Below are 56,167 nucleotides of genomic sequence, written 5' to 3' on the forward strand. Positions count from 1 at the left end.
CATCACTTTGAATCACACCCGTGACCGAGCAGCCCCGGGCCGATGATCCTGTATTACATACGGGTATCGAGGCCGTGTTCAGCCAGTTCGGCGGCACGCAGTACGGCGCGGGCCTTGTTCTGCGTTTCCTGCCATTCCGATGCCGGGTCGGAATCGGCGACGATGCCGGCACCTGCTTGCACGTGTAGCTGGCCGTCCTTGACGATGGCAGTGCGGATCGCGATTGCCAAGTCCATGTCGCCGTTGAAACCGAGATAACCGACCGCGCCGGCATAGATGCCGCGTTTGACCGGTTCAAGCTCGTCGATGATCTCCATGGCCCGGACCTTGGCCGCGCCCGAGACGGTTCCCGCCGGGAAGGTTGCCTTGAGCACGTCGAGCGCGTTCAGGCCTGGCCGTAGTTTGGCTTCGACGTTCGAGACGATGTGCATCACGTGCGAATAGCGCTCGACGATCATGTTTTCGGTAAGCTTGATCGTACCGACACGAGCGACACGGCCGATGTCGTTGCGACCGAGGTCGAGGAGCTGCACGTGCTCCGCGCGTTCCTTTTCGTCGGCGAGTAACTCGGCAGCGAGTTCTTGATCTTCCTCGAAGGACACGCCACGTCGGCGTGTGCCCGCGATCGGTCGGACAGTGACCGTCTCCCCTTCGAGACGGACGAGAATCTCTGGTGAAGCGCCGACGACATGGAAATCTTCGAAGTCGAAGTAGAACATGTACGGCGACGGGTTGAGTGAACGCAGCGACCGGTACAGCGCCATCGGGCTGGCAGCCAGGGGTTTGCTCATGCGCTGTGACAGTACCACCTGCATGATGTCGCCTTCGGTGATATAACGCTTGGCTTTCAATACCGCTTGCCTGTACTCCGATTCACCAAACATCGAGATCGCGGGTGGCGAAGATTGCGGTGCTTCCGGCGGAATGCGTACCGGTTCGCGCAGGCGGGCGAGCAATTCTCTGAGCCTGGCCTGCGCTTTCGGGTAGGCGCCGGGAACGCCAGGCTCGGCATAGACGACCAGTGTCAGCTTGCCGGAAAGGTTGTCGACCACTGCAATTTCTTCCGAAAGCAGCAGGACGATATCGGGAATTCCGAGGTCGTCCGCTTTCTGGGAGCGTGTCAGCCGGGTTTCAATATAGCGGACGGTGTCATAGCCGAAGCAGCCAACCAGACCACCGCAGAAGCGTGGCAGACCGGTGGTGGGAGCCGCACGAAAACGCTTCATGTACTTGCCGATGAAGTCGAGCGGGTTGGTGTCGTTTTCGCGTTCGGCGATCCGATTGCCGTTCAGTACCAGCACCTGATGCGCGTTGACGACGATTCGCGTCGGGCTGGCCAGACCGATGATCGAGTAACGGCCAAAGCGCTCGCCGCCCTGCACCGATTCGAGCAGGTAACTGTAGGGGCTGTTGGCGAGCTTCAGGTAGATGGACAGTGGCGTATCGAGATCGGCGAAGGTCTCAAGGGTCACCGGGATGCGGTTGTAGCCTTCGCCAGCGAGGCGATTGAAATAAGCTTCAGTCATGCGCGGATCAGGAGTTGGGCAGCTTCTGCAAGGGACGAGACTATAGCATTACATGCCAGATCACGAACATCTCGTCCTTCGTTGTAGCCGTAGGGGACCAGGAAAACGGGGCAGCTGGCTGCTCTTCCGGCATGAAAGTCATGTACCGAATCGCCAATCATCAGCACGTCGACAGGCGAGAAACCCAGGCGGCCGCATGCCCAGAGCAGGGGCATTGGATCGGGCTTCGGACGCGGCAGGACGTCGCCACTGACGATCACCTCGAAAAAGGGTAGCAGGCCGGTACGCTGCAGCAGCGGCAGAGTGAACGCTTCGGCCTTGTTGGTAATGACGCCGAGCGGCAAACCCAGCGCCTTGAATGCCTCAAGACCTTCGCGAACACCAGGAAAAAAGGCGGCATTACGACCGTTCTCGGTACGGTAGTGGTCCCTGAAGCTGGCCAGTGCCTCCGCTGGAGTCGGCGTGGCATCGTCAGCGGCGGCCATCGAACCTGCCAGGACGCGCTTGACCAGGTTGGGAATGCCGCGCCCGACATAGCTGCGAATCGACTCGACCGAAATCTCGCTGCGGCCCAGGTCACGTAGCATGGCATTGGCAGCAGCATGGAGATCGAGGACGGTATCCAGCAAGGTGCCGTCGAGATCAATCAGTACGGCGCGTACGGCAAGCGGTGAAGAGATCATGGCTGTTCCAGTTGCCCGCGTAGCGCTGCGAGTATGCTGTTGTAGCGGTGGCGATCGCTGTCGCTGCCGGCGCCGAAAACCGCCGATCCGGCGACAAAAGCGTCGGCGCCGGCGCGGGCAATGGCGGCGATGTTGTCGACCTTCACACCGCCGTCGACCTCAAGCCGGATTCGCCGCCCGCTGTCCTGCTCATAGGCGTCGATTCTGGCGCGTGCTGCCGCGAGCTTAGCCAGTGTGGAAGGAATGAACTTCTGCCCACCAAAACCCGGGTTGACGCTCATCAGCAGAATGATGTCCAGCTTGTCCATGACGTGATCCAGGTAGTCGAGTGGCGTCGCCGGATTGAACACCAGCCCCGACTGACAACCGCTCTCCCGGATCAGGGCGAGCGTCCGGTCGACGTGTTCGGATGCTTCCGGATGAAAGGTGATGATGTTCGCTCCCGCCCGGGCAAAGTCGGGAACGATGCGATCGACCGGTTTGACCATCAGGTGTACGTCGATCGGTGCCTGCGTCAGTGGGCGGATGGCCTCGCAGACCAGCGGACCGATGGTCAGATTGGGAACGTAATGGTTGTCCATTACATCGAAGTGAATCCAGTCGGCACCGGCGGCGATGACATTCACGACCTCTTCGCCAAGCCGGGCAAAATCGGCAGAAAGGATGCTCGGGGCAATCACGTACATGGCAGGGACCTCTGGGAAATTGGACTGGATTCTAGCGCGAAAAGGCGGGTCCGCTGAGAGGAAAGACCCGCTTTCTCAACAGGCTTGTCATTACCCTCGGTTTGGTGTGCAATGCCGGTTCTGAACGTTCCGACATTGAGCACATATGGCCGCAAGCAAGAAATATGGAGTCGCCGTCAGCGCGATCCCGCAATATATCGCCGAGCAGTCGGATCCGGCGAACGATCACTACGTGTTTGCTTACACGATGACCATCGAGAACGTCGGAACCGTGCCGGCGCAGTTGGTTTCGCGGCACTGGATCATCACCGACGCGAGCGGTGAGGTCCAGGAGGTGCGTGGCCTTGGCGTTGTTGGCCGGCAGCCGTTGCTGCAACCGGGCGAGAAGTTTGCCTACACCAGCGGTTGCCAGCTCGATACGCCGGTTGGCACGATGCGCGGCAGTTACCAGTTGACGGCCGTCGACGGCAGGCAGTTCGAGGCGGAAATCCCCGAGTTCACCCTGGCTGTTCCGCACGTTCTGCACTGATTGCCGACGATTGGGTCTCAAGCACAGCTATACGCTGATTTCCCCCGTTCTACGATGCAGTGCTCTCGGCTACCACCCGCACAGCGCGCATAGGCAGGCTTGCCACAGGCACCAGTGCGTGTGCTCCCAAGTGGCGTCGGCACCGGCCTTGACCTGCCGTTCTTGCGAACGCAGCACCGCTATACCGGTATCGATTTGAAGCATGCCATACTGCACCGGGCAGCGCCGCGTGCGGCTCCGCTTGTCCGCTTGATTTCTGCTGTGTTCAGGAGGATGCGCAGCGCTGACCGTTTTTCGACGGCAGTTTCGACCATGTCGTCCTGCACTTGATCCTCGCTGTCCTGCCGAATCCGCTCGCCTGCCTCAATGAGACGGCACGTGTACTGGTACCCGGCGGCAGCGTGCTGATCTTCGACAAGTTCCTGCAGCGAAGGCGGTGGGCGCCTGTGCGGCCACTGCTCAATCCCGTGGTCCGTCGCATTGCGACAAGGCTGGACGTGGTCTTTGAGGAAGTGCTCGAGCAGACGCCACAACTGGTTCTCGAAAGCGACCAGCCGGCGCTGGCGGCCGGCTGGTTCAGACGGATTCGCTTGAAACGCGTTTAAGGTGAAAGTCGTGTCAGCGGCTCTTCTCAGAACGGCCATGACTTTTCCAGGCACCCCCGGGCATCAACCGGCGCCATGAGCACGATGAATATTTCCTTGCCTGATGCACTCAAGACCTTCCTTGACGAGCAGGTTCCGCTGCGCAGTACGGGACCAGCAGCGAATACGTACGCGAGCTGATCCGCAAGGATCAGGATCGCCAGCAACTGCGTGGTCTGCTCTTGGCTGGTGCGTCTTCCCCTCCTGCAGGCCCAGCAGATGCTGCTTATCCGCTGGGTTGCTGGGAGCGGCAGCCTCAGACAAACGCGATGCCGGATTCCTGTAGCCCCACCAGATCAATCTTGACCGCGTTCTGCTGGGTATTGGCAGCAATCACACCCAGACCAGCTGGTGTGAGCGTTCCGCTGTCAAGCAGGCCGGTGAAGAAGGCCAGGTCGTCTGGTGGAGGGGCATTCCCGATCACATTGGTATAGAGCAGGTTCACCACCGCCTGATGGGTGGCGCTGGCGCCGAGGCGGACGTCCAGTGCCAGTTGCATCAGGTCTTGATAGGACATGCCACCATCGAGCAGGCCCAGTCCGATGCCTACGTAGGCGAGGTTGTAGACCGAGTCCGCACCGAACACAGCCCCGAGAACCTTGGCCGTGCTGCCGGCATTGCCGTCGAGGTCCAATGCGACTTTCCGATCGGCGAATTGCAGGCGCTCGACGCTGACCAGAGCGTCTGTTCCGGCGCTGTCAGGCTTCTCGATCGAATACGTACCGCCTGCCGACCGTTGTAGCGTATAGGTACTGCGCGCCAGCGAAAAGACCAGCGTGTCGACGCCATTGCCACCATCCAGCGCGTCGTTGCCATGGGTACTGATCAAGGTGTCGTTGCCGTCTGATCCTTCCAGGCGATTATCGCCGGCGCTGCCGGTCAGGGTGTCGCCAAAAACGCTGCCGGTCACGTCTTCGATATTGCGCAGGGTGTCTTTCCCTAGCCCACCGGAGGCCTGACCGGTCGTCAGGTTGACATTGACGGCAAACGCTGCGCTGTAATAAGCGACGATGTCGACCCCGCTGAGTCCGTCGATGGTGTCGTCACCGCCGTTCCCTTCCAGGTGGTCGCGGCCTGCGCCACCGGTGATGGTATCGTTGCCGTCTCCTCCCAGGAACCCGACGGAAGAATCATTGCCAATGAAGTTGTCATTGAAGCTGGAGCCGAATACCAGCTCGACGCCCGCGATGCTATCCGATCCGGCGCCGCCGTTTGCCTTGCCGATCGCCAGGTTGATCACCACCCCCGCAGTGGCGGCACTGAAATACAGGTAGTCATAGCCGTCACCACCGTCAATTGCGTCGTTGCCGCTGCCACTGTGGATGACATCATCGCCGGCGCCGCCCAGCAAGATGTCATTGCCGCCACCGCTGCTGAGGGTGTCGTTGCCGGCCAGTCCGTCGATCCGCTCGTTGCTGGTCGTGCCGGTAAGCACATCGTTGTTGCTGCTGCCATTGATCTCCAGCGGGTTGAGCACGGGCACGCTCACCGAGGTGCCGGAAAAATTAGTGGGCGTGGCGCTGACCTGATCGCCGTTGCGCGCCAGGCTGTGAACACCGTCGACGGGCAGCTCAGGGTAGGCGACCGTATCCACCCCGCCAAAGTTCAGGCTGCCGCCGCTGGTAAACAGGAAACCAGCCGGCACAATGAAATCGGGAGTGACCAGACCAAGGTCTGCGAATGCCTGCGTGGCGACCAGTACCGATCTGTTAGCCGTACCGCTGCTTGGCAGGTCACTGGGGAAGGTGAAGGTATGGGTCACCCCCTCGCGGGATGAACTGATCGCCACACCGGCCCAATGCGATTCGCCGTTGAAGTTGCCAACCTTCAGTTCGATGAACTGAATCGTGCCGTTGAGGTTGGAGTACAACTCGTTGATCCGGAATAGGTGAAAGCTCATGATGGGATACTCCTTCCAGGAGAATAGCCAAGAGACAAGATGATGAGGCGGAACTCAGCCAACAATCTCATACTATAGTATGCTCCCTCGCGAGTGGGGAATGAAGACTCTTGAGTCGCTGACGCGACCTTCACATCAACTGTTATCGACCTTCTTGGACGTTAGAGCATCAGGGAACGATGCCCTAACGTATAACGTGAGTTCGGGATAAGCGACTTATACGCTATTGATTCTCCGTAATTTTCCAGAAAATTTGTAGGTTGGGCTAAGGAGGGAAGCTCAAAGCCGGATGTTCGACACCTGTTGGAGTCCTTAGTAGGCCTAACTATCATTCTTAAATTAATGGATTACAAATGATCGGATCCGCTTTCCTTATCCCGAACTGAGGTTAACCTATTTAACGTAACGATCTACTGGCGCGATTGCGCAGGGTGGTAGTTCCTCGACACACCACTGATACGACGGTCGCCGGGGAAATTCGGCGCGCAGGTGTTGGCCCATATGATCGAGGTAGAATACTTTGAGCTGCCGGTAGCGAATCTAATGGAGCAGCAGCACCAGCGTCATCCACTCCGGCAGGGACAGGCTGCCCTTGCGCAAACGATGGCGCTTACCGTCGGGTAGCAGTCGGGCGTTGAGTTGAGGTTCGAACGCTTTGTAACAGTCGTCGATCCGGCAGTAAGTCTCGGGAATATTGTCCCTGATGAGGGACTCCGTGTGCCGGGGTTGATGAGGGCGTGCACCCAAACTAGCAAGACAAAATGCCCCATCATCATTTTACAATCAATGACTTGGCGCTAAATTTCGGGCTTCATTATCCCGAACTGGCGTTATTTTTACTGGTATGTGGCGCCTTGATCCTGCTACCCAGGCTCAGACGTTGAACAGAAAATTCAAGACATCGCCGTCCTTGACGACGTATTCTTTGCCTTCGGCGCGCATCTTGCCGGCTTCTCTGGCTCCCTGCTCGCCCTTGCAGGCGAGAAAGTCAGACAGCGCGATTGTTTGCGCGCGGATGAAGCCTCTTTCGAAGTCGGTATGAATGACTCCGGCGGCCTGCGGGGCGGTATCGCCGACGTGGATGGTCCAGGCCCGCACCTCCTTGACGCCGGCCGTGAAGTAGGTCTGCAGACCTAGCAACTGGTAGGCTGTGCGGATCAGGCGGTTCAGCCCGGGTTCTTCGAGCCCGAGATCGGCCAGAAAAATCGCCTTGTCTTCGTCATCGAGGTCGGCGAGTTCGGCTTCGATCTTGGCGCACAGGGCAATCACCGGTGCACCCTCGATGGCCGCATGTGTGCGCAGGCGGTCGAGGTGCGGGTTGTTCAGGAAACCGTTTTCGAGAACGTTGCCAACGTACATCGTTGGCTTGATGGTCAGCAGGCACAGTGGTTTGAGCCGCGCCTTCTCGTCAGCGGCGAGGGTCAGCGTGCGCGCTGGTTTGCCGTCGTTGAGATGGGGCAGCAGGCGTTCGAGAATACCGACCAGTTTCTGCGCTTCCTTGTCGCCGGCACGTGCCTTCTTGATCTCGCGATTGAGCGTGCGTTCGACGGATGCGAGGTCGGCGAGAGCCAGTTCGGTCAGGATGGTTTCGATGTCCGACAATGGATCCACGCGCCCCGAGACGTGCACGACATTGTCGTCGTCGAAGCAGCGGATGACACTGACGATGGCGTCAGTTTCGCGGATATTGGCCAGGAACTGGTTACCCAGGCCTTCACCCTTGGAAGCGCCGGCAACCAGACCGGCAATATCGACAAACTCGACGATTGCCGGCTGGATGCGCTGTGGCCTGACGATCGCCGCGATCTGTTGCAGGCGCGGATCGGGCACTTCGACAATCCCGACATTGGGTTCGATGGTGCAGAAGGGATAGTTCTCGGCGGCGATGCCGGCTTTGGTCAGGGCATTGAAAAGGGTGGATTTGCCGACATTCGGCAGACCGACGATACCGCACTGGAGGCTCATTGGGATTCCAATATTAAATGGTCTTGAGATGCAGTTGCCGTTGCGCGGCCGCATAGTCGCCGGTGGCGAGCAGGGGCCAGGCCGTCAGGCAGCGATCGATGGCCGGGTCGATCAGATCCTGTTCTTCACGTCGGGGTGCCTTGAGGACATAGTTGACGACTTCTGCGCGCTCGCCGGGATGTCCGATTCCCAGTCGCAGTCGCCAGAAATCCGGGCTCGCGAGGCGGGCCTGGATGTCTTTGAGGCCGTTGTGACCGCCGTTGCCGCCGCCCTGTTTGAGTCGGATAGTGCCGGGCGGCAGGTCGAGGTCATCGTGTACGACCAGGGTCTCGTCGGCGGCGATCTTGTAGAAACGCGCCAACGCGGCGACTGCCTGGCCAGAGAGGTTCATATAGGTCATCGGCTGTAACAGCCACAGCTCGCCGATGCGGGCAACGCGGCCAAGGAACCGGCCCTGCGGCGTCAGCGGGGCCTGCAATTGCCGCGCCAATTGGTCGATGAACCAGAAGCCGACATTGTGCCGGTTATCTTCGTATTCCTTGCCGGGGTTGCCGAGGCCGACGATCAGACGGGGTGGTGGCATGCGATGGATTGCCCAGGCGGCCGTGGGTGCTGGGTGCCGGACGGCGGCCGGGCATGAGGTTTTCGGGTTTAGCCGGCAGTAGCTGCGCCCTCGGCTGTATCGGAGTCGTCACTGCCTTTCTTGGCCGGGATCGACACCAGTACATAATCCTCGCCATGCAGGACCGGGGTGACTCCCGCCGGGAAAACCAGCTCGGAAGCATGGATCGAGTGGCCAGCCTGGAGGTTCTGCAGGTCGACTTCGATAAATGCCGGCAGATCCTGTGGCAGGCAGGTTACTTCGATGTCGTTGTGGACGTGCGCGACGTGACCGCCACTGATCTTGACTCCCGGTGCGATGTCGGCGTTGATGAAGTGCAGAGGTACACGCTGGTGGATGGCATGGGTCATGTCGACCCGCTGAAAGTCCGCATGCAGGACCAGTGGCTTCCAGGGGTGCATCTGCGAGTCACGCAGCACGACACTTTCGATACGGCCATCGATGTTCAGCGTCAGAACGGAAGAATGAAACGCTTCCTTGCGCAGGTTGAGCAGAATTTCGTTGTGATCGAGGTCGATCAACTGCGGTGCCACCGAGCCTCCGTAAACGATCGCCGGCACGCGATTCTGGCGACGCAGGCGGCGGCTCGCTCCGGACCCCTGCAGGATGCGCTTGCGCGCGTCAAATTCAAACTTCATGGACAGCTCCTGATGTGAGACAAGCCCCGCCCGCGACCAGGCAGGGGGTGAGAGAAATCGCTACGGCAGGCGCAGAGCGCCTTACTCGATGAAGAGCGATGAAACGGAATCCTCGTTGCTGATCCGGCGAATTGTTTCGGCCATCACCTCGGCTACCGAAAGCTGGCGAATGCGCGGCGAACTGAGCGCGTCCAGGCTCAGCGGAATGGTGTCGGTGACGACCAGTTCGTCGAGATCGGAGTGGTTGATTCGATCAACGGCATGGCCCGAAAGTACCGGATGGACGCAGTAGGAAAGGACCTGCCTGGCGCCATGTTGCTTGAGCGCGGTTGCCGCCTTGCACAAGGTGCCGGCGGTGTCGACCAGGTCATCCATGATCACGCAGGTGCGACCCTCGACATCGCCGATGATGTTCATGACCTCGGACACATTGGCTTTCGGGCGACGCTTGTCGATGATCGCCAGGTCGCATTCGAGACGTTTGGCCAGCGCCCGTGCCCGGACGACCCCGCCGACGTCGGGCGAGACGACCATCAGATGATCGAAGTTCTTCTTCCAGACGTCGCCGAGCATGATCGGCAGCGAGTAGATGTTATCGACGGGGATGTTGAAGAAGCCCTGGATCTGCTCGGTATGCAGGTCCATGGTCAGGACCCGGTGGACCCCGGCAGCCGTCAGCAGGTCAGCAACCAGCTTGGCGGCGATCGGAACGCGCGCCGAGCGTACGCGGCGATCCTGGCGGGCGTAGCCAAAATAGGGGATGGCGGCTGTGATTCGGGCGGCCGAGGCGCGTTTGAGCGCGTCGGCCATGACCAGCAGCTCCATCAGATTCTCATTGGTCGGCGCGCAGGTCGATTGCAGGATGAACACGTCCATGCCACGCACATGTTCTTGGATTTCGACACTGATCTCGCCGTCAGAAAAACGACCGACGTGGGCGCGACCAAGAGAGATGTTGAGACGCTTGACGACATCGGCAGCCAGTGCCGGGTTAGCGTTGCCGGTAAATACCATCAGGCTGTCGTAGGCCATGCTGCGCTTCCCGTGGCGCGCGAACGAATTCTCGGCGCCGTATAAAGCAAGACGGGCAGCCATCACCGCCTGCCCGCTTTGACAGAAATGAAATGGCTGGGGAGGAAGGATTCGAACCTTCGAATGCCGGAATCAAAATCCGGTGCCTTAACCAACTTGGCCACTCCCCAGCGATCGTTCGCATCGCATCGATCGCGAACGAGGCGCGGATTATACCGGGGATTATTCAGCAAGCACAAGTGTAATCAAGGCGCACGTGCTCGGTGGTGGTCGGCTCTGAGGTGGTCGTGGCTTCAACTCGCCAGTTCGCACAAGGGATGCCGGTCCAGGCCAGTTGCTAGCCAGCCACGCATCGTGCCGGGCAATTGCCGTAAGGAGTTCTCGGCCTGTTCGCGGCTTGCGAACTCGGCGAAAACGCAGGCACCAGAACCGCTCATGCGCGCAGGGGCAGACATTGACAAGGCAGCGAGGTACTCGGCAATCGCCGGAAAGCGGGCACAGGCTACGGCTTCCAGGTCGTTGCCACCGAAGCCGGGACGCCATGACAACGGGTTGATTGCGAGCGAATCGCGTTTGAGTTCCGGTGCGCCAAAAATGGCTGCAGTCGGCACCTGCAGTGGCGGTTCGAGGACCACATACCAGCGCGGCGGCAGTTCGACTGCCAGCAAGGTTTCGCCGATGCCTTCGGCAAAAGCGTTGCGTCCGAAAACAAAGACCGGCACATCGGCGCCGAGAGCGAGGCCGATTTCCTGGAGGTGCCGGCGCGGCAAATGCAGTTTCCAGAGGTGATTGAGCGCCAGCAGGACCGTCGCCGCATCTGAGCTGCCGCCGCCGAGACCGCCGCCGAGTGGCAGGTGCTTTTCGATACTGATGTTGACGCCGGTCGGGCAATGGGTTTCAGCCTGGAGCAGGCGGGCGGCGCGAACACTCAGTTCCTGATCAGGTGCCACGCCTGCAAGTGGCGTTGCCAGACGCACCAAGCCATCGGCACGCGGCGAGAAACGCAGCCGGTCGCCATGGCCGAGAAAGCGGAACACTGTCTGCAGCAGGTGATAGCCATCGGCACGGCGGCCGACGACATGCAGGAAGAGGTTGAGTTTGGCGGGCGCCGGATAAATGCTGTGCCAGTCCCAGGCTTGGTGGTTGGAAGTCATTGAGTGCAGGACTTGGCAGGCAGCGCAGTCGGCAACATCTGCCACTCCTCGATGCGCAGGCGCAGTTCAAGGCCGCCTTCGCGCTCGACAAACAAGCGGTTGGGGAGGGCCTGTGGGTCGTCGCTGTCGTACTCATAGTGGATCAGCCAGTCCTCGTGCCGCAGGCGAAGCGGGCGGCCGAGGGTGTCCAGTGCCATGTCGCCGTTATCAGGATTGCAGCCACGCAGCCAGTCGGGCAGTCTGCTCAAGGGCAGGGGGTAGGCCAGGAGTGACTGCAGTAGTTGATCGGCAGTCGCTGCCGTATGCGACTTGCCATCACTACCGGTCAGGCGTGCGCCCGTAGCATCGCTGACGATCTCCGCCAGGCCTTGCCCGAGCGGCGAGGACAACAGCAACTCGTCGCGGTCGCCGTCATGACGCCAGTACAGGCGACCAGGGTAGTTCTTTCCTTCCTGGCGCAGCGCAAAGCGGCCGGTTAGCGCGAAGCCCTGCAGGTGGTCTCGTGCGATGGCGACCGGTGGGTGTGCGCTAGCTTCTGGCCCCAGTGCGGAGCAGGCACTCAGCCCAAGCACGCCGACGACGATCAATGGTGCGCTCAGGACTGCACGGCTGCATCGGATCAGGCCAAGCTGCAGGCGTTTTCCGATCAGGGCAGGAACCTCCTGATCGCTTCCTTCAGCACCTCGTTTGCCGGGTCCTTTTTGTGTGCCTCGCGCAGGGTCCGCTGGGCTTCATCCTTGCGGCCGAGCATCCACAGCACTTCCCCTGTGTGTGCCGCGATCTCGGGGTCGGAGCGCAGAGCCAGGGCGCGTTGCAGAAGAGCTAGTGCGCCTTCGAGATCGCTTTGCCGATAAAGAACCCAGGCCATGCTGTCGAGGATGAAAGGGTCATTGGGCGCCAGTTGCAGAGCCTTTTCAATGAGTTGCCGGGCTTCAGGCAGCCGTATGTTGCGATCGGCGAAGGCGTAACCGAGTGCGTTGTAGGCCTGTGCATTTTCAGGTTGCAGTTCAAGCAGTTTGCGCAGGCGGCTTTCCATGATTTCCAGGCGTCCGAGTTTCTCGGCCAGCAGCGCCGACTCATAGAGCAATTCGGGCTGCTCCGGCTGCGTACCTAGCTCCTGGTCGAGCAGGGCAAGCGCCGTCTCTGTCTGCTTCGCATCGCGTAGCAAGGCGGCCTCGGCAATGGACAACTGGACGCGTGACGACGGGTTCTGGGCTGCTGCATCGCGCAGCTGGCGTCTCGCCTCATCGAGCTTGCCCTGATTGTTGAGGATGCCGGCACTGCGAATCTGCGCTGGAAGATAGTGCTCGCCCTGGCCAACCTGTCGGTAAGCGGCCAATGCTTCGTCAGCACGCTTGCCCTCTTCGGCAAGCTGACCGAGGTAAAAGTAGGCCGCGCTCTTGTCAGGGATGTCGAGCGTCACCAGGTGTTTGAGTTGCGTTTCGGCAAGTGTTCTGTCGTTTTCCTGCAGAGCCAGGATGGCCACCGGAAAAACCACATCCGGGTTGTTCGGGTTGGCGAGAAGCAAGCGCTCAAACTGCGCTTTGGCTTCGCCATAACGCTTTTCGCCTACCAGTGCGCGCGCCAGGTACAGTTGCACCTCGCGTGCTTGCGGATGATGTTCGACAAAGCGTTGCAGCGAAGCAATGGCCTCGGTGGATGATTTTTGGGCGATCAGCTGTGCTTCCAGAAGGGCCACTGCTTCCCAGTCCGGGCGCAACTCTATAGCACGTCGCGTTTCGACGAGTGCGCGGGTGTGGTCACCGGCTGCGCTGGCAGCGACGGCGATGGCGTAATGCGCCTCGGGCCGGTCCAGGAATGGTGCGCAGACCTTGATGATCAACTGCAGGACTGCCTGGCGATCCTGGCTGCGGGCAAACATCCGGTTCAGCGCCAACAGGTTGCCCGGTAGCGCTTCCTTGTCGGCCTCCAGCATCTGGATCAATTGCGGGGCCAGGCCATCGAACTGGTTGGACATGATCATTACCCCGACCAGCACCTGTTGGGCACGCTTCGAGGCAGGCTCGACCTGCAACCACAAGCGAGCGAGGTCGAGGATCAGATCGTAACGACGCGCGTATCCCGCCACCTCAGTCGCTCTTGCCAGAATAGCCGGGTCGCGGGTGCGCACGGCCAGGTCGGCATAGGCCTGGCTGGCAAACTCGGCTTTGCCTCGCTTCAGAGCCACTTCGGCGAGCAGGACCTGATAGACCACCTGCACGGTGAGCTCCTTGTACTCCTGATCGTCAAAACGTGGCGCGATGGTTTCCGGCGCACTGCGCTTGAACTCACGCCCTGTCGATTTGCTTTTCCCGGAGGGGAGGTCGGTGGCAGCCAGGGCTGGCACACCGAAGGCAAGCACCAGAGCCGTGCAGAGGAGGGTATTCTTGATCGATTTCATGATTTCCTTGCTTGCCTTGGACCGTTGCAGGAACTGAAGGCGACTTTGCGTCATAATTTGCGCATGTTATGGACTTTTCGCAGTAGCAGCAATGCCAGAACTTCCGGAAGTTGAAGTCAGCAGGCAAGGATTGCTCTCTTGCCTGTCCCAACAATCGATCATTGGCGCGGTGGTGCGCACGCCGCGGCTGCGGCACGAGATTCCGGCCGGGATCGATGCGCGTCTGGCCGGTCTGCGTGTGGAGGCCATCTTGCGGCGTGGCAAATATCTTCTGCTGGACTGTCAGAGTACCTGTGGTGGTGGCTGGCTGCTCCTTCACCTCGGCATGTCGGGTAGTCTGCGCTTGGTATCGCTGGCTACGCCGGCACAGCAGCACGATCACTTTGATCTGGTTTTCGCGCATACCGTTCTGCGTCTTCGCGATCCGCGCCGCTTCGGGGCGCTACTCTGGCACGAGGGTTGCGGTGTCGAAAAGCATCCGGCCCTCGCCCATCTAGGCATCGAACCGCTCTCCGAGGATTTCAACGGTGATTGGCTGCATGCGGCGACGCGCCGCCGCCGGGTGCCGATCAAACCTTTGCTGATGGATGGTCGTCTGGTCGTTGGCATCGGCAATATCTACGCTGCCGAAAGTCTCCATCAAGCTGGTGTATCACCACTGCGCAGCAGTGATCGGATCAGCCGTCTGCGCTACCGTGTGCTGGTGGATGCCATTCGTGCAACGCTGGAGGCCGCCATTGCCGCCGGTGGCAGCAGTGTCCGCGACTATGTGCATAGCGATGGTGGTGCCGGCTGCTTCCAGCTTTCCTGCAGGGTCTATGGTCGCGCGGGTGAGCCCTGCCTGACTTGCGCCAGACCGATACGGGTTATTCGCCAGGCAGGTCGCTCGACATTCTACTGCCCGTCCTGCCAACGTTGAGTTGTCGGTCTATGTCGCTGATTGAACACGACCTTGTGGTAGAGTGAAAACCTGTGCCTTGTGCTGGAACCTGCCATGACGCTTGCCCAACATTTTGCCGCCTACAGCGAATGGCGTGCGCGCATCTCCGGAGTGCTTGAAAAGTTCGCAGGTTGGCTCGTCGAGAACGAATTGACAGACGCGCAGATCGATCGGCGCATTGCCCAACTGCGTGACAAGTTACGAGAAGATCGCCTGCATGTCGCATTTGTCGCCGAGTTTTCACGCGGCAAGTCGGAGTTGATCAACGCCATTTTCTTCGCGGGTTACGGCAACCGCATTCTGCCCTCGACAGCCGGACGTACGACGATGTGCCCAACCGAGTTGATGTACGACCGAGCGAAGCCGCCATCGATCGAACTGTTGCCCATAGAGAGCCGTGAATCCAACAGCAGTATCAGCGAATACAAGCACTTGCCTGGCCAATGGGAACGAATCCCGATCGACACCAGCTCCGCTGAAGCCATGCAGGAGGCGCTTCGCCATGTCAGTGACGTCATCCGCGTCGACCTGGCAATGGCCAAAAGACTCGGCTTTGCCATGACGGATGGCGAGCTTGCCACGTTGCGCATCGATGAACAGGGTGACGTCGAAATCCCGCGCTGGCGACATGCGATCATCAATTTTCCGCATCCCCTATTGCAGCAGGGACTGGTCATCCTCGATACCCCCGGTCTCAACGCGATTGGCACGGAACCCGAACTGACTCTGTCCCTGCTGCCCAACGCGCATGCAGTACTCTTCATTCTGGCCGCTGACACCGGGGTGACTCAGTCCGATCTGATGGTCTGGCGCGAATACATCGGCACCCCCGTTGGCCGCAAGAAGGGCCGCATCGTCGTGCTCAACAAGATCGACAGCTTGTGGGACGAACTCAAATCAGCGGAAGAAATCGACGCGGAAATTACCAGACAGGTCGACACCTGCGCGTGGGCCCTTGATTTGCCGGAGGATCAGATTTTTCCGGTTTCGGCACAAAAGGCGCTGGTAGCCAAGATCAATGATGATCCCGAATTGCTCCAGCGCAGCCAATTGACGAGGCTTGAGCGTGCCCTTTCCGAGGAGTTGATCCCGGCCAAGCAGGAGGTCGTTCGCGACAACATCCATGTCGAGTTTGCCGATTGTCATCAGCGGACCCACAGCCTGCTTGAATCGCGCCTCGCCGGTCTGCGCGAACAGCTTGGCGAGCTGGCGGATCTTCGAGGCAAGAACAAGGGTGTCGTCGAGTACATGATGGGCAAGGTGCGAGGCGAGAAGGAGGAATTTGAATCCGGTCTGCAGCGCTACTACGCGGTGCGCAGCGTCTTTTCACAACTGAGCAACAAGCTTTTTGCGCATCTCGGGCTGGATGCATTGCGTCTGTTGAGCACCTCGACGCGTGATGCGATGGTGACAGCCACCTTTTCCAGCACGCTAACCAGCGCGATTGATCGCTTCTTTACGGTTGCGCGCGGCAATCTCGCCAGTTCGAGAGCAGAGGTCGCAGAAATCATGACGATGATGGAGGCCATCTACAAGAAATTCGCTGTTGAACATGGTCTCAAATTAGGGACGCCGACCGCTTTCTCGCTGCAGAAGTACGAGAAGGAAATCGACCGCCTCGATCAATGGTGCCATACCCACATCAATTCTGTTTTCCAGTTGCTGACGCACGAAAAGAGCCAGCTCACGCAACGCTTCTTCGAGGAGGTGGCGGTGCAGGTACGCAAGGCTTTCGAGCATGCCAATCGTGATGCCGAAACATGGCTGAAGGCGATCATGTTGCCGTTGGAGGTTCAGATTCGCGAACATCAGATTCAACTCAAGCGCCGGCTGGAAAGCATCAAGCGGATTCACCAGGCGACCGATTCGCTCGAAGAGCGGATCGATGAACTGGAACAGGTCGAGAGCAAGCTGCTGCTGCAGTTGACTGTACTTGGTCAGATCAGAGACAATTTTCGCGAGATCCTGCAGCAGACGGTGAACCGCGAGGAGATGCTAAGCGTTGCCTGAAACAGTGACCGGAGGGCTCGAATCGCCATGACCGTGGGCCGGGGCGGAGAATCCTGGCAGATGCAGATGAGGAGATTCGAAGTTGCTCTGGTGGTTGTCATATGTTGCGCTGGGTCTGTTTACTGGTTTCTTTGCCGGCATGCTCGGCATTGGCGGCGGACTGGTGATGGTCCCTGCGTTGACCATGATGTTTGCCAGCCAGGCGGGCTTCCCGCCGACGGAAGTTCTCCATCTGGCCCTTGGAACCGCGATGGCGGCGATCCTGTTCACCTCGCTGGCCAGTCTGCGTGCGCATCACCAGCATGGTGCGGTGCTGTGGAAGATCGTCGCCCAGATCACGCCGGGAATTCTTGTCGGGACGCTGCTTGGCACGCTCTTCGCCGCGAGTATCCCGGCCAAACCACTGGCCGTTTTTTTTACGGCTTTCGTCTGCTGCGTGGCCGTTCAGATGATCCTCAACCTGAAGCCGAAAGCGGCACGCGAGTTGCCGGGTGCCGGCGGCGTGTTTGCTGTCGGCAGCGGCATCGGTGCGGTGTCGGCGCTGGTCGCCATAGGTGGTGGTGCGTTGACCGTGCCCTTCCTGACCTGGTGCAATGTGCGCGTGCAGCATGCCATCGGCACTTCTGCGGCGGTCGGTTTTCCGATCGCGCTGGGCGGCTCGCTGGGCTACATTTTCAATGGCTGGGGGCACGCCGAGCTGCCACCATGGAGTCTCGGCTACGTATATCTGCCGGCCCTGATCTGGCTGGTGCCGGCGAGCATGCTGACAGCCCCGCTCGGGGCGAGACTGGCACACCGCCTGCCGGTAGCCACCTTGAAACGTGTTTTCGCCGGTGTCCTGATCCTGCTGGCGGCCAAGATGCTGTGGGGACTCTTCGTCGGAAAGGGGTGAGCAACCCAAAGGGGGTGCAGCGGGCTGGTCGTCGGAGTGAGTGATCAGCGACCAGTGAACTGCGGTTTGCGTTTTTCGCGAAAAGCCGACAAACCTTCGCGGTAATCTTCGCTGTCGAGGAAAGCGAACGAAGCGCGCAGTTCCTGCTCGCCGAGTGGCCGGTCGTGCTGCAGCCGGCGCACCCACTGTTTGTGCCAGCGGGCGACCAACGGCGCGCCTTCGCAGATCCGCCGGGCACTCGCGTAGGCTTCCGGAACGACCTCGGAATCGCTGACGACACGCGTGACGAGGCCCTTGGACAGGGCTTCTCCTGATCCGAGAATGCGCCCTTCGAGCAGAATTTCGAGCACCGTCGCCGGCCCGGCGAGACGCAGCAGACTCGCCATTTCGACGGGATACATCGAGAATCCGAGCTTGTTGATCGGCGCCCCGAAGCGCGCCGACTCCCCACAGATGCGCAGGTCACACTGCGCGGCGATCTCCAGCCCGCCCCCGATGCACGCCCCCTGCACCAGCGCGATCGTTGGGTGACGACAGTCGAAAACCGCCTGCAGGGCGGCGCCTGCCTGTTCATGATAGGCCATTGCACGTTCCAGGGTATCGCGCTGGCTCAGGAACTCATCGATGTCACCACCCGCTGCGAAAGCCTGCTCACCGTCGCCACGCAGCACGACACAGCGCACCTGCTCGTCTCCAGACAGCTCGCTGACCACTGCAGCCAGAGTCCGCCACATCGCCAGGTCGAGCGCATTGCGTTTGCCCGGATTGGCCAGCGTGACGGTCGCGATGGCAGCCTCACGCGTGCAGAGGATGTTGCCGGTCACGCCACCCATTCCTGATGAACGGAACTTCTGACCAGAGCCTCCCGTCCGGACAGGATGTGATCGTGCATCAGGTTCTGTGCACGCGCCGCGTCACCGGCCTTGATGGCCTCAAGAATGGTAGTGTGTTCCGCCAGAGACTGCTGAAGACGACCTTCGATGCTCAGCGAAAAGAGGCGCGTCAGCTTGAGCACCTTGCGCAGATCCTGGATTACCTGCTGTAGCCAGCGGTTGCCGGACAATTCCTGGATGCGGGCGTGAAACTCCTGGTTCGCCACGAAGAACCGTTCGATCTGATTGGTGCCCGCGAAGCGTTCGAGTTGTCGGTGGATCGTTTCGAGTCTGGTGATCTGCTCGGGCTGTACGCGCTTCGTCGCTTCGAGTGCGCAACGTCCTTCTAGCATTGCCATCAAGGGAAAAATCTCGTCCAGATCCTGCTCGGAGATCTCGGTCACGTAACAGCCGCGGCGTGGCTTGAGCGTCACCAATCCTTCGGCAGCGAGAACCTTCAGTGCTTCGCGCAAAGGGGTCCGACTGATGCCGTAATCGACGGTCAACAACTGCTCGTCGATACGCGTTCCCGGCGGCAGTTCGTGAGAAAAGATGCGCTGCCTCAGCCTTTCGGCGACTTCCTGGTAGAGGGCGGTCTGAGCTATACGACTCGCAACCATTGATCTTTTTTCGCGGCCTTGTTCATGTCCCCCAAGGGACCTTGCTTTCATAATTATGGATACAGTATTATTCGTTGAACGGGGTGTCAAGCATTAAAATAATCTGCGCAGCGCGACCCCCCGGGCATCATGGCTCGTGCGTCCTCAGCGGAAGTGCCCCCTCAATCCACAGATTTCTCGAAAGGTTCCGTCATGTCCAACGCGAACAATGCTGCAAAAAATGATTCTGCAAATCTCGATGCCTGGAAGAAGGCTGCCACCAAGTCGGCGCCTGGTGGGAATGTCGACGCACTGAACTGGGTGACGCCGGAAGGAATCGTCGTCAAGCCGCTGTATACCAAGGCCGATGTCGAAGGTCTGGAGTACACCGACACGCTGCCCGGTCTGGCTCCCTTCGTGCGCGGCCCGCAGGCAACGATGTATGCCGTGCGTCCGTGGACGATTCGTCAGTACGCCGGCTTCTCGACCGCCGAAGCATCGAACGCTTTCTACCGCAAGGCCCTGGCCGCCGGCGGTCAGGGAGTCTCTGTGGCTTTCGACCTGGCGACACACCGCGGTTATGACTCCGATCATCCGCGCGTCACCGGCGATGTCGGCAAGGCGGGTGTGGCAATTGATTCGGTCGAAGACATGAAGATCCTCTTCGACGGTATCCCGCTCGAAAAGATCTCGGTGTCGATGACCATGAATGGCGCCGTGTTGCCGATCCTCGCTGGTTACATCGTTGCTGCCGAAGAGCAGGGCGTACCGCAGGATAAGCTCTCGGGGACGATCCAGAACGACATCCTCAAGGAGTTCATGGTTCGCAACACCTACATTTACCCGCCGAAACCGTCGATGAAGATCATCGCCGACATCATCGGCTACACCGCAAACCATATGCCGAAATTCAACTCGATCTCGATTTCGGGTTATCACATGCAGGAAGCGGGCGCCACGCAGGCGCTCGAACTCGCGTTCACGCTGGCTGACGGACGCGAGTACGTCAAAACGGCGATTGCCTCCGGCCTCGACGTCGACTTCTTTGCCGGCCGCCTGTCGTTCTTTTTTGCCATCGGGATGAACTTCTATCTCGAAGTGGCCAAGCTGCGCGCCGCCCGTCTGCTGTGGTGGAAGATCATGCAGGAGTTTTCGCCGAAGAGTCCGAAATCGATGATGTTGCGTACCCACTGCCAGACTTCGGGCTGGTCGTTGACCGAACAGGACCCATACAACAACGTCGTGCGAACCACCATCGAGGCAATGGCCGCAGTTTTCGGCGGCACGCAGTCGCTGCACACCAATGCCCTCGATGAAGCAATCGCACTGCCGACCGAATTCTCGTCGCGCATTGCACGCAACACGCAACTGGTCATTCAGGAAGAAACGCATATCACCAACGTCATCGATCCTTGGGCCGGCTCGTACATGATGGAGAAGCTGACGCAGGATCTGGTCGATGAAGCCTGGAAGATCATCGAGGAAGTCGAGGCGATGGGCGGCATGACACATGCTGTTGAATCCGGCTGGGCGAAGATGAAGATCGAGGGCTGCGCGGCCGATAAGCAGGCGCGTATCGATTCCGGCAAGGACGTGATCGTCGGCGTGAACAAGTACAAACTTGCCAAGGAAGACATGATCGATATTCGCGATATCGACAACAACGCCGTCCGCGATGCGCAGATCGCGCGCCTGAAGTCGGTGCGCGCAAGCCGTGATTCCGACCAGGTCAACGCTGCGCTTGCCGATCTGACGCGCTGCGCCGAAACCGGTGAAGGCAATCTGCTCGACTTCACGGTCAAGGCGATGCGCTTGCGGGCCACGGTTGGCGAAGTCTCGGACGCCATGGAAAAAATCTTTGGCCGTTTCCGCGCCACGCAACAGACCGTCTCGGGGGTCTATGGCGCAGTCGTCGAAGGAATGGCCAGTTGGGAAACGCTCAAGGCCGAGATTGCCCAGTTCAACGAAGAAGAAGGCCGTCGGCCGCGGATCATGATCGCCAAACTCGGCCAGGATGGCCACGACCGGGGGGCCAAGGTGGTCGCCACCGCCTTTGCCGACCTCGGCTTCGACATCGACGTCGGCCCGCTCTTCCAGACCCCCGAGGAAGCCGCCCGTCTGGCGATCGAGAACGACGTGCACGCCGTCGGTGTCTCCTCGCTCGCCGCCGGACACAAGACATTGTTGCCGGCACTGGTGCAGGCCCTCAAAAATCAGGGAGCAGACGACATCATTGTCTTCGCAGGCGGCGTGATCCCACCGCAGGACTATGACTTCCTGTTCGCCGCCGGCGCCAAGGCCATTTTCGGTCCCGGTACCCGCATCGAGGACTCGGCGATGACCGTCCTCGCGGAAATCCGCAAGGCCCGTGCGCAAGTGACTGCCTGAACGGCGTGACCTCCAGCAAAGGGGATGGACATGACCAGCGCGTCCGCCGGCAGTCTCACGGCTGCCGATCAGCACCTCGTCGATGGCGTGCTTGCCGGTCGCCGGCGGGCGCTGGCAAAAACCATCACCCTCGTCGAGTCGACCCACCACGATCACCATCGGCGTGCGCGGCAGGTGTTGGCAGCACTGCTGCCACACACCGGACGAACGATTCGGGTCGGCATCTCGGGTTCGCCGGGTGCCGGCAAATCGACCTTCATCGAATCACTGGGTGTCCACCTGATAGAAGCCGGCAAGCGTGTTGCCGTTCTTGCCGTGGATCCTTCGTCGTCGGTCTCCGGAGGCTCGATCCTCGGTGACAAGACGCGCATGGAGCTGCTCTGCCAGCGCGACGAAGCGTTCATCCGGCCCAGCCCTTCCTCGGGATCGCTGGGGGGAGTCGCCGACAAGACGCGTGAAGCCATGCTGGTCTGCGAAGCCGCCGGTTTCGATGTCATCATCGTCGAAACCGTCGGCGTCGGACAATCCGAAACGACGGTCGCCGGCATGGTCGACGTTTTCGTTTTGCTGCAATTGCCCAATGCCGGCGACGATCTGCAGGCGATCAAGAAGGGGATCGTCGAGATCGCCGACCTGATCGTCTTCAACAAGGCCGACATTGATGAGCGTGCCGCCGCCTTCGCGCGTGGGCAGATGAAAGCGGCGTTGACGATGCTGCGCAGCGCCAGCCCGAACTGGCGTCCCCCGGTTCTGACCGTGAGTGCGCTTGCCAAGCGCGGTATCGCCGAATTCTGGGCCGAGATCGAGCGTTTTCAGCGCACCCTGACCGCCAGCGGCGAATTCGAAGAAAAACGCCGTAGGCAGGCCGTCGACTGGATGTGGAGCCTGATCGATTCCGGTCTGCGCCGCCATTTCCGTGCCCACCCGGCAGTGCGCTCGGCGCTGCCGGAACTGTTGAGCGACGTTGCCGAAGGGCACACGACGCCTGGCGCAGCCGCAGCACGCCTGCTGGCCTTTGTGAAGCACTGATGACAAATTCCGAGAGCCTCCGACTTGTTTGAGTAGTTCTGATTGACGCGACCGTTAGGGAGTAGAACATATGCACGACATCATTCGCCAGCTTGCAGAAAAGCGCGCGGCGGCCTGTCTGGGTGGTGGCCAGAAGCGTATCGACAGCCAGCACAGCAAGGGCAAACTGGCTGCCCGCGAACGCATCGAGCTCCTGCTCGATAGTGGCTCGTTCGAAGAGTGGGACATGTTCAAGGAGCACCGTTGCAACGACTTCGGCATGGCCGCGCAGTCGGTCCCCGGCGACGGGGTGGTGATCGGCTGCGGCACCATCAACGGCCGCCTGATGTTCGTTTTCTCGCAGGATTTCACCGTTTTCGGCGGTTCGCTGTCGGAGGCGCATGCCGAGAAGATTTGCAAGGTCATGGACCACGCGATCAAGGTCGGGGCGCCGGTGATCGGCCTCAATGATTCTGGAGGTGCGCGTATCCAGGAAGGCGTGGCTTCGCTCGCCGGTTATGCCGATGTGTTCCAGCGCAACGTTCTTGCCTCGGGCGTGGTGCCGCAGATCTCGCTGATCATGGGACCGTGCGCAGGGGGGGCAGTCTATAGTCCGTCGATGACCGATTTCATCTTCATGGTCAAGGATTCATCGTACATGTTCGTCACCGGCCCGGAGGTGGTCAAGACGGTGACGCACGAAGACGTCACTTCCGAGGAACTCGGCGGCGCGATCACCCATACGACCAAATCCGGCGTCGCCGACCTGGCTTTCGAGAACGATGTCGAAGCCTTGATGATGATTCGCCGGTTCATCAGTTTCCTGCCATCGAACAATCGTGAGAAGCCTCCCCGTCTGCCGTCGCAAGACCCGGCCGACCGTCTCGACTTCTCGCTCGATACGCTGGTCCCCGACAACCCCAACAAGCCGTATAACATCAAGGAACTGATCATCAAGATCGCCGATGATGGCGACTTCTTTGAGCTGCAGCGCGAATACGCCAAGAACATCGTCATCGGCTTCGCGCGCATGGATGGTTCCACCGTCGGTATCGTCGCCAACCAGCCGCTGGTTCTCGCCGGCTGCCTGGATATCAAGAGTTCGATCAAGGCCGCGCGCTTCGTTCGTTACTGCGATGCCTTCAACATCCCGGTGGTGACCTTCGTCGACGTTCCCGGCTTCATGCCCGGGACCGCGCAGGAATACGGCGGGATCATCAAGCATGGCGCCAAGCTGCTCTACGCCTACGCCGAATGTACGGTGCCGAAGATCACCGTGATCACCCGCAAGGCCTACGGGGGGGCCTACGATGTGATGGCGTCGAAGCACCTGCGCGGCGATGTCAACTTCGCCTGGCCCTCTGCCGAAATTGCGGTGATGGGACCGAAAGGCGCGGTCGAGATCATCTTCCGCGAAGAGAAGGGCGACCCGGCCAAGCTGGCGGCGCGCGAGGCCGAGTACAAGGCCAAGTTCGCCAACCCCTTTGTCGCCGGCGCACGTGGCTTCATCGACGATGTGATCATGCCCAACGAGACCCGCAAGCGCATCTGCCGTTCTCTGGCCATGTTGCGCAACAAGCAGCTGGAAAACCCGTGGCGCAAGCACGGCAACATTCCGCTTTGATCGACGGGGAGAAATAGAGATGTTCAAGAAAATACTGATCGCCAACCGCGGCGAGATCGCCTGCCGGGTCATGAAAACCGCCAAGAAAATGGGCATCAGGACGGTTGCGGTCTATTCCGAAGCCGACAAGGATTCGATGCATGTACTGATGGCCGATGAAGCGGTATGCATTGGCCCAGCAGCTTCCAAGGAGTCGTACCTGGTGATCGACAAGATCATCGACGCCTGCAAGGCAACCGGTGCCGAGGCGGTTCATCCTGGCTACGGCTTCCTTTCCGAGAACGAAGAGTTTTCGCGCCGCCTCGAGGATAACGGGGTCATCTTCATCGGCCCAAAGCACTACTCGGTGGCTGCGATGGGCGACAAGATCGCTTCCAAGAAGCTGGCGCAGGAAGCCAGGGTCAATACCATCCCTGGCTACAATGCCGAGATCGTCGATTCGGCGCAGGCCGTCGAGATCGCCAAGGGAATCGGCTATCCGGTGATGATCAAGGCATCTGCCGGCGGCGGCGGCAAGGGGCTGCGCGTCGCATTCAACGACAAGGAGGCTTTCGAGGGTTTCGAGGCCTGTCGCAATGAAGCCCGCAACAGCTTTGGCGACGATCGCGTGTTCATCGAGAAATTCGTCGAAGGACCACACCACATCGAGATTCAGGTGATCGCCGACTCCTTCGGCAATACCGTCTACCTGCTTGAGCGCGAATGTTCGATTCAGCGGCGGCACCAGAAGGTTCTCGAAGAAGCCCCTTCGCCGTTCATCGACGACAGCATCCGCAAGGCAATGGGCGAACAGGCGGTCGCGCTCGCCAAGGCCGTCAACTATCAAAGCGCGGGCACCGTCGAGTTCGTCGTCGGTTCGGACAAGTCGTTCTATTTCCTTGAAATGAACACGCGCCTGCAGGTCGAACATCCGGTGACCGAAATGATTACTGGCGTCGACCTCGTCGAACTGATGATCCGCGTCGCTGCCGGCGAAACCCTGCCGTTCACGCAGGACGACATCAAGCCCAACGGCTGGGCGATCGAGTGCCGGATAAACGCCGAAGACCCCTTCCGCGGCTTTCTGCCCTCGGTGGGTCGCCTGGTCAAGTACCGGCCGCCGGAGACCGCTGAAGGACAGGTCCGGGTCGATACCGGCGTCTTCGAAGGTGGCGAGATTTCGATGTACTACGACTCGATGATTGCCAAACTGATTTGCCATGGGGCAACACGGGATCAGGCGATCAGTCGCATGCGCGACGCGCTGAATGCTTTCGTGATTCGCGGCATTGACTCCAACATTCCTTTCCAGGCGGCGTTGATGCAGAATCCGCGCTTTCTGTCGGGGGTGTTCACTACCGCCTTCATCGCTGAAGAGTATCCCAGCGGCTTTGTCGCTACCGACGTGGTGCACGACGATCCGGGGCTGCTCGCCGCACTGGCGGCCTTCGGCCGCCGCCGTTACATCGATCGCGCGGTCCAGGTCAGCGGCCAGATGCCAGGTCACCAGCGCAAAGTCGGCAGCGAGTGGGTTGTCCAGATGGAGGGCAAGGACTACCCGGTGGTTGTCACACCGATCCCCGGTGGCTACTCGGTGACGCACGGGGCCGATCGCTACGATCTCGTTTCCGACTGGAAGTTCGGCGAACTCGTCTTTCGCGGTACGTGTAATGGCACACCGATTTGCCTGCAGCTCGAGCGCATCGGTCTCTTGTATCGAGTCGTTCACTTCGGCAAGCAGGTCAAGGCCACGGTGATGACCGCCAATGCTGCGCGCATGCTGGCACTGATGCCGAAGAAGCTGCCGCCGGACCTCTCGAAGTTCCTGCTCTCGCCGATGCCCGGCTTGCTGCGCGAGGTTTCGGTTGCCGCCGGACAGCAGGTCAGCGCCGGCGAAAAGCTCGCGGTCATCGAGGCGATGAAGATGGAAAACGTGCTCAAGGCCGAACTCGATTGCAAGGTCAAGAAGGTCGTCGCTAGCCCCGGCGAGAGCCTGTCGGTGGATCAGGTGATCATCGAGTTCGAATAGGCCTGCGGTTGTTGAAAAGGCAGGTTCCAACCATCAAAGCCCGCCGTCAGGCGGGCTTCCTGCATCCGCAATCGCGCTGCGGATAGCGACGGGCTGCGCTGGGTCATGCCCCTGATTGATGAAGGATATCGCTACAAAATGACAATTTTGACGGAAGGTGGCCGGCACCAATTGCTCGGACTTTACGACTCGCCCTTTGTGCGTCGCGTCGCGGTCACGATGCAACACTACGGGATTCCCTTTGAGCATCTGTCTCTGTCCGTGTTCCGGCACATGGATGCAATGCGGCCACTCAATCCCCTGTTCAAGGTGCCGATGCTGACACTTCCAAGTGGTGAGAAACTCTATGAGAGCGCGTATATCCTCGATTATCTCGACGAGCTGGCGGCAGAGCGCGGAATTACCGCGCTCACGCCGCGTAGCGGGCCGGAGCGGCGGCAGATACAGCAACTGATGGCCTTGGCGATCGTCGCCACCGAGAAAGCGGTGGCTATCGAGTACGAACGCAAACGCCCGGGCGAGTTGCAATGGTCCGAGTGGACGAAGCGCCTGCGCGGCCAGATGCGACAGGCTTTCGACATGCTCGAAGAACGACTGGACAGCGATTTCCTGGTCGGCGGTCGCCTGACGCAGGCCGACATCACCACGGTTTCCGGGATCGGCTTCGTTCGTTACGTATTGCCGCACGAGTGGCCAGAGGGGGATTATCCCGCACTCGCCGGGCTGGTCGACAGGCTCGAAGCCAGCCCGGCGTTCAAGGCCGTGCCGCTCGACGAATGAGTCAAGATCATTGCCTTTCGTCATTCAAACCGAGTACCCACGGCCCGAAAGTTTCCCTGCCAGTACGGCACCGGCACTGAATGCCGGGCCGGGCGCAAAGTTCCGCAACTTTTACTGAGGACGTTGAGCCGCCCGGGTCGCAGGGGCATTCAATGTTCCCCATAACGCTGTCCGTTGATCAGGTTATACTGGGGATCATCGTCTGGCAGGTAAGGTTGATGGACTGTTGTCGTTCCGCCGCTGGCCGGAAAGAGGGCTTTAAGTGGACTCGGGTTATGGCATGAAAAATGCTGCGAGTAAGGCCAGAGATTGTCCGTTGTATTCAATTCACCGTAAGGTTCTGGTCCCCATGAGTAGATGGCAAAGTGGTTTCACGCTGATTGAGCTGATGATCGTGGTGGCGATCATCGGGATTCTGGCGGCCATCGCACTTCCCCAGTTTACCGAATACGTGAAAAAGGGGGAGGATAAAGCCGCACAGGCCGACGCTCGTCACCTCTTGTTGCAGGCCACTGCTGCGAGCTTCAGCCCATAGCCTTGGTTTTCAAGTCAACTGTGCGTCATCGTCGAGTCTGATTATGTTGGCTCGCGAAAGCGGGAACGCGGGGGAACTTGGTCAGCGCCCACGGCTATCAGGAATCTTATTTCATCATGTTATATCATGCGGTAAGATGCAATGGCCAAGTGGAGAGCCATCACCTGACAATTTTCGTCAGGCAGATGACGCGAAAAGATTGTCCTGAGCGGTCGTACGGGTTGGAAAAGGCAATTTTGCGTGACTTCACAGCCTGGCATGGAAAATGCTGGACGTAATCCAACGGGTTGTCCGTTGCACTCACCGGAAGGAGTTCAAGACCATGAAGAAGCTGCAAAAAGGTTTTACACTGATCGAGTTGATGATCGTCGTGGCGATCATCGGTATTCTGGCCGCAATCGCGATCCCTCAGTTCACCGAGTACACCAAGAAAGGTGAAGACAAGTCTGCACAGGCAGACGCACGCAACCTGCTGACGGCGGCTGTCGCCAACTCGACCTTGTAGCCTGACGTTTTATTCGGAGATTTCGTATGAACAATATCAGTATGAAAAATGTGATTATGGGTTCGGTTCTCGCCGTCGCAGCCGTGACATCTCTGTCTGCCAATGCAGTAACCATTTGTGCTGGAGCTGAGGCAAAAAATGGCGCTTCGGTCGCGACGGGTTCTTTCGTGAAGGTTGCGTTCACGCCCAAGTGCTCGGCGAACGTATTTCTTGATGGAAATGATAAATCGAGCACTGTTTATAATGTGTCGTCAGGTTCAGCAAAAGGGAAGAAGATATTTGCCGGTTCAACTGTTGGTGGCGCCGTTGCTGCGGTGCCTGGGGATTGCCCGTCTGACGGATGTACAGCAACTTTGGTCACAGCTAAGGTAGACGCGGCTGAAGGTTCCTAAGGCTCGGTTCTCCTGAGAAAGCGGGCGTGCCGTAGGGCGCGCCCTTATTTTTGGCTGACACGCATGCTTGAGTTCACCCTTTCCGGCCTACGTTCCGGCCTGCGCGGAAGAAGTTTTCACGCGGTCTTCCTGCTGGGGGTGCTGCTGATCGGCGTCGCCTATCTTTCGGGCTTTTTCTCGCCACGGCAGCCGCAGACAGTGGCCCTCGACGTCGGCTTCTCGGGAGTCCGCTTTTCACTCGTTCTGCTCAACCTGTTCTGGGTTCAGGAACTGGTCGCCCGCGAGATCGACCGGCGAGTCATCCTCTTCTCGCTGGCCTATCCGGTTGCACGCGGTGCTTTCCTGGTCGGGCGTTTTGCGGCCGTGCTGATCCTGTCGGTATTGGCGGCGACGGTACTCGGCTTTCTTCTGCTCCTGGCGGTGATGATGGTCGGCGGGGGCTATAGTCAGGAATTTCCACCGGCCCTGGGCTTATCCTTCTGGAGTACCGTCGCCGGATTGGTGCTCGACGCGGCCGTGGTGGCGGCCTTCGCCCTGTGCATCGCCGCGCTGTCGACCGTTTCGGTCCTGCCGCTCGCGCTGGGGGCGGCTTTTGCCGTCGCCGGCAAGGCGCTGGGGGCGACCGTCGCCTACCTGACGCAGGGGGCCGACGGCGACCAGGAACTGTTCGCGAGCTATAATCCGCTGATCCAACTGATCCAGTGGGTGCTGCCGGATCTCTCCCGGCTCGACTGGCGCGAGTGGTCGATGTATCAGTTGGCACCCGATGCCGAGATGGTTTTCTGGTCGGTGACGATGGCCGTTGCGTACATTGTCCTGCTTCTGCTCGCCGCCAGTCTGTTGTTCGCGAGGCGAGAGTTTTCCTGATGCGGCGTTTACCGATGGCGATGATCGTGTTCGCCGGCGTCCTGTCGGCGTTCGTCTATGCCTGGGCGCAGCAGCGTTTGTCCGGCCTGCCCCGGGCGACGGCGATCCCGGAGCTGCTGATTTCGCTGCCGCGCTTTGCGCAGGTCCTGATGGCCGGGGGCGATCGTTACCTGGCGGCCAATCTGGCGGGATTCCGCGTGCTGGTTGCCGACACCAGCCGGATGAGTGCCGAGGATTATGCGGTGCAGGGCAAGCTGCAGCGCGACATCGCCTGGTTCAACCCGGCGCACGAAGACAATTACTACATCGCCGCGGCGATTCTCCCCTGGAACGGCCAACTGGACGCGGCACAATACGTCCTGCGCCGATCTTCGGAGGCGCGGACCTTTGACTGGTACCCGCTGTTTCAGTACGGTTTCCTGTTCTATCACTTTCGCAAGGACCCGGCGACCGGCGCGCAGTGGCTGCTCCAGGCCGTCCCGCGCGTCAAGACCCAGCAGGATGAGTGGGCGCTGCAGAATGTCGCGGCCCTGTGGATCGAGAAGGGTTATCAGACCGCCAATGCGGCGGGAATGGTCGAGGCGATGGCCGCAGACTCTCCGCCGGGGGCTTTTCGCCACTACCTGCAGGTCAGGGCCAGGCGACTGCGTGATCTGGCGACCCTGCAGAACGCCGTCACGCTTTTTCGCGAGCGTCACGGCAGGGGAGTGGAAACATTGCAGGACCTGGTGAGCAGCGGCTTGCTCGCCGAGCTTCCCAAAGACCCGCTGGGGTATGGCTTCGGCCTCGACGCTTCGGGGTGGCCGATGTTGAATGCAACGCCTTCGAGTACAAAATGATGCTGCCCGCGATTGCCATCGATGATCTTGAAAAAAAATATCCGAGAAGGTGGCGGTCGGCGCCGGTGGTCGCGCTCGGCGGCGTGTCGCTGACCGTCGAACCGGGCGAGGCCTTTGGTTTCATCGGCGCCAATGGCGCCGGCAAGACGACGACGATCAAGATCCTGATGGGGCTGATCCGGGCAACGCGCGGAAACGCGCGCATCTTCGGGACTTCCGTTGCGCAGCCGGAGGCTCGCCTGGGCCTGGGCTATGTTCCCGAGAACCCCTATCTTTATGACTATCTGACGCCACTCGAAATCCTCTCGATGGGCATGCGGCTGCATCGGGTTCAGGTCAGTGCGCCGCAAAGCCACTGCCTGGCCTGGCTCGACCGCCTGGGTCTGGCGCAGGTGGCGGGCAAGGCGATTCGTTCCTTTTCCAAGGGAATGACGCAGCGGGTGGCGATCGCCCAGGCCTTGTGCATCCGTCCACGGCTGTTGATTCTCGACGAGCCGCTGTCGGGTCTCGACCCGATCGGTCGCCGCGATGTGGTGGATATCCTCACCGAGTACAAGCGCGGCGGTGGCACCCTCTTTCTGACCTCGCATGTCCTGCACGACGTGGAACGACTGGCCGATCGCTTCGGCCTGATCCACCAGGGCGTCCTGCGCGCGGTTCGGTCGCCGGCCGAACTGACCGGGGACCAGGAAATGGTTCTGGTGCGCACCTTCGGCCAGACGCCGGTGGCCGGGATGCGTGAGGATTTCTCCGGGCGCTGGATCGGTGAAGTGCCGCGTGCCGCCCTATGGGAACGCCTCGAAGCCTTGCGGAATGCCGGGCATGTCGTGTTGGAACTGCGCCCCAGCCTGTCCCTGGAGGTGGCCTTCATGCGTGCGGTCGGACAGAAATGAAGGGTTCCCGGAAGAAATCTCCGCCAGTCGGCGTCAGACGTTCACCGCTGGACCCGGCCAGCCTGGCGCTGATGCGCCTGGTCGAAGCGGTCAGGTATCCGGAGGTGGAAGCGGCGGCACGCCGTATCCTCGACGGCCGCCCGAGTCATCCACTGGCCTTGAAGGCGCTGGGCTTTGCCCTGATCGGGCAGGCGCGTTTCGAGGAAGCCTTGCCGATCGTCCGTTATTCTCTCGAACGCAATCCCGATGACCCGGAAGCGCACAACAATCTCGGTATCGTTCTCTCCGCGCTGATGCGCTGGGACGAGTCGATCCGGTGCTTCGCTCGCTCGCTCGAAATCAAGCCTCGCGACCCCGAAGTGCTCAAGAATTACGGCGTCGCCCTGTCGAGGATGCACCAGTGGGACGAAGCCGTCCCGTATTTTCTCAAGGCCATCGAATACCACCCTGGGGATTATGTGGAGGCAATCGAGCAGCTTGCCAGCGCCTTGCTCGCCAGCAATCGCAACGACGAAGCCTGGACCTGTTTCAACGAGCTGTGGAAAAACGACCGGAGCAACGCCGCCATTCTGTCCCAACTCCTTACGGCCAGTCTCAAGAGATGCGATTGGGACGAACTGGAAGCCCGGCTGCTCACGCTCCGCTCCTTGACTGCAGATTATCGCTCGCTCACGGACAACCCTTTTGTCGTCCTGTCGTTCCCCGGAGTTTGTGCCGAAGAACAGCTCCGGGTCGCCGCAAACTTCGCTGGCCACAGCATCCCGGCGAGTGTGCTCGATGCCCCGGACCTGCACTTGGCAGTCGGCAGGGAAGGGCCGCTGCCGCGCTCGCGGTTACGGATTGCCTACCTGTCTGCCGATTACAAGACGCATCCGGTCGGGCAGATCATGCCGCAGGTCATCGAGCTGCACGATCGAGCGCAGGTCGAGGTGTTCGGGTATTCGATTGGCGTCGATGATCACAGCGAGATCAGGAAGCGCCTGAGCGCAGCCTTCGATCATTTCGTCGATTTGCGGGACTGCAGCGTGATCGAGACCGCAAACCGCGTACGTGCCGATGAGATCGACATCCTGGTCGATCTCAATGGCTGGACCGCCGACGGACGCCTCGAGGCGCTGGCGCTTCGCGCTGCCCCGGTGCAGGTGACCTGGCTCGGTTATGCCGGCACCACCGGGCACCCGAAACTGGCCGACTATCTGCTCGGCGATCCGGTGGTGACGCCCTTGCAGCACGAGCACTGCTATACCGAAACACTCGCCCACCTGCCGAACTGCTATCTGCCGGCGGACACCTCGATCGCCCTGGGTCCTCCCCCCTCGCGGCATGCTGCCGGGTTGCCGGACGAGGGCTTTGTTTTTTGCTCGTTCAACAACAGTTACAAGTTCAACCCAAAGGTCTTCGACCTCTGGTGCCGGCTTCTGTCGGATGCGGGAGAGAGCTGCCTGTGGTTGAGTCAACCGGGAGGGACTGCACAGGATCGCTTGCGCAAGGAATTCGAAGTCCGGGGCGTCGACCCGGCGAGGCTGATTTTTGCACCGCGAGTGGAGGCTCGAGCGGACCATCTGTCGCGCCTGCAACTGGCCGATCTGGCGCTCGATCCGTTTCCGTACAATTCGCATTCGACGGGGCTCGATGTCCTGTGGGCGGGGGTCCCGATGGTCGCGCTGCTCGGGGACACTTTTCCTGGACGAGTGGGGGCCAGCCTGCTGCGCGCGTCCGGCCTCGAAGAGTTGATCACCACTTCCCCCGATGAGTACCATCAGCTGGCCCTGGCGCTGGTTCGTAACCCTTTGCGCCTGCACGCACTGCGGGCGAGACTGGCCGAAAACAGGCGGCACTGTGCGCTCTTCGACATGCCGGGTTTTGTTGGCTCGCTGGAAAAGGTGTATTTGCGGATGTGGAACGACCATCTGCAGGGCGCCAGGACGCCTGTGGTCTGATCGTCGGCCCGAATGAACGTGAAAGTCGCGTCAGCGACTCACGAATCTCCCCCTCTCCACTCGCGGGGGAAAGGGAAATGGTCATGGCTTTCATGGTCGGGGTTGCCTGGAAAAGTCATGACCGTTAGTGGTGACCCGCCCGACGCTGGGTGGAACTCGGAACAATGGCCGGATCACGGAGGAGCAGTCGCACGTCCGCCCGATCGAGTCGGCCGATGTAGTGTGGAGGGAATGATCCGTGCTGCTGGTCGACCAGGGTGTGCTCATAATTCGGTAGCCAGCGCCGCACAATCATCGCACGACCAAATTCATGAGATGGTGTAAAGGCGCCGATGCTCAGCATGGCGACAATCAGCCAGGGTCTGGAGCCGTCGGCAGGCGGGCTGTTCCCGGGTTGAAAGAGGGTCAGCGTCAGGATCAGCAGCATGATCAGCGAGGGCGTCGAAACCCGCAACAGCAAGTCGTTGGAAGGGCCGAACACCCCTAGCGGCAGCAGACTCAGAGTGGCCATCGAGATCCACAGGATGCCGTGCGAATGCCGTAGCCGCGATGCCAGGAGCAGCGACAGTGCGCCGAATTCCAGCAGGATGAACACCAGGTAGCTCGACAGAAACCCCTTGGCAGCTCCCGCTTGCTGGAGACTGCTGGTGGCCGGTATGTCATCGATGTTCAGAGTCAGGAAACGGCCCATCCAGGCCATGACGAGAATCGTGGTCATCAGCGGTGTCAGGGAGATTCGCTGGTTTCGGGAGACGCCATACTGCAGTACGCTGAGCAGGAAAAAAGGGGTGAGGCCCAGCAGCGCAAAGGGTGTCCACAGGAGCAGCAGCGCGCCGAGAAGCAAGGCAAACGGCAGGAATGCAGGATTTTGCCAGTGCCGATAGAAGAGGGCGGCTCCCAGCCAGATCGGCAGGGCATGATTCGGTGCCCAGAAGAGCTGCCCCGAAAGCGAGGGGTAACTGAACCGGGTCCACCATTCAAGCCTGACCGGGAACTCTGGCCATTCTCCCCAGTAGGTCAGCGCACCGAGCAAGTCCATGCCGCTGAAGAGCACGACCAGGAGCAACAGCAGCAGCAGCCGCAAACCGAGTCGCTGCGGCAGCGGCAGGCTGTGTAGAAAAAGGGTTGTGCCCAGGGCGGTCCACAAATACAGCGCCAGATCCACGACCTGGATCCCCAAAGCCTTGGCAAGCAGTGCTGCCGGCAGGAAGTACCCGATCGCTGAGCGGAGGATGTAGTGCACCCCCTCCCTGAACGCGTAGGAGACCGGCCAGTCGCCATAGGTCAGATCCCCGAGAACGGCATCGCGCGCCTGCCAGTCGATGGCAGCAGCGACGAAATGCCCTGCGCCGCCAAAGGCACACCAGACCAGCGCGGCAGTGACGAGCGTCAGGCCTACCGAACTGCGGTAAGGCCATCGCCAGACGACCTGTCGCCAGTCAATCGCAGTTCCGACTGAGCAGGCCAGCAGCAATGAAAAGAAGAAGGCGAATGGCCAGCGTAGCCAACCGATAAAAAAGATGAAGTTGGGCAGGGCAAGGTAGGCGAGAACGGCGATCGACAATGAATCGAGTGGCCGAACGGAGTTGTCACAGTCGTGTGATAACAGGCGGGTCAGGAGCGTCCTGGCCGTCAATCCGAGCGAACCATCCGATCGCGCGCCATCAAGCGGGAGGGGAGGCATCGAAGTTGACCCGTTCCTTTTCAACCACCAAAGGCCTCTTCAACACCTGAGTATGGATCGCGGCGATGTATTCGCCGAGGATGCCGATGAAGAAAAGCTGCACCGAGGCGAAGAAGAAGAAGCCGATCAGCACGGGCGCAATACCGACTGAAAACTGCTCCCAACTCAACAGCTTGTAGACGAGGTAGGCGATGGCTACGAGCAGGCTGAGCGCCGAAAGCGCGAATCCGCTCATCGTTGCCAGGCGGATCGGTATCTTCGAGTGACTGGTGATGCCGAGGATGGCCATATCGTAAAGCGTATAGAAATTGTTCTTGCTGATGCCGCGGCTGCGCCGGGGCTGCACGAAAGGGATTTCCGCATGTTCGAAACCGATGTCGGCAATCAAGCCGCGAAAGTAGGGATAAGGATCGTCCATCTGGCGGATAACTTCGATCACCGCCCGGTCATAAAGACCAAAGCCCGTGAAATTCGGGATCAGCCGGGTGTCCGAGATGCGTCCGATGGTGGCATAGAAGAACCTTCGAATGAAGGACATGGCCGTGGTGTGGTGGCTGCTGGGCTTGACTCCGGCAACGACACGGTAGCCTTGTTCCCACTGGGCAATGAATTCGGGAATCAGTTCCGGCGGCTCTTGCAGATCAGAGGCCATGGCGATCACCGCATCACCACGCGCCTGCAGCAGGGCATGGATCGGTGAGCGAATGTGGCCGAAATTGCGGGTGTTGACGATCAGTTTGACGCGTTTGTCCCGCACCGCCAACGCCTTGATTTTGTGGACGGTGCCGTCGGTAGATGCGTTATCGATGAAGATGTGCTCGTAGTCGTAAGCGGGGAGCCGTTCGAGTTGTGCGCGAATACGCGCATGCAGCTCGTCGACGTTGTCCTCTTCGTTGAAACAGCCGGTCACGATACTGATCAGTTTCATTGGGTCCGATCGTGTCGAAACAGCGCGTGATCCGGTCAGAGTCCGCGTTGATAGATGAGAGCCTTGAGCTGCTCATTGTCGGCGTACGGGCTGTCGATCATGTCGATCAGGATCGCGCCATCCGCTGTGACGTCGCAAAGCAACAGCTCGCCACGCATCAGTTCGCGGCAGGAGATCTGACCTTTCTGCAGGGGAATCGCGAGGTAGACGTCTTCATCGCCGAGCGCGTGTCCTTGTCGGAGATCCCGTCGGGCATAGACCCCGCGGACCAGGGCATTGAGATAGGCAATTTCCTGACTCGGTGGAATGCGCTTCTGGGTACCTGGTGCGCCGCACATTTCGACGACCCGTCGATGCGTCCTGAACCATTGGTCGATCTGGTGTGGCAGGCTGCAATACGCGGCAACCGGGCTGCCGTCAGTGGCGATGTCGATATGCCGTTCAAAGGTACGAGCGCCCTTGGCATAGGCAATGGCAATCGAAGTCTGCCAGTCCCGATGTTCGTGTGTAGAAAAGCCGATCACATTGTGAGGATAACGTCGGCGCAGGAAGTCCACCTGATTCAGTTCGATTTCGTGGTTCTCGGACGGGTAAAGCGAGACGCAATGATTGATCGCCAGCGGAATTCCACGCCGGTTGAAGAACTTGACGAGATCGTCGACATCTTTCAGGGACGAACCGCCCGTGGATGCGATCACCGGACACTTGGTGCTGGCGATCTTTTCGATCAACACCCAGTCGTTGATGTCGGAACTGGCGATCTTGATGATCTCGACGCCCAGTTCGACGCACAGGTCCACCGAGACTTCGTCGAATGGCGTCGCCATCGGGATGCAACCGGCCCGCCGGATGGCCGTCGTCAGCCTGGCGTATTCCGCCTTGGAGAGGCGGCTGTCGAGCGTTCGCCGGATGTAGCGGATATCCGTGCGTTCGCGGAACTCCTTGTGGATGAAGGCTTCGACGTCGCGGAACTGAAGCTTGATCGCCGCCTTGACATTGTTGAAGCGGACAATTCGCGAAAAGTCGGTGACGATCCGCAATCCGCGTTCAAGACAGCCCTGGTGGTTGTTGGCCAGTTCGAGGACGAACAGGTCTTCAAAGATCTCCGAAGCTTGCGACTGCTGCGAATGGCTCATGGTCTGGCGGGTGAAGGGATGAAGCATCAATCTAGCATGTTCGGGGCCGGTTTGTCGCGCGCATGCAAGGAGAAGGCGCGATGCAAAGAGAGGCCGAGGCGTCTGCGAGGAGTATATTCAGCCCGCAGTCGCGAGCGATGACACTGGCGAACTCAACACGCGTCCATTGGCTTGATGGCCAGCGTACCCGCGGGTACTGCAGCCAGAAAACCCTCGATACACTCCGAAACCGGCTCTTCGCGAAACAGCGGAGTGAGAAAGCTGGTATCCAGATAGATCATTCGGCATCCCGCAATTGGCGCACGATGCCCGCACTCCGTTCGGTCCAGGCGGGCACCATCTTGCGTAAAGTAGCCAATTGTTTGATCGGAAGAGGCTGCTTCGTTTTCTCGGCTGGCGATACCCTGGCAACGGCGCGACCATGACGGGTGATGACGAATTCTTCGCCGGCTTCCACCGTATTCAGTAATTCGCGGAGATGTGCTTTTGCTTCGGCCAGACTTACGGTACGCATGTTGCTCTCCAGCTAATGACCAATCATAGGGTCATATCGGGCAATTGTTGAGGTTCCGGCAAGACGGCACGGCTGGAGGCCGGGGATCATGAATTGGAAAGCATGTTACGGGCCAATTCCGCAGGTTCGAGAAAAGGGTACATGTCCTCGAGCGGCGCCGAGACGATGCTGCCATCGTCAAGCTGGCGCGAACTCATCCGGGGTTCGAACTGCTGCGTCTCGTCGAGCACGACCTGGCATAAATGCGGGCCGGGTGCGTCGAGAAGTGTCGGAAGCCGCTCGGCGAAGTCAGCCGAGTCGAGGCGTGACGCCGGAATCGCAAAGGCGGTGGCGATGGCAACGAAGTCGGGCAGTGAAACGCCCGAGTCAGGGTCTGCGCCGGCTACACGCCGGAAGAAGTTCATCTGCGAACTGCGTATCGACAGATAGCCGTGGTTGTCGAGCACGAAGATCTTGATCGGCAAGCGATGCTGGGCAATCGTCTGGAGTTCCTGCAGGTTCATCATGATGCTGCCATCACCGGCGAGGCAGACGACGCGGCCTTGCCTGCCGCGGCTGGCGACCGCGCCGAAGTAGGCGCCGATCGCTGCCGGCAGGTCGTAGCCCATCGATGCGCTGCCCGAGTTCGAGAACATGCGCATACCGTGCTTGATCGCGCCGGCCTGGAATGGGAGGATGGTTGCGCTGGCGTTGCCGCAGGCGACGATGTCGTCTTCATCGAGGCAGTCGAAAAGCGCCTCGACGAAGTGGTAGGGATTGATCCGGCCCCTGAACTCGCGGTGTTTCGGCAACACTGCCGGGTAAGCAAAGAAGCGCTGCCGGCACCAGGCGAGCCAGTGCTCGTGCTCGGGGTTGCGCGGCAGCGGCCTCTCGGCGAGCTGCGCGTTCAGCGCCACAAGGAAATCGCGGAGGTCGCAGCAGATGGCGAGGTCGGGCCGAACCAGCGGTTTTTCCAGTTCGGCGGCGTCGATGTCGACCTGGATCTTGAAAGCGCGTGCCGCGAAACCCGGCCAGTTGTAGCTCACCTGGCGGATATTGAGGCGGCTACCGAGGATCAGCAAGAGGTCCGCATTTTGCACCGTGAAATTGCCGGCACGGGTACCGATGGTGCCGGGGCGACCGCAGAACAGCGGGTCATCGGTGGCGATCAGATCGTGGGTCCAGGCCGTCGTTACCGGGATGCCGAGGCGGTGAATCAGCGTTGCGAACTCCTCGTTCGCATGCGCCGCACGTACACCGGTTCCGGCGAGAATGACCGGGCGGCGGGCCTGGCCCAGCCGCTTGATCAAAGCATCCAGCTCGACATCCGAAACCCTGTGCCCAGGTTCTTGCGGATGAACGAAGCGACGCATGCCGGCTGGTTCCATCTTCGCACTCTGCACGTCGATCGGGATATCGAGCCAGACCGGGCCGGGTCGGCCCGAAGTCGCGAGATGCAGCGCCTGATCGAGATGCCAGGCGAGGTCATCGGGGGAGTCGACAATCGACGCGTACTTGGTGATAGCACTCACCATCGGAATGATTTCGCTTTCCTGGTCGCCCAATTGACGCAAGCCGCGAACCGGTGTCGTCGCCAGACAGGTGGCGCGCTTGACCTGGCCCGAGAAGACCACCATCGGTACCGAATCGGTCCAGGCGCCGAAGACGCCATTGATCGCGTTGATTCCGCCGGGACCGGTGGTGACGTTGAGGATGGCCGGCTTGCCGGCGATGCGGGCGTAGGCTTCGGCGGCCATCGCTGCCGCCTGTTCGTGGTGGAAAAACACGGGCGTGATGTCGGGATGATGACAGAGTGCATCATTCAGGAACATCGCCCCGCCACCGGTGACGAGGAAGACATGGCGGTAGCCGTGGTCGGCCATGGATTGAGCCAGGTAATTGGCTACGGTGATCATGGGCAGGTCTGATCCGTGGGGATGAGCAAAGGCGCAATATTCCTGGAGTCTGTCACGCAGGTATCGAGGCTGGCCACCGGGACCGCAGTAATCCCATCGCTGAGCGGCCGAGGCGCGCCTTCACCGTGGCAGATCACATGAAGCTGTTCCAGGTTCAGTGCCTCGCGAGCGGGTCGCATCGCGGCGGTGACCTTTGGGAAGCGAGTGAGCTTGATTTCAAAGCCCACGCCCTGGCCATTCCGGAGGATGAGCAAGTCCAGTTTGGCGCCGGTATGGACACCCCAGAAATAGGCTTCGCCCCGAGGTGCGCCGCTGCGACGAATGAGCTCGCGCACAATCAGTCCTTCCCAGGAAGCATCGCACTTGGGATGAGCGAGCAAGGGTCGGCATCGGCGATCCCCAGGAGAGCGTGCAGAATGCCCGTATAGGTGACGCGGCCTGCCAGACCCTCGGCAGCACGCCGCAACAGTTCCGGTGAGGCGCTGCCCAGAATCAGGAAGCGTGCCGGTGTCTCGGGGCGGTCAGCGAGAACCCGCAACAGTGGGAATAGATCCGGCCGTGTCTGGTTTTCGTCCAGAACGACCAGGCCGGTCAGTGGACGTAGCGCGAAAGCAGGATCGGCAAGTCGTGCCTGATCGTCAGGATCTTCAAGATCAAAATGCTTGACCGGGCCATCCCAACTTGATGCAAGCTGCTGTGCCAGGGTTGTTTTTCCAACCTGGAGTGCACCAAGGAGAGCAACCACCGGGAATTGGCCCAAGCGCTGAAGCAGTTGGGCAAGATGAACAGGGCGCGGAAGCATATCCGAAACTTACCATGAGATATCGGACAACAAGTCCGATATCTCATGGTTATTATTCAAGCAGAGTAGAGGGGATTTCGTGGCAATGTTGGGATTCTTGATTACTGCTGGACGGTGGGAAGACCGGCCCAGCGTCGTGCGAGGTTTGCCAACAGGGGGCGCGCTTTTGGCGGCAGGCAACCGAGCGTGGCTTCAGCGCCCAAGAAAAGCCATGCCAGACCCGTACCACCTGTTGAGCAGACATATCCCGCCCGCCACGGCGAGGACAAGCCGGCCAACCATTGGCGGGGGGATGTGAGCGGCCGGTGCGGACCCGATGCAATCAAGGGAGCGCTCCATCCGTTGGCGTGCCCTTCAGTGTGAACAAGGCTCTTTCCGATGGTAATGGCTGCAGGACAAGGAAAAAACGCCAATTGGAAAAGTGAGTCCTGGGCCGCGCGCTGGAGCTGGTCATCTGTCTGGCAACGCCAGGAAGTATCCTTGGCAAGTTCTTCCATGCGGTCGAGGATGCCTGTACGTATGACTTCTGCAACCGCAGCAGACTGGATTTCCGCGCTGCGGCTTCCATCCGCTGCAAGCAATGGAACAATCTGTCCGTCGACTTCGCGATAGCCCAGGGTCGTTCCCTCGGATGCCCGGCAAATCGCCTCGAGCAGATGCCCTGCGTACCACGCAGCACCTTCGTGCAAGTCCCTTCCACGACGCTGATCGCAAATGATGCCCAATGAGTTTGAAGGCAGGCTGTCCGTAAAGCCGTCCTCCGCCCACAGGCCGAAATAGAGGCCGGTCAGGATGCCGGGAAATGCCTTAGACAAGTTGTTCTGGATGCTGCCACGCCATCCGATATCGACCAGTGCAGTCGATGATCCCGCCTGGAGACCCTGTTGGGCGAGATAGCTGGAAAGTAAATCCTTCTGTTCCGCGATGCTCGTCGTGATTTCTGACTGAAATTCCTTGTCCGCGAATAGATCTGATAGCAGGGATGGCGAAGATATCCGGGTGTCCAGGCCTAGCTTGTGCTTCTCAAGTCGGTTGATCAGGCGGTTGGCGCTCAGGCCGTGAAACTCCAACAACATGCCGAGCGTAAGCGGCCCCGCGCGCACTGCCGCCGCCGCTTCGACAGCGGCGGCATCCATCGCGTCAAGCGCCGGCAGTGCTGTTGCCCGACGGGAAAGATGGACGTACGTAAGTTCCGGTGCGGCTGGCATCGAAAAGTGATGCAGAAGCCGCCGGGTCGCTTCACGCAGCAGATCGCCATCGCGCGCGACAAAGGCGAGACGGCGGAGCTTCCTGCGTTCGGCCTCACGAACCAGGAGCAGTGCGAAACCAGCAATGACTGGCCCCAGTATTGCGTGCCCAAATTCGTAGTTGTGGGTTGTTGCGCAAAGATTCGCCATACGGTATTTGTGGATGCAGTTATCGGCGGATTGCGGCCAATGGCAGTTGCGAGATGTTTGCTGCAAGGCGAAGGCACCAGCGTACGGCATTGAGAAGGTTACCGAAAATGGGAAAGGCGAGGCGCGTTTGGCCTTCCTGCCACAGGGCGTCTCTGACCAGCAAGGCTTTCCTGACGGCCGTTGTCTTCGGAGACACGGTGACCACTGCCGGCACTTCCCCTTGCCTGCCAAAGTCGGGACAGCGGTTACCTACAGTCATGGCCCGCACATCGTTTTTCGTTGGCAGGTAGATTCTCCGCTGCAACTGCCTGGTCGCCAGTCTGAAGTCGCGGTTGATATCCGCCGCCGGCCGGGGCTCGGCATGTGCATCAAAGAAGTCGCAGATGCCGTCATAGTATGGGTTGCCCGGCTTCTCGACCATCGCCTTCAACGACCGTGCCTCGAGGTTGCACAGTGTTTGTCCTTCGCTTCCCCGGTAGTAATAGGCAACACTAGGCAGCGGAGGTTCCATCGGCATCTCGCAGATATGCCAATAGCGCAGGAACGCCGTCGCCGGAACAAACAGTGACGGTTGGTCGCGGTCAAATATCAGGCCGAAAGCGTTCAGATGATGCGGGGCGAATTCACCCGTGTAGTTGGCCTTGCCGAAATAGACGCCAGTCCAGTCCAGTTCGGAATTCGCTGCGGCAAGCATGGCCTGAGTGCATCCGTAGAGCCCTGTATCGCAAAGCAGGATACGACGGCTTTTGCCTGCCAGTTCGCGCACATAGTCGCACAGCAGGTCGCCCTGCTCTTCCAGGTGCTGCCTTAACCACAAGCCGTATTCACTGTCCGAATTGACCAGAGCGTCAAAGCTTACCGCGGAGACAGGCTTGCGCATCAACTCTTCCGAAAGTGCGCCGGGCTCCAATTGGATCGGCAGGCTGGTTCCAGGTGGAAGGAGCGCGCTGGTAAGTGTGCCGATGGTTTGGGCGTGGAATATTCTCACCACCTGTTCCCTGACCACTTCCGGAGCGCGCAAGTAACATCCCTTTGCGGCCGCCAGACGGGAAATCATGAACTGATGACAAGGGACCGGGGAAGAGACCCCCCGTATTGCCAGAAACCGGTCGTACAGAGCAAGCAGGCGCAGGCCACCCCGTGCGGCAAACAGGGCAACCGTGGCTGCGTTGTCCGTTCCCATATGGAATAGCCACAAGCGGTGGCAATAGGCATAGAAGATCGGCCCCAGAACCTCCGCAGCGAACTGGCGGCGCGTGACATCTTCGCTCATCGGCGGAAGCGGCCCACCAATTGCTTCAGCCTTCGGAGCGGGGCGAATCCTCCGAAGTCGTCGTGAAACTCTGCCCCGTAGGTGTGCTGTTGCTGCGGAGTCGCCACCTTACCCTCCTGCCAGGCGGCGACTTGCGCGGTGCGAAGCCTTGCATCGTGGGGATAGCGGGATGCGGGAACGCGTCCCGGACGTGCGACGCCCCAGAGGAACATGTCCGGATGGACTATGGATAGCGGCCATTGCAGGTCGCGACAGGCCTCGGACAGGCCGCTGGCGGAAATGAAATCCTTTTCGCAGAACACGATGAGATTCTGCCGGTACCACCAGCAGACTTCATTGTTGTTCCACAGGCGCGGACGAAGGAAATCCAGCGGTTCGTAACCAAAACCGTGGAACAGGGTCGCCCAGTATTCAGGCCAGTTTTCATTGATATGGGCGGTGCCCCCCTGATAGGGGATTGCGGCGGAGAACAGGACGACTTTCGACAACTGCGTTAGTTCCTTGACGAAGGTCCGCGCCCTGCTCTCGGGCAAGTGTTCGGCTACCTCAAGCGACATGGCGAGGCCGAACTGGCGGTCCGTGACGACCGTTTCGGCCAGGTTTGCCGGGCAAAAGGAATGTTGCGGGATCATGAGGAATTCGATCGGCACATGACTGCCATCAATTCCACGAATGTCGTTGATCTCCAACTCCGTGCAGACCTTGAGCCAGGGACCGACGCCGCAACCCACGTCGACCACCGACGCCGGCCGATAGTGCGAGAACAGGAGCGGAAGCACTATTCTGGCGGAGCGCAGGCTATCCGCTTGCTGCGCCGAGTAGAACTCTGGCGTGTAGTCGGTCATGGGTTCAGAGTCCCTTGAGGTAAACATGCTTGATGCGAAGGGCGAGATTCCATAGGCTGTTATAAAACCGCCATGATATAGCCCTTGGCAGCCAAACCGCCCCGATGCCCTTGCGGCGCGGCATGAGGTAATCCGCACGAAAGTTGTCTCCGACATGAACAATGGCTGAAAATGGCGTGGCTTCTCGCTCGGCAACCAGGCTGAAAAGATGTCCGCTGGCCTTGCTGACGCCAAACTCGGCACTGACATACACGATCTGGCAAAAATCATCGAGGCCATGATGGAGCAAGAGGCGACGCAGGGCGAGAGCATCCAGGTACATGTCGCTGACCACGGCCACGCGCAACCCATTTTGCATGAGCCTGCGGCAAAGCTTGACCAGCGGACGGTTGGGACGGAGGCTGGCGGCTTCGAGATCCAGTTCGTGATTCAGGAAATCATTTTGCAGGTCGGGGTGAAGGGCCAGCCAAGCCAGCTGCATCTTCAGCATGTCGGCGATCTTCGCTTCGCGCGTCGAGTTGACAGGGGTTGCCGCCTGATAGGCCAGCCTGGAACACTGTAGCCTGGCTTCCAGGATTGCCGCTGCAGATATTTCCTGATCGAGACACTCGTTCAGTGCCGCCAGGCGATCAGCCAAGGTCTGGAAGCGCGCGGTTTCCGGCCTGGCGCCGCGCAACAGCAGAGTGTCGAACAAATCGATGGTCAGAAGTCGGCGGGAGGGCTCGGAGCCTAGCCGTCGAAGCGTCGAAAGTCCTCCGGTGCTCGAACCAATTGCATAATGCAGGAGCTGCGAATCGGCAAATCGGGCGAACATGGGCCGGAATCAGAATCGCCGAAGCAGACGGTCAAGGCCGAATCGGGATCCCAGACGCACCAGCCGCTGCACCGTATTGTCGAGGCGGCGCAGCGTAAGATGTTGACGCCCTGTAGCGACTAGCCAGCCCAAACCCTGCTTGCCCAGAGCCAAGTCGCGGCGCAGCAGTCGATTGCGCACGATCGCGTCGTATTCGATATGGCGATTCTGCCCGGCATACAGGCTGTTGCCGTAGTGGCTTTGGGCATCCGTAAGGCTGCGCCGATGGTGATAGTTGGCCAGAGCCTTAGGGATTACACCAATATCATAATTTTCCAGGAAGCGCAGATTGAAATCCCAGTCTCCAAGGACAGGCAGGTCCTCGGCATAGAGGCCAACGGTGTTAATGACTGATCGGCGATACAGGAACGAGATCGGCGGGAAAGTATTCTCCTGGGCCATCTCGTGCAGATAGATGCTCAGCAGGTCGGGATTGAAAGGGCTGCGCGCCAGAATCCTGATGATTTCCGGCAACACTTCTTCCTCGACCTTGGTGGACTGGGTCACTACGCCCGCATAGCGTGGGAACTCGCGAAGAAAGCTGACGCTGGCATCGAGAAAAGCTGGTTCCCAACTGTCGTCATCGTCATGGATCACGATGAACTCGCTGTCGGAGGCCCGAATTCCGACATTGCTGGCGGCTTCCATGCCGAGACTTTGTGGATGGTGGTGAACGGCGGTGGGCAATCCTCGCTGCCGGCCCTGTTCGGCGATCGACTCCACCGCAGCGGGTTCTCCACCATCATTCACGATAATCCAGGAGACATCACGGAATGTCTGACCTGACACCGAGTCGAGCGCTCTTGCCAACATCAGGGGACGGTTCCTGGTTCTGGTGATGACGGCTACTGCAGGCGTGGTGGAAGAGGATTTCATTGCTTTGGTCTCGATGGGGAACAGTTGTTGCGCATAACCACTCTTGTCCAGACGCGATACAGCGCATTCTTGACCTGATAGGCCAGCCTCCTGATGCTGAAATGCTGTTCAAGGTGCTGGATGTATTGCTGTTGTTCTGCCCAGATCCTCGCCTGTTCTTTTACCACAGACTGAAGATTTTCCACCGGTAGCCGCTGCAGGGTCGGGATGTCAGACGGATGCGCAAGTGCGCGGAGAGCATCAACGCAGTTGGTCGTGGCAGCGCCTACTTCCGTCAGTTCAAAGTACGGGAAGTCAAAGGGACAGTGCTTACTACCCATCCACGCGGTTCTGCCGCCGGAAAACATCGCGAAGAAGGCTTCGACGCCGCGCTCGAAATACCGTTGTGCCGCGTTGGTGTGACCCTGGGCCAGCAGCAGCATTCCAGCGCTATAGGCCGCACTCACGGTCTTTGTCGCCAAAGTGTGGGAAAAATAAAGGTAGTCATAGTCTGCGCAGCGCTGGAACCAGCGTGTGGCGTCGTCGAGCGCTCCGATCCTGCGCGCGAGCAGCGCGGCGGCGTACGCGTTTGAGATTTGCCAGCGGCGATAATGCGGAGTAGCAGCGTCCGAACTGCAGATTTGCTCGATTCCGCCAATGACTGCCCGGGCGCGCTCGGCTGTCAAGGCATGGTTGTCCAGTTCTTGGTAGGCCAGGACGCAGACCGCGGCCGCGTGATCAGGGGTCGTGATCGCATAGTGGTCATGGACGCGCCGCGCCAGATCTGCCAGCAGCGCCCTGTCCCTGATTCGCCAAGGCAAGGAAACGAGCGCGTGCACCAGATGCGGGTTGACGTAGTCGCGGGCGAACTCGATCAGATTGGCTGGCGCTTCCGCATCTGGATACATGGTGTCCCGGTAGGGAACACCTTCTCCTGCGAGTGGATCGCGCATGGCAACCGCCAGCAGCCACTCGCTGTCGCGGGGAGGAACTTCCTGGCCGGAAAAGACGAAGAAGTCACGCGGATGCGTGGGCAGTCGCATGCCGCCCCCTGCGGTTTCGCCGCAGCCTTGCTCGACGAGGAAGTGCTGCTGCAATTGCGCATGCAGCCGAGGCCAATCGTAGACATGGAGATGCCAGGGGCTTGGATCCTTGCCGGTTTTGTCAGCCCAGTTGTTGGGCACGCTGACAAGCAGGCGCCCGCCCGGCTTTAGCACTCGTGCCGCTTCGGCAAGCAACGCGTCAGGGTCGGGCACATGCTCGAGGGTTTCAAAGCTGACGAAGATATCGACTGATGCGTCTTCGAGAAAGGAAAGTCGGCAGGCATCGGAGAGATGGAATTCGACGCGCGACGTGTCCTTGCTGAAGTTCTCACTGGCGTAGTCGACTGCGTATTTGGATAGGTCGGCGCCAATGATTCGTCCGGCTGGTGTCAGGCTGGCCAGTAGATGGGATCCGTAGCCCAGGCCGCAGGCTGCATCGACAATCACATCTCCTATCCGAACAAATTCGGCTGCAAATGCATAGCGGTGTACATGTGCATCCGAGCGTCGGCCGGTTTCGCGCAACATATCCATGTGCAGGTCGCGCTCGGCGCTCAAAGCCGCCAGCGGGAATCGAGCCAGAGCGCCCGGCACGATCTTCTCCAGCAGGATCGTGATGGTCTGCCCATCGTGCTCCAGAGCTTCAAAGGGATTGATGCGGTAGTAGCCCGGATGCTTGCGAAAGCCTGCCTGAAAGGCAATTAGTTCCCACCATGCCCGATTCTGGATGGTCCGATGCCAACGCCGCTCCTGGTCTGGAACTGTATTCACCCGCAGCAGCGTGTGATGGCGGCAGACGCGGTAGATTTCAGCCAGAGCCAAGGGCACATCGCAGGGCGCCAGGTGTTCCAGGCAAGCGATGCTTACAACGGTGCCAAAGCTTTGGTCCGCAAATGGAATTGACAGAACGGAGGCACAAGAAATACGGCCGGGGATAGAGAGATTGCCATGTGCAACTGCCAGGGAAGAGACGTCGATCCCGCGCGCGTCGATCCCTTGGTTCAGCAGTTCCTGCAATAAGGCGCCCGTGCCGCAGCCAACATCAAGTACCGCTGCCGATGAGCACAAGGCAACGATTGCACGCGCGAGCGGAATCACCTCCCGCTGAGCTTGTCTGTCCGGGCACCCCTGGCTTTGCCAATAGGCGTCGAACAATGCCGCGTAATCAAGCGACAAAGGTTGCTGTGCCATGCAAGTCGGTCACTCCGCCGAAAACGTATGAAGCAGGATTCATGTCGACACGAAAGAAGCCAGCTTCGTCCCGCCAGTGGAGGATTTGCTGGGCGCCATACTGCTTCTGCAACTCACGGGAAACAACGGCCTGCACTTCATATTTTCCTACACCCAGATTTCCTTCGAGGACCAGCTTCATTATCACTTCGTCGCCCGCCTCGAACGCCCTGTCCCATAGCACCTCGCCCGGCTTGATGCCAGCCCAGATCGCGATGTCCTGATTGAAACTGCCCCAAGAATATACCTTCAGACCCTCCAGGGTTCTGATTACCACTCCGATGTTCAAATGATCGAGTTGAGCGTCGATCCGTGTGGCGATTTCGATGGATATCAGCTCGCCGGCAGCGAAGACGCCGCACGGCTGCTGGTTGCTGCCGAGTATTCGTACTCCGGTAATCGTGGCACCGCCAATGCCATAGGATGAGGCAGGCTCATAAGGTTCCGGCCGGGAGGCAGGCAAGGTGCCTGCATCGGTGCCGGCCCAGAGCCGTGCTTCTTCTTCGAAGAGCATCTTTCGATAGTGGCGGGTGACGTCCCGCGTGCTGCCCAATGCCTGGACTAGGCCATGATCAAGAAGCAAGGCTCTGTTAGTCATGTTTCGGACCATTTCATAATCGTGGGAAACCAGTACAAGGGTCAGCCCGGAATCGCGCATGCGGCGGATTTTTGCGTGACAACGCTTCTGGAACAGCGCATCACCTACGACCAATGCTTCGTCGACGATCAGGATGTCCGGAGAGACCTGGACTGCTGTGGCAAATGCCAGTCGAAGCATCATCCCGCTCGAGAAAGTGTTCATCGGCTGGTCAAGGTATTCACCGATATCCGCGAATGCCGCGATATCGTCGAAACGGGCCTCCATTTCATCCTGTGTGAATCCCATGATTGCGCCCTGGAGCAACACATTCTCCCGCCCGGTCATGTCCGGGTGAAATCCTGAACCGAGTTCTAGCAGGGCGGAAATACGTCCTGTCACGTTGACTGTGCCGTGGGTGGCCTGACGAATTCCGCAGATGACCTGAAGCAAAGTGCTCTTGCCGGAACCGTTTCTGCCAAGAATCCCTATGGATTCACCTTTCGCAATGTCGATGCTGACATCACTGAGCGCATGGAACTCCCTGAAGCGGCCGACTCGTCCTCCGCTCAGGCGCGAGGCCAGTGCGTGTAACGGGTGCTCGTAGGTTCGATAGGTCTTGCTGACATTTCGCACCGAGATCGCCGTATCAGAGGACATCGGCAAATTCCTCCCGGCAGTGCATGAAAAATACGTATCCAAGCAGGGCACTGGCTGCTCCTGTTGCCAGGGTGGCGAGCCACGTGCTCCAGTCGGGATGCAGTTCCGTTAGCAGAATGCCGCGCATGTCCTCCATGGCCAGTGCAAGAGGGTTGTAGGCGTTCAATGTCTTCAGCGCGCCAGGTGCCGCGTTGCCAGGATAGAAAACCGGCAGGACGAACATCAATAGCTGCGCCAGCACCGGAATTCCATGTGAAAGGTCGCGCAGATAGGCGCCCGCGGCCGTAATGAACCAGGCCAGGCCGAGGGTGAACAACCACACCGGTAGAAGAACGATGGGGAGCAGAAGTGCGGTCGGGTGAGCGTGGCCCGCCACGACCGCGCCAAGCACAAGCAATGCAAGATGTGCCAGTCCATGAATGCTGGCGGCAAGAAGTAAGACGACAGGCAGTATCTCGGTCGGGAAAATGATCTTTTTGACGAAGTTTTGATTTGACAGCAGGAGGCGCGACGCATTGGTGATGACTTCGGCGAATGGCGTAAAGACTGCCAGGCCGCAATAAATGAATAGAGCCATTTCGATGCCGCTTTTGCCCTGCTGCCCTTCGGCCCAGCGGCCGCCAAAGACGCCGCCAAAGACCAGCGTAAATGCGGCAAGCAAGAGTAGTGGATAAAGAAACGACCAACCGAGACCCAGCACTGACCCCCGATACTTGAGCACGACTTCGCGCCGGACAAGCTGGTAGATCAGGTACCGATTGGCGACGAGAGAGGAAATCAGGTTCGGTGTTTGCATGCCGGAATGCTGTGTCGATAAGGCTCGAGCACGGACCCCCGATATCTTGCCAGGACTTCGCGCGGAATCAGTTGACCGAGCAGGTAGCGGTGTTGCAGGATCGTCGGCAACGGGTTCAGCCAGTTCATGTGGGCGGCCTCATCGTGGTGGCGTTGCCACGGGGTTCGCCTGAACCGAGGGAACACGCGTAGGCAAGACTGCGCTCGATCGCTGATTCCAGGCCGATGTCTATCGTCAGGCGAAATTCGTGTCTGGCACGAGACACGTCCGGGACGTAGCGATCCATGGCCTTGCCATGATTTTTTTGGCGTTCGAAGGTGCAGGCTGCCAGTGCCCTTTCTGCAATCAGGATCGCAAGTCGACTCAGCTCAATCGATTGGTCGCTGCCGAGGTTGTATGCGATGCCGGATCTACCCCGGACGAGAATCGCCAGCAACCAGATCGCCAGGTCGGCGGCATAAAGATAGCTGCGCACCGGCGTTCCGTCCCCGTATATCCTGATCGGTCCTCCCGCCAGTGCGTCGCGAATGAAGCTGCCCGCGGCGAACTTGTCGGTCAGCGGCAGGTAGGGGCCAAGGAAGGAAAAGCCGCGGGTAATGACGCAGTCGACGCCGGACGATACGCACAGGGTTTCGGAGATGCGCTTCATTTCACCATAGGCAGAGGCGGAATCGGTGGGATCAGGACAGCCTCGGTAGTCCTCCGGAATATGGCTCAGATCCGCCGGCTGAGGACCATAGATGGCCCCCGAACTGGCGAACAGCAGGCGCTTGATGCCCTTGGTGCGAGCGAACTGCAGCACCCGCTCGGTGCCGCGCAGGGTCTGCATGATGATCGCCGTGCCATCAGAGCCAAGCTCTGCCGCCGAGGCTGTGGCGAAGTGGAAGACGTAGTCGAAATCTTCGTCCGGAAAGGTGAAATCCGCTGCGTCGCCGACTTGCCAGGAAAACTCCCGGCGTGCCGCGAGGTGCGGCACTTCCCTGGCAAAGCGGGCCGGATCGCGGCTCAGGATCGTGGCCCGGGCCTGGGCGCCGAGCAGATCGTTGCCTGCGGCAATGCTTTCGAGCAGCCATTTGCCGTAGAACCCGGTGCCGCCGGTGATGAAGAAATTCGCGCCGGCCAGGTCGCGCCAGACCTCCGTCGTGTGGCGGACGATATGTTCCCTGTCGTCACGGGAGATGGGAGGCAGTGGCGTCATCAGAATCCGACTCCCAGGAATGCGCCGATCTTGTCTGCGGCGTAGTCGAGCATTTCCGTGCTCAGCCCGGGATGGACGCCAATCCAGAAGCTGCGTTCGGTGATGGCGTTGGCGGTCGCCAGATCGCCGCTGATGCGAAATCGGCGCCCTTGCATGTAAGGCTGCCGCGTGACGTTTCCTGCGAACAGCAGGCGCGTGCCGATTCTGTGCTGGTCCAGGTAGCGCAACAGGTCGACCCGGTCGCACGGCACGTTCTCGCGCAGGGTCAGCAGGAAGCCGAACCAGGAAGGGTCGCTGCCGGGCGTCGCTTCGGGCAGGATCAGAAATTCCTCGCAGGTCTTCAGGCGTGCCTTCAGGTGAGCGAAATTGCGCTGGCGCACGGCGATGAATTCGTCGAGGCGGGCCAGTTGCGCCACCCCCAGCGCCGCCTGCATGTCGGTCATTTTCAGATTGTAGCCGGCATGCGCGTAAGTGTACTTGTGGTCGTAACCACGCGGCAGGTCGCCGAGCTGCCAGTCGAAGCGCTTGCCGCAGGTGTCGTCCTTGCCCGGCGCGCAGTAGCAGTCGCGGCCCCAGTCACGGAAGGATGCAAGTGCCCGTGCCAGCAGCGGCAGGTCGGTGAAGACTGCGCCGCCCTCGCCGGTGGTGATGTGATGGGCGGGGTAGAAGCTCAGCGTGCCGATATGGCCAAAGGTGCCGACACTGCGGCCATGCAGAAGTGAGCCGAAGGCGTCGCAGCAATCCTCGATCAGCCACATGCCATGCCGGTCGGCGATCTCGCGCAGGGCGGCAGCCTCGAACGGATTGCCCAGTGCATGGGCCAGGATGATGGCTCGGGTGCGCGGACCGATGGCGGCGGCAATGGCCTGCGGTGTCGGATTGTAGCCTGGCAGTTCGGAATCGACGAATACCGGCGCGAGACCGTTTTGCAGGATGGGGTTGATGGTGGTGGGAAAACCCGCTGCCGCGGTGATGACCTCGTCGCCCGGCTGCAGCGCGCGTTCACCCAGCAGCGGCGAAGTGAGGGCCGAGAGTGCCAGCAGATTGGCCGAGGACCCCGAGTTGGTGCTGAGCGCCTGCTGCACGCCGATACGTTGTGCGATCAGGCGTTCGAATTCGTCATTGAAGCGCCCGGTGGTCAGCCAGCCGTCCAGTGCGGCATCGACCAGGTGACGGATCTCGCTGCCACCAATCACCTTGCCAGCGGCCGGGATCGCGCCGATGCCGGGGCGAAAGGCCGGCGCCGACTGCGCCTCAGAGGCATGGCGCTCGACGAGTTCGAGGATCTGCCGTCGTAATTCGTCAGTGCTCATGTCACGAACGGGTTTCCTGAGTCTCGGGAATATTCCCGGCAACATTCCCGGCAATAGCGGTCGATTTGTTGTCTGGAAATGGCGTCGATGTCTGCGCCGCTCAAGTGTGCGCGGTACCAGTCAACGGTCATCCGCAGGGTCGTATCGAGCGACCAGCGCGGCTGCCAGCCTAGCGCCGAGATCGCTTTCGAGGCGTCGAGCCGGAGGCAGTGTGCTTCCTGTGGATGAGAGGCCTGGTCGCTGAACCAGGGCGCTTCCTCCCCCCAGAGGCCGGCCAGCTTGTCGATGACTTGTTCGACGCGGTGTTGATCTGACGGACCGAAGTTCCAGGCCTCGGTGAAGGGCGCTCCCTTTTTGCATAGTTGCTCGGCCAGCAGCAGATAACCAGCCAGCGGTTCAAGGACATGTTGCCATGGGCGGATCGCCTGGGGATGACGCACAGGTAACGGACGCTGGTCCACAAAAGCGCGGATGGCGTCCGGGATCAATCGGCCCGGCGACCAGTCGCCACCGCCGATGGCATTGCCTGCGCGCGCCGTCGCCACGGCGGCGCCGTGTCCGGCAGGGTCGGCCGGCCTGAAAAAGGAAGCGCGATACGCGGCGGTGACGAGTTCGACGCAGCCCTTGCTGCTGCTGTACGGATCGCATCCGCCGAGCGGGTCGCTTTCGCGATGGGCCTCGCCTTCGCGGTTGTCGTAACACTTGTCGCTGGTGACGACGACGACCGCCCGCACTCCTGGCGCCTGGCGAACGGCTTCGAGCAGGTTGACCGTGCCCATGACATTGCTGGAGTAGGTTTCAACCGGGTCAGCATAGGAGCGGAGGACCAGGGCTTGTGCGGCGAGATGGAAGACGACTTCCGGCTGGTAGTCGGTGAAGGCACGGCGCAGCCGTTCGGGATCCCTGATGTCGGCGAAAATGGACACCATCTGCCTGGCCAGGCCCGCGAGTTCGAACAGGTTGGGTTGCGTGCCCGGCGGCAGCGCATAACCGATCACTCTGGCACCCATGGATTGCAGCCACATGGCAAGCCAGCTCCCCTTGAAGCCGGTATGGCCGGTCAGCAGGACGCGCCGGTCTTTCCAGAAAGCAGGCTGGATCACCAGTTCTTCCACGGAGCAATCCCCGAGGCCCAGAGTTCTTCGAGATGATTCCTGTCCCGCAGCGTATCCATTCCCTGCCAGAAGCCATCATGTCGCCACACGGCGAGCTGGCCGGTCTGCGACAGGTGCTCGACCGGCCCGGCTTCCCACAGGCACGAGTCGCTATCGATCAGGTCGAGCACACTGGGGTGGAGAACGAAGAATCCGCCGTTGATCCATCCGCCATCCCCCACCGGTTTTTCACGGAAGGCAAGAACGCGATCGCCAGCAATCTCGAGTGCGCCAAAACGACCGGGCGGGGTCACTGCAGTGACGGTCGCGCGGACTCCCTGCCGGCGATGGAAATCGATTGCCCCGCTGATGTTGATGTTGCCCACGCCATCGCCGTAGGTGAAGCAGAAGAGTTCTTCGTTTTCGACATGCGCGCGCACGCGTCGCAGGCGCCCACCCGTCTGCGTGGCATCGCCGGTGTCGATCAGAGTGACCCGCCAGGGCTCGGCGTATCGCTGGTGGACTTCCATCCGGTTGGTCGCCATGTCGAAGGTGACATCCGACATGTGCAGAAAGTAATTCGCGAAGTACTCCTTGATGACATAGCCGCGGTAACCCAGGCAGATCACGAAGTCGTTGATCCCGTGACTGGCATAGATCTTCATGATGTGCCAAAGAATCGGCTTGCCGCCGATTTCAACCATCGGTTTTGGCCGTACGATGGTTTCTTCCGCCAGCCGGGTGCCCGCTCCGCCGGCAAGGATCACTGCCTTCATCCGCGGATGAGTAATGCCGGATCGGTCGGGCCGGTGCGGTTGCGTTCGTGCGGGTAGGGTGTGTGTAGCATGGAGCGAAGAATATCGCGATCTACCGGAGTGTGCCAGCGGGGGACTAACGGTCATGACTGTTCCAGGCACCCCCCGATCATGAAAGTCATGACCGTTTCCCTCTCCCCCGACCCCTTCCTCGCGAGGGGGGAGGGGAGATTCGTGAGTCGCATACGCGACTTTCACATTAATGGCCCCGTCTTTTTCAGGCACCCCGATCGGCTCTGTCGTATAATCAGCCCCGTTTGGGTACCTTGCCCCACGCTCGTGGGGCGGGTGAAACGGGAAGCCGGTGCCTCTGAATCTTCAGATATTCCGGCGCAGCCCCCGCTGCTGTAAGCCTGACGACTCCGCAATACGCCACTGTGCTTGACGCATGGGAAGGTGCTGGAGAAGATTGACGGCAAGCCAGAAGACCGGCCCAAAGCAAACGTAGTGCCGTTCCCCGGGGTAAAGGGAGGGCCATGTGGATTTGCCGACCGCAGCTTTTCTCGGCTTTTCTTTCTGCCCGCAGGTGCCGATCCCCCGCCTGGCACGGTTGGCCACTGCTCGCTGTGGGAGAGAAGCATGCACATCATGGAAGGTTTTCTGCCGGTCGAACACGCCCTGGGGTGGACGGTCGCTTCGGCCCCCTTCGTGGCCTATGGCTTGTGGGTTGTCAAGAAACGTATCCGCGAACATCCGGAACAGCGGATGTTGCTGGGTGTTGCCGCCGCGTTTACCTTCGTTCTTTCAGCGCTCAAATTGCCTTCGGTGACTGGCAGTTGCTCGCACCCTACCGGCACCGGGCTCGGTGCCCTGCTCTTCGGCCCGACAGCCATGGCGCCGATCGGCATGGTGGTCCTGCTCTTTCAGGCGCTCCTGCTGGCGCACGGCGGGCTGACGACGCTGGGTGCCAACCTCTTTGCAATGGCCATTGTCGGACCGTTCGCCGCAGCCGCGGTTTTTCGTGTGGCGCGTGGCATCAAACTCTCTTTTGCCACCAGTGTTTTTCTCGCCGCCAGCCTCGCCGACCTGCTGACTTACGTCACCACCTCGCTACAACTGGCCTGGGCCTTCCCTGATCCGACGGGGGGTGTTGTCGCTTCCTTTGCCAAATTCGCCAGCATCTTTGCGATCACCCAGATCCCGCTGGCGATCAGCGAAGGGCTGCTGACGGTGCTGATCTTCAATGCCCTGATGCGCTTCAATGCCAGGGAACTGCAGGACCTGCAGCTCGTCAGGAACGACGAGGTACGGGTATGAAACGCCGGCAAAACCTGTTGCTGCTGCTCGCCGTGGTCCTGCTGTCTGCGCTGCCGCTGTGGCTGGTGCAGAAACCGGCGGCGAATGCCGATCATCCCGTCGAGATCTTTGCCGGCGCCGACAACCAGGCCAGGGACCTCATCGGCGCCATCGATCCTGATTTCAAACCCTGGTTCCAGCCACTGATGGAGCCGGCCAGCGGTGAAATCAGCTCCCTGTTGTTCGCCTTGCAGGCGGCGCTGGGTGCCGGGTTTATCGGTTACTACCTGGGTGTCTCGGTGACCCGCGAGAAATTGCGCCGGGAAGCGGAAGAAGCCAATGGGGCGGCGAAACGGTGTTGATCGAGCGGTCGGCCTACGCCAACCGCTGGCGGCGGGTTTCACCGGCGGCGAAGGGAAGTTTTGCGCTCGCGGGTCTGATCGCGGCTTTTGCCGCCGGTTCACCGATGGTCGCTGCCGGCGTGGCGGCGATTCTCGCCGCCGTGACGCTGCTGGGAGCCGGTGTCGCGCCAGCGTCTTACCTTCGCGTCGCTTCGCCAGCTCTGGCCTTTCTGCTTCTCGGCAGCCTGTCGCTGGCGTGCTCGCTGGGCGTCAATGAACATGGCCTCACGCTGCAACTGCTCCCGAACGGCCTGAACCCATTGGCGAACGTTTTCTCCCGTTCGTTTGCAGCCCTGGCGGCGCTGCTCTTTCTCACGTTGACCACGCCGCTTCCCGATCTGATCAGCCTGTTGCGCCGACTGAAGACCCCCGAGATCCTGCTCGAAATCATGGTCCTCTGTTACCGGATGCTGTTCGTCTTCTCCGCGGCGGTGCAGGACATCTGGATCGCCCAGACGGCGCGCCTGGGCTACGCAACCCCACGCCTGGCACTGCGCTCGCTGGCCGGTTTGACCGCCAATCTGACGCTGCAGGTGTGGCAACGGGCGAACGACCTGCATGTCGCGGCGCAGGCGCGCAACAACGAGGGCCCCTTGTATTTTCTTGCGCCGGTCTTTGCCCATGCCGGTCGCGACCTGACCATCGCAATGATCGCCGGCAGTACGCTGCTGGCACTGGCGGTGGCGATGTCATGACGCGCTCGGCAGACGACCTCCTGCTCGAACTGGCGCAGGTCTGCTTCCGTTACCC

Annotated in this window: 55 protein-coding genes, 1 tRNA gene, 2 pseudogenes and 1 riboswitch (1 of these 59 cut by a window edge); of the genes and pseudogenes, 22 read left to right on the plus strand and 36 right to left on the minus strand. The window is 60.2% G+C overall.

Features of this window, described 5'->3' with window-relative positions; translation table 11 throughout:
- Nucleotides 1–53 precede the first annotated feature (53 nt).
- From trpE to rpe, 3 genes are read right to left on the minus strand one after another with little or no spacing between them, the layout of a single operon-like run.
- Nucleotides 54–1,526 carry an anthranilate synthase component I gene (gene trpE, locus AW06_RS00895; RefSeq protein ID WP_034944121.1) on the minus strand — a complete coding sequence of 491 codons (1,473 nt, stop codon included), beginning with the start codon at nt 1,524–1,526 and terminating at the stop codon, nt 54–56.
- A complete protein-coding gene (locus AW06_RS00900) occupies nt 1,523–2,209 on the minus strand; it encodes a phosphoglycolate phosphatase (RefSeq protein ID WP_034944125.1) in 687 nt (228 codons plus the stop codon). Before AW06_RS00900 ends, trpE begins: the two co-directional genes overlap by 4 nt.
- Nucleotides 2,206–2,895, minus strand: a complete 690-nt coding sequence (rpe, locus tag AW06_RS00905) for a ribulose-phosphate 3-epimerase (protein WP_034944128.1) — start codon at nt 2,893–2,895, stop codon at nt 2,206–2,208. The genes AW06_RS00900 and rpe overlap by 4 nt, the downstream gene beginning before the upstream one ends.
- A gap of 145 nt (nt 2,896–3,040) precedes the next feature.
- Here rpe and apaG point away from each other — a divergent pair, with 145 nt between their 5' ends.
- From apaG to AW06_RS19605, 3 genes and pseudogenes are all read left to right on the plus strand, one after another.
- Nucleotides 3,041–3,424: a Co2+/Mg2+ efflux protein ApaG gene (apaG, locus tag AW06_RS00910; RefSeq protein WP_034944131.1), complete on the plus strand. Its 384-nt coding sequence runs from the start codon at nt 3,041–3,043 to the stop codon at nt 3,422–3,424.
- A 326-nt stretch (nt 3,425–3,750) separates the two neighbouring features.
- Nucleotides 3,751–4,029, plus strand: coding sequence for a hypothetical protein (locus tag AW06_RS19600; protein ID WP_273704266.1), 279 nt, complete (start codon nt 3,751–3,753; stop codon nt 4,027–4,029).
- Nucleotides 4,030–4,104: 75 nt separating this feature from the next.
- Nucleotides 4,105–4,298 (plus strand): annotated as a pseudogene (locus AW06_RS19605) (type II toxin-antitoxin system ParD family antitoxin); the annotation flags it as partial.
- Nucleotides 4,299–4,324: 26 nt separating this feature from the next.
- Here AW06_RS19605 and AW06_RS00925 read toward each other — a convergent pair.
- From AW06_RS00925 to AW06_RS00970, 10 genes and pseudogenes are all read right to left on the minus strand, one after another.
- Nucleotides 4,325–4,897: a DUF4214 domain-containing protein gene (locus AW06_RS00925; protein ID WP_246148672.1), complete on the minus strand. Its 573-nt coding sequence runs from the start codon at nt 4,895–4,897 to the stop codon at nt 4,325–4,327.
- Nucleotides 4,898–5,086: 189 nt separating this feature from the next.
- Nucleotides 5,087–5,968: pseudogene (locus AW06_RS00930) on the minus strand (calcium-binding protein); the annotation flags it as partial.
- 873 nt (nt 5,969–6,841) lie between these two features.
- On the minus strand, nt 6,842–7,933 hold the full coding sequence (gene ychF / locus AW06_RS00935; RefSeq protein ID WP_034944137.1) for a redox-regulated ATPase YchF: 1,092 nt from the start codon (nt 7,931–7,933) through the stop codon (nt 6,842–6,844).
- 13 nt (nt 7,934–7,946) lie between these two features.
- A complete protein-coding gene (pth, locus tag AW06_RS00940; RefSeq protein ID WP_034944140.1) occupies nt 7,947–8,516 on the minus strand; it encodes an aminoacyl-tRNA hydrolase in 570 nt (189 codons plus the stop codon).
- Between the two features lie 68 nt (nt 8,517–8,584).
- Nucleotides 8,585–9,193, minus strand: a complete 609-nt coding sequence (locus AW06_RS00945) for a 50S ribosomal protein L25/general stress protein Ctc (RefSeq protein WP_034944143.1) — start codon at nt 9,191–9,193, stop codon at nt 8,585–8,587.
- 81 nt (nt 9,194–9,274) lie between these two features.
- On the minus strand, nt 9,275–10,225 hold the full coding sequence (locus tag AW06_RS00950; RefSeq protein ID WP_034944251.1) for a ribose-phosphate pyrophosphokinase: 951 nt from the start codon (nt 10,223–10,225) through the stop codon (nt 9,275–9,277).
- 93 nt (nt 10,226–10,318) lie between these two features.
- Nucleotides 10,319–10,395 (minus strand) — tRNA-Gln (locus AW06_RS00955).
- Between the two features lie 123 nt (nt 10,396–10,518).
- Nucleotides 10,519–11,379, minus strand: a complete 861-nt coding sequence (gene ispE / locus AW06_RS00960; RefSeq protein WP_138678181.1) for a 4-(cytidine 5'-diphospho)-2-C-methyl-D-erythritol kinase — start codon at nt 11,377–11,379, stop codon at nt 10,519–10,521.
- The gene (gene lolB, locus AW06_RS00965; protein ID WP_171047326.1) at nt 11,376–11,966 is read right to left on the minus strand and encodes a lipoprotein insertase outer membrane protein LolB; all 591 of its coding nucleotides are present in this window, start codon (nt 11,964–11,966) and stop codon (nt 11,376–11,378) included. Before lolB ends, ispE begins: the two co-directional genes overlap by 4 nt.
- 59 nt (nt 11,967–12,025) lie before the next feature.
- Nucleotides 12,026–13,780 carry a tetratricopeptide repeat protein gene (locus tag AW06_RS00970; protein WP_034944262.1) on the minus strand — a complete coding sequence of 585 codons (1,755 nt, stop codon included), beginning with the start codon at nt 13,778–13,780 and terminating at the stop codon, nt 12,026–12,028.
- Nucleotides 13,781–13,871: 91 nt separating this feature from the next.
- On the opposite strand from AW06_RS00970, the gene mutM reads away from it, so the two are divergent.
- From mutM to AW06_RS00985, 3 genes are all read left to right on the plus strand, one after another.
- On the plus strand, nt 13,872–14,699 hold the full coding sequence (mutM, locus tag AW06_RS00975) for a bifunctional DNA-formamidopyrimidine glycosylase/DNA-(apurinic or apyrimidinic site) lyase (RefSeq protein ID WP_034944146.1): 828 nt from the start codon (nt 13,872–13,874) through the stop codon (nt 14,697–14,699).
- A 75-nt stretch (nt 14,700–14,774) separates the two neighbouring features.
- Complete coding sequence (locus AW06_RS00980) at nt 14,775–16,730, plus strand: dynamin family protein (protein WP_034944149.1); 1,956 nt, start codon at nt 14,775–14,777, stop codon at nt 16,728–16,730.
- 82 nt (nt 16,731–16,812) lie between these two features.
- Nucleotides 16,813–17,622, plus strand: a complete 810-nt coding sequence (locus AW06_RS00985; protein WP_034944152.1) for a sulfite exporter TauE/SafE family protein — start codon at nt 16,813–16,815, stop codon at nt 17,620–17,622.
- 44 nt (nt 17,623–17,666) lie between these two features.
- On the opposite strand, the gene AW06_RS00990 is transcribed toward AW06_RS00985, so the two are convergent.
- Nucleotides 17,667–18,446, minus strand: coding sequence for an enoyl-CoA hydratase-related protein (locus AW06_RS00990; RefSeq protein WP_273704267.1), 780 nt, complete (start codon nt 18,444–18,446; stop codon nt 17,667–17,669).
- Entirely contained in the window at nt 18,443–19,114 is a 672-nt protein-coding gene (locus AW06_RS00995) for a GntR family transcriptional regulator (protein WP_034944155.1), read from the minus strand. Before AW06_RS00995 ends, AW06_RS00990 begins: the two co-directional genes overlap by 4 nt.
- 192 nt (nt 19,115–19,306) lie before the next feature.
- On the opposite strand from AW06_RS00995, the gene scpA reads away from it, so the two are divergent.
- The 12 genes from scpA (at nt 19,307) to AW06_RS19615 (ending at nt 32,872) form a co-directional block, all read left to right on the plus strand.
- Nucleotides 19,307–21,481 carry a methylmalonyl-CoA mutase gene (gene scpA, locus AW06_RS01000; RefSeq protein WP_034944158.1) on the plus strand — a complete coding sequence of 725 codons (2,175 nt, stop codon included), beginning with the start codon at nt 19,307–19,309 and terminating at the stop codon, nt 21,479–21,481.
- Nucleotides 21,482–21,511: 30 nt separating this feature from the next.
- Complete coding sequence (meaB, locus tag AW06_RS01005; RefSeq protein WP_138678184.1) at nt 21,512–22,510, plus strand: methylmalonyl Co-A mutase-associated GTPase MeaB; 999 nt, start codon at nt 21,512–21,514, stop codon at nt 22,508–22,510.
- A 70-nt stretch (nt 22,511–22,580) separates the two neighbouring features.
- Nucleotides 22,581–24,113 carry an acyl-CoA carboxylase subunit beta gene (locus AW06_RS01010; RefSeq protein WP_034926362.1) on the plus strand — a complete coding sequence of 511 codons (1,533 nt, stop codon included), beginning with the start codon at nt 22,581–22,583 and terminating at the stop codon, nt 24,111–24,113.
- 19 nt (nt 24,114–24,132) lie between these two features.
- Complete coding sequence (gene accC, locus AW06_RS01015; RefSeq protein ID WP_034944164.1) at nt 24,133–26,121, plus strand: acetyl-CoA carboxylase biotin carboxylase subunit; 1,989 nt, start codon at nt 24,133–24,135, stop codon at nt 26,119–26,121.
- Between the two features lie 138 nt (nt 26,122–26,259).
- Nucleotides 26,260–26,901, plus strand: a complete 642-nt coding sequence (locus AW06_RS01020; protein WP_034944268.1) for a glutathione S-transferase family protein — start codon at nt 26,260–26,262, stop codon at nt 26,899–26,901.
- A 349-nt stretch (nt 26,902–27,250) separates the two neighbouring features.
- Nucleotides 27,251–27,436 (plus strand): prepilin-type N-terminal cleavage/methylation domain-containing protein, encoded by a 186-nt coding sequence (locus AW06_RS01025; RefSeq protein ID WP_034944271.1) that lies wholly within the window; start codon nt 27,251–27,253, stop codon nt 27,434–27,436.
- A 322-nt stretch (nt 27,437–27,758) separates the two neighbouring features.
- Entirely contained in the window at nt 27,759–27,941 is a 183-nt protein-coding gene (locus AW06_RS01030; RefSeq protein WP_034944168.1) for a prepilin-type N-terminal cleavage/methylation domain-containing protein, read from the plus strand.
- Nucleotides 27,942–27,967: 26 nt separating this feature from the next.
- A complete protein-coding gene (locus AW06_RS19610; protein WP_138678187.1) occupies nt 27,968–28,333 on the plus strand; it encodes a hypothetical protein in 366 nt (121 codons plus the stop codon).
- A gap of 63 nt (nt 28,334–28,396) precedes the next feature.
- Nucleotides 28,397–29,200, plus strand: coding sequence for an ABC transporter permease (locus AW06_RS01035; RefSeq protein WP_034944170.1), 804 nt, complete (start codon nt 28,397–28,399; stop codon nt 29,198–29,200).
- Nucleotides 29,200–30,039, plus strand: a complete 840-nt coding sequence (locus AW06_RS01040; RefSeq protein WP_138678188.1) for a hypothetical protein — start codon at nt 29,200–29,202, stop codon at nt 30,037–30,039. The genes AW06_RS01035 and AW06_RS01040 overlap by 1 nt, the downstream gene beginning before the upstream one ends.
- Nucleotides 30,036–30,932: an ABC transporter ATP-binding protein gene (locus AW06_RS01045; RefSeq protein WP_246148667.1), complete on the plus strand. Its 897-nt coding sequence runs from the start codon at nt 30,036–30,038 to the stop codon at nt 30,930–30,932. Before AW06_RS01040 ends, AW06_RS01045 begins: the two co-directional genes overlap by 4 nt.
- Nucleotides 30,929–32,872 (plus strand): tetratricopeptide repeat protein, encoded by a 1,944-nt coding sequence (locus AW06_RS19615; protein WP_273704268.1) that lies wholly within the window; start codon nt 30,929–30,931, stop codon nt 32,870–32,872. Before AW06_RS01045 ends, AW06_RS19615 begins: the two co-directional genes overlap by 4 nt.
- Before the next feature lie 124 nt (nt 32,873–32,996).
- Here AW06_RS19615 and AW06_RS01055 read toward each other — a convergent pair whose 3' ends face one another.
- The 21 genes from AW06_RS01055 to rfbF all read right to left on the minus strand — a co-directional run bounded on the left by AW06_RS01055 (nt 32,997) and on the right by rfbF (nt 53,741).
- Complete coding sequence (locus AW06_RS01055; RefSeq protein WP_034944176.1) at nt 32,997–34,556, minus strand: hypothetical protein; 1,560 nt, start codon at nt 34,554–34,556, stop codon at nt 32,997–32,999.
- A complete protein-coding gene (locus AW06_RS01060; RefSeq protein ID WP_034944179.1) occupies nt 34,537–35,484 on the minus strand; it encodes a glycosyltransferase family 2 protein in 948 nt (315 codons plus the stop codon). The genes AW06_RS01055 and AW06_RS01060 overlap by 20 nt, the downstream gene beginning before the upstream one ends.
- 35 nt (nt 35,485–35,519) lie before the next feature.
- Nucleotides 35,520–36,647 carry an N-acetylneuraminate synthase family protein gene (locus AW06_RS01065; protein WP_273704269.1) on the minus strand — a complete coding sequence of 376 codons (1,128 nt, stop codon included), beginning with the start codon at nt 36,645–36,647 and terminating at the stop codon, nt 35,520–35,522.
- Between the two features lie 125 nt (nt 36,648–36,772).
- The gene (locus AW06_RS19620) at nt 36,773–36,901 is read right to left on the minus strand and encodes a type II toxin-antitoxin system VapC family toxin (protein ID WP_138678192.1); all 129 of its coding nucleotides are present in this window, start codon (nt 36,899–36,901) and stop codon (nt 36,773–36,775) included.
- On the minus strand, nt 36,898–37,134 hold the full coding sequence (locus tag AW06_RS01070) for a type II toxin-antitoxin system prevent-host-death family antitoxin (protein WP_034944190.1): 237 nt from the start codon (nt 37,132–37,134) through the stop codon (nt 36,898–36,900). Before AW06_RS01070 ends, AW06_RS19620 begins: the two co-directional genes overlap by 4 nt.
- Nucleotides 37,135–37,220: 86 nt before the next feature.
- On the minus strand, nt 37,221–39,029 hold the full coding sequence (locus AW06_RS01075) for a thiamine pyrophosphate-binding protein (RefSeq protein ID WP_034944192.1): 1,809 nt from the start codon (nt 39,027–39,029) through the stop codon (nt 37,221–37,223).
- Nucleotides 39,026–39,364, minus strand: coding sequence for a hypothetical protein (locus AW06_RS01080; RefSeq protein WP_273704270.1), 339 nt, complete (start codon nt 39,362–39,364; stop codon nt 39,026–39,028). The genes AW06_RS01075 and AW06_RS01080 overlap by 4 nt, the downstream gene beginning before the upstream one ends.
- Before the next feature lie 2 nt (nt 39,365–39,366).
- The gene (locus AW06_RS01085) at nt 39,367–39,831 is read right to left on the minus strand and encodes an AAA family ATPase (protein WP_034944195.1); all 465 of its coding nucleotides are present in this window, start codon (nt 39,829–39,831) and stop codon (nt 39,367–39,369) included.
- A 101-nt stretch (nt 39,832–39,932) separates the two neighbouring features.
- The gene (locus AW06_RS01090) at nt 39,933–41,318 is read right to left on the minus strand and encodes a hypothetical protein (protein WP_138678404.1); all 1,386 of its coding nucleotides are present in this window, start codon (nt 41,316–41,318) and stop codon (nt 39,933–39,935) included.
- Nucleotides 41,248–42,501: a hypothetical protein gene (locus AW06_RS01095; protein WP_034944199.1), complete on the minus strand. Its 1,254-nt coding sequence runs from the start codon at nt 42,499–42,501 to the stop codon at nt 41,248–41,250. The genes AW06_RS01090 and AW06_RS01095 overlap by 71 nt, the downstream gene beginning before the upstream one ends.
- A complete protein-coding gene (locus AW06_RS01100; protein WP_138678403.1) occupies nt 42,498–43,346 on the minus strand; it encodes a methyltransferase domain-containing protein in 849 nt (282 codons plus the stop codon). Before AW06_RS01100 ends, AW06_RS01095 begins: the two co-directional genes overlap by 4 nt.
- 4 nt (nt 43,347–43,350) lie before the next feature.
- Nucleotides 43,351–44,160, minus strand: coding sequence for an HAD-IA family hydrolase (locus AW06_RS01105; protein ID WP_034944201.1), 810 nt, complete (start codon nt 44,158–44,160; stop codon nt 43,351–43,353).
- Between the two features lie 9 nt (nt 44,161–44,169).
- Nucleotides 44,170–45,075 carry a glycosyltransferase family A protein gene (locus AW06_RS01110; protein WP_034944203.1) on the minus strand — a complete coding sequence of 302 codons (906 nt, stop codon included), beginning with the start codon at nt 45,073–45,075 and terminating at the stop codon, nt 44,170–44,172.
- Entirely contained in the window at nt 45,072–47,288 is a 2,217-nt protein-coding gene (locus AW06_RS01115; protein WP_273704272.1) for a methyltransferase domain-containing protein, read from the minus strand. The genes AW06_RS01110 and AW06_RS01115 overlap by 4 nt, the downstream gene beginning before the upstream one ends.
- A complete protein-coding gene (locus AW06_RS01120) occupies nt 47,263–48,564 on the minus strand; it encodes an ABC transporter ATP-binding protein (protein WP_034944205.1) in 1,302 nt (433 codons plus the stop codon). The genes AW06_RS01115 and AW06_RS01120 overlap by 26 nt, the downstream gene beginning before the upstream one ends.
- The gene (locus AW06_RS01125; protein WP_034944208.1) at nt 48,554–49,360 is read right to left on the minus strand and encodes an ABC transporter permease; all 807 of its coding nucleotides are present in this window, start codon (nt 49,358–49,360) and stop codon (nt 48,554–48,556) included. Before AW06_RS01125 ends, AW06_RS01120 begins: the two co-directional genes overlap by 11 nt.
- Nucleotides 49,342–49,488: a hypothetical protein gene (locus AW06_RS19625; RefSeq protein ID WP_273704273.1), complete on the minus strand. Its 147-nt coding sequence runs from the start codon at nt 49,486–49,488 to the stop codon at nt 49,342–49,344. The genes AW06_RS01125 and AW06_RS19625 overlap by 19 nt, the downstream gene beginning before the upstream one ends.
- Complete coding sequence (locus AW06_RS01130) at nt 49,485–50,558, minus strand: NAD-dependent epimerase/dehydratase family protein (RefSeq protein WP_273704274.1); 1,074 nt, start codon at nt 50,556–50,558, stop codon at nt 49,485–49,487. Before AW06_RS01130 ends, AW06_RS19625 begins: the two co-directional genes overlap by 4 nt.
- Nucleotides 50,558–51,871: a lipopolysaccharide biosynthesis protein RfbH gene (gene rfbH, locus AW06_RS01135; RefSeq protein WP_034944210.1), complete on the minus strand. Its 1,314-nt coding sequence runs from the start codon at nt 51,869–51,871 to the stop codon at nt 50,558–50,560. The genes AW06_RS01130 and rfbH overlap by 1 nt, the downstream gene beginning before the upstream one ends.
- The gene (gene rfbG, locus AW06_RS01140) at nt 51,868–52,986 is read right to left on the minus strand and encodes a CDP-glucose 4,6-dehydratase (RefSeq protein WP_273704275.1); all 1,119 of its coding nucleotides are present in this window, start codon (nt 52,984–52,986) and stop codon (nt 51,868–51,870) included. Before rfbG ends, rfbH begins: the two co-directional genes overlap by 4 nt.
- Entirely contained in the window at nt 52,971–53,741 is a 771-nt protein-coding gene (rfbF, locus tag AW06_RS01145) for a glucose-1-phosphate cytidylyltransferase (RefSeq protein WP_034944213.1), read from the minus strand. Before rfbF ends, rfbG begins: the two co-directional genes overlap by 16 nt.
- Before the next feature lie 281 nt (nt 53,742–54,022).
- A riboswitch (cobalamin riboswitch) is annotated at nt 54,023–54,232 on the plus strand.
- Between the two features lie 127 nt (nt 54,233–54,359).
- On the opposite strand from rfbF, the gene AW06_RS01150 reads away from it, so the two are divergent.
- The 4 genes in view from AW06_RS01150 to AW06_RS01165 are tightly spaced (each overlapping or abutting the next) and all read left to right on the plus strand, a layout consistent with a single transcriptional unit that may run on beyond the window.
- Complete coding sequence (locus AW06_RS01150) at nt 54,360–55,037, plus strand: energy-coupling factor ABC transporter permease (RefSeq protein WP_034944216.1); 678 nt, start codon at nt 54,360–54,362, stop codon at nt 55,035–55,037.
- On the plus strand, nt 55,034–55,378 hold the full coding sequence (locus AW06_RS01155; RefSeq protein WP_034944218.1) for an energy-coupling factor ABC transporter substrate-binding protein: 345 nt from the start codon (nt 55,034–55,036) through the stop codon (nt 55,376–55,378). Before AW06_RS01150 ends, AW06_RS01155 begins: the two co-directional genes overlap by 4 nt.
- On the plus strand, nt 55,372–56,112 hold the full coding sequence (gene cbiQ / locus AW06_RS01160; RefSeq protein ID WP_034944221.1) for a cobalt ECF transporter T component CbiQ: 741 nt from the start codon (nt 55,372–55,374) through the stop codon (nt 56,110–56,112). Before AW06_RS01155 ends, cbiQ begins: the two co-directional genes overlap by 7 nt.
- Nucleotides 56,109–56,167, plus strand: the 5' portion of a protein-coding gene (locus AW06_RS01165; protein WP_034944224.1) for an ABC transporter ATP-binding protein. The gene runs 823 nt beyond the window's last position; only the first 59 of its 882 coding nucleotides appear in the window; its start codon is at nt 56,109–56,111; its stop codon lies off the right edge, out of view. The genes cbiQ and AW06_RS01165 overlap by 4 nt, the downstream gene beginning before the upstream one ends.

Source organism: Candidatus Accumulibacter cognatus, assembly GCF_000584975.1.
In the GTDB taxonomy this organism is placed as follows: Bacteria; Pseudomonadota; Gammaproteobacteria; order Burkholderiales; family Rhodocyclaceae; genus Accumulibacter; species Accumulibacter cognatus.

What these genes read in the sequence shown, in the direction of transcription:
- trpE (WP_034944121.1), bottom strand. Translation starts at nt 1,526, where the DNA reads ATGACTGAAGCTTATTTCAATCGCCTCGCTGGCGAAGGCTACAACCGC.
- AW06_RS00900 (WP_034944125.1), bottom strand. Translation starts at nt 2,209, where the DNA reads ATGATCTCTTCACCGCTTGCCGTACGCGCCGTACTGATTGATCTCGAC.
- rpe (WP_034944128.1), bottom strand. Translation starts at nt 2,895, where the DNA reads ATGTACGTGATTGCCCCGAGCATCCTTTCTGCCGATTTTGCCCGGCTT.
- apaG (WP_034944131.1), top strand. Translation starts at nt 3,041, where the DNA reads ATGGCCGCAAGCAAGAAATATGGAGTCGCCGTCAGCGCGATCCCGCAA.
- ychF (WP_034944137.1), bottom strand. Translation starts at nt 7,933, where the DNA reads ATGAGCCTCCAGTGCGGTATCGTCGGTCTGCCGAATGTCGGCAAATCC.
- pth (WP_034944140.1), bottom strand. Translation starts at nt 8,516, where the DNA reads ATGCCACCACCCCGTCTGATCGTCGGCCTCGGCAACCCCGGCAAGGAA.
- AW06_RS00945 (WP_034944143.1), bottom strand. Translation starts at nt 9,193, where the DNA reads ATGAAGTTTGAATTTGACGCGCGCAAGCGCATCCTGCAGGGGTCCGGA.
- AW06_RS00950 (WP_034944251.1), bottom strand. Translation starts at nt 10,225, where the DNA reads ATGGCCTACGACAGCCTGATGGTATTTACCGGCAACGCTAACCCGGCA.
- ispE (WP_138678181.1), bottom strand. Translation starts at nt 11,379, where the DNA reads ATGACTTCCAACCACCAAGCCTGGGACTGGCACAGCATTTATCCGGCG.
- AW06_RS00970 (WP_034944262.1), bottom strand. Translation starts at nt 13,780, where the DNA reads ATGAAATCGATCAAGAATACCCTCCTCTGCACGGCTCTGGTGCTTGCC.
- mutM (WP_034944146.1), top strand. Translation starts at nt 13,872, where the DNA reads ATGCCAGAACTTCCGGAAGTTGAAGTCAGCAGGCAAGGATTGCTCTCT.
- AW06_RS00980 (WP_034944149.1), top strand. Translation starts at nt 14,775, where the DNA reads ATGACGCTTGCCCAACATTTTGCCGCCTACAGCGAATGGCGTGCGCGC.
- AW06_RS00995 (WP_034944155.1), bottom strand. Translation starts at nt 19,114, where the DNA reads ATGGTTGCGAGTCGTATAGCTCAGACCGCCCTCTACCAGGAAGTCGCC.
- scpA (WP_034944158.1), top strand. Translation starts at nt 19,307, where the DNA reads ATGTCCAACGCGAACAATGCTGCAAAAAATGATTCTGCAAATCTCGAT.
- meaB (WP_138678184.1), top strand. Translation starts at nt 21,512, where the DNA reads ATGACCAGCGCGTCCGCCGGCAGTCTCACGGCTGCCGATCAGCACCTC.
- AW06_RS01010 (WP_034926362.1), top strand. Translation starts at nt 22,581, where the DNA reads ATGCACGACATCATTCGCCAGCTTGCAGAAAAGCGCGCGGCGGCCTGT.
- accC (WP_034944164.1), top strand. Translation starts at nt 24,133, where the DNA reads ATGTTCAAGAAAATACTGATCGCCAACCGCGGCGAGATCGCCTGCCGG.
- AW06_RS01020 (WP_034944268.1), top strand. Translation starts at nt 26,260, where the DNA reads ATGACAATTTTGACGGAAGGTGGCCGGCACCAATTGCTCGGACTTTAC.
- AW06_RS01025 (WP_034944271.1), top strand. Translation starts at nt 27,251, where the DNA reads ATGAGTAGATGGCAAAGTGGTTTCACGCTGATTGAGCTGATGATCGTG.
- AW06_RS01030 (WP_034944168.1), top strand. Translation starts at nt 27,759, where the DNA reads ATGAAGAAGCTGCAAAAAGGTTTTACACTGATCGAGTTGATGATCGTC.
- AW06_RS19610 (WP_138678187.1), top strand. Translation starts at nt 27,968, where the DNA reads ATGAACAATATCAGTATGAAAAATGTGATTATGGGTTCGGTTCTCGCC.
- AW06_RS01035 (WP_034944170.1), top strand. Translation starts at nt 28,397, where the DNA reads ATGCTTGAGTTCACCCTTTCCGGCCTACGTTCCGGCCTGCGCGGAAGA.
- AW06_RS01040 (WP_138678188.1), top strand. Translation starts at nt 29,200, where the DNA reads ATGCGGCGTTTACCGATGGCGATGATCGTGTTCGCCGGCGTCCTGTCG.
- AW06_RS01045 (WP_246148667.1), top strand. Translation starts at nt 30,036, where the DNA reads ATGATGCTGCCCGCGATTGCCATCGATGATCTTGAAAAAAAATATCCG.
- AW06_RS19615 (WP_273704268.1), top strand. Translation starts at nt 30,929, where the DNA reads ATGAAGGGTTCCCGGAAGAAATCTCCGCCAGTCGGCGTCAGACGTTCA.
- AW06_RS01055 (WP_034944176.1), bottom strand. Translation starts at nt 34,556, where the DNA reads ATGCCTCCCCTCCCGCTTGATGGCGCGCGATCGGATGGTTCGCTCGGA.
- AW06_RS01060 (WP_034944179.1), bottom strand. Translation starts at nt 35,484, where the DNA reads ATGAAACTGATCAGTATCGTGACCGGCTGTTTCAACGAAGAGGACAAC.
- AW06_RS01065 (WP_273704269.1), bottom strand. Translation starts at nt 36,647, where the DNA reads ATGCTTCATCCCTTCACCCGCCAGACCATGAGCCATTCGCAGCAGTCG.
- AW06_RS19620 (WP_138678192.1), bottom strand. Translation starts at nt 36,901, where the DNA reads ATGATCTATCTGGATACCAGCTTTCTCACTCCGCTGTTTCGCGAAGAG.
- AW06_RS01070 (WP_034944190.1), bottom strand. Translation starts at nt 37,134, where the DNA reads ATGCGTACCGTAAGTCTGGCCGAAGCAAAAGCACATCTCCGCGAATTA.
- AW06_RS01075 (WP_034944192.1), bottom strand. Translation starts at nt 39,029, where the DNA reads ATGATCACCGTAGCCAATTACCTGGCTCAATCCATGGCCGACCACGGC.
- AW06_RS01085 (WP_034944195.1), bottom strand. Translation starts at nt 39,831, where the DNA reads ATGCTTCCGCGCCCTGTTCATCTTGCCCAACTGCTTCAGCGCTTGGGC.
- AW06_RS01090 (WP_138678404.1), bottom strand. Translation starts at nt 41,318, where the DNA reads ATGCCGTACGCTGGTGCCTTCGCCTTGCAGCAAACATCTCGCAACTGC.
- AW06_RS01095 (WP_034944199.1), bottom strand. Translation starts at nt 42,501, where the DNA reads ATGAGCGAAGATGTCACGCGCCGCCAGTTCGCTGCGGAGGTTCTGGGG.
- AW06_RS01100 (WP_138678403.1), bottom strand. Translation starts at nt 43,346, where the DNA reads ATGACCGACTACACGCCAGAGTTCTACTCGGCGCAGCAAGCGGATAGC.
- AW06_RS01105 (WP_034944201.1), bottom strand. Translation starts at nt 44,160, where the DNA reads ATGTTCGCCCGATTTGCCGATTCGCAGCTCCTGCATTATGCAATTGGT.
- AW06_RS01110 (WP_034944203.1), bottom strand. Translation starts at nt 45,075, where the DNA reads ATGAAATCCTCTTCCACCACGCCTGCAGTAGCCGTCATCACCAGAACC.
- AW06_RS01115 (WP_273704272.1), bottom strand. Translation starts at nt 47,288, where the DNA reads ATGGCACAGCAACCTTTGTCGCTTGATTACGCGGCATTGTTCGACGCC.
- AW06_RS01120 (WP_034944205.1), bottom strand. Translation starts at nt 48,564, where the DNA reads ATGTCCTCTGATACGGCGATCTCGGTGCGAAATGTCAGCAAGACCTAT.
- AW06_RS01125 (WP_034944208.1), bottom strand. Translation starts at nt 49,360, where the DNA reads ATGCAAACACCGAACCTGATTTCCTCTCTCGTCGCCAATCGGTACCTG.
- AW06_RS19625 (WP_273704273.1), bottom strand. Translation starts at nt 49,488, where the DNA reads ATGAACTGGCTGAACCCGTTGCCGACGATCCTGCAACACCGCTACCTG.
- AW06_RS01130 (WP_273704274.1), bottom strand. Translation starts at nt 50,558, where the DNA reads ATGACGCCACTGCCTCCCATCTCCCGTGACGACAGGGAACATATCGTC.
- rfbH (WP_034944210.1), bottom strand. Translation starts at nt 51,871, where the DNA reads ATGAGCACTGACGAATTACGACGGCAGATCCTCGAACTCGTCGAGCGC.
- rfbF (WP_034944213.1), bottom strand. Translation starts at nt 53,741, where the DNA reads ATGAAGGCAGTGATCCTTGCCGGCGGAGCGGGCACCCGGCTGGCGGAA.
- AW06_RS01150 (WP_034944216.1), top strand. Translation starts at nt 54,360, where the DNA reads ATGCACATCATGGAAGGTTTTCTGCCGGTCGAACACGCCCTGGGGTGG.
- AW06_RS01155 (WP_034944218.1), top strand. Translation starts at nt 55,034, where the DNA reads ATGAAACGCCGGCAAAACCTGTTGCTGCTGCTCGCCGTGGTCCTGCTG.